51 protein-coding genes (2 of these 51 only partly in view) are annotated in these 56,295 nt (G+C 70.3%); 24 read left to right on the forward strand and 27 right to left on the reverse strand.

Annotated features, from left to right (window positions below):
- The 8 genes from AC3WRV_RS04665 to AC3WRV_RS04700 all read left to right on the forward strand — a co-directional run.
- On the forward strand, positions 1–198 hold the 3' portion of the coding sequence (locus AC3WRV_RS04665) for a DUF3253 domain-containing protein (RefSeq protein ID WP_492312332.1). The gene continues 120 nt to the left of window position 1, outside the view; the window shows 198 of its 318 coding nt (coding positions 121–318); its start codon lies beyond the left edge, outside the window; it ends in the stop codon at positions 196–198.
- Positions 199–390: 192 nt separating this feature from the next.
- The gene (locus AC3WRV_RS04670; RefSeq protein ID WP_492312333.1) at positions 391–918 is read left to right on the forward strand and encodes a uracil-DNA glycosylase family protein; all 528 of its coding nucleotides are present in this window, start codon (positions 391–393) and stop codon (positions 916–918) included.
- A complete protein-coding gene (locus tag AC3WRV_RS04675; RefSeq protein ID WP_492312334.1) occupies positions 915–1,913 on the forward strand; it encodes an alpha/beta fold hydrolase in 999 nt (332 codons plus the stop codon). Before AC3WRV_RS04670 ends, AC3WRV_RS04675 begins: the two co-directional genes overlap by 4 nt.
- Positions 1,914–2,138: 225 nt before the next feature.
- Complete coding sequence (locus AC3WRV_RS04680) at positions 2,139–3,230, forward strand: Glu/Leu/Phe/Val family dehydrogenase (protein WP_492312335.1); 1,092 nt, start codon at positions 2,139–2,141, stop codon at positions 3,228–3,230.
- 222 nt (positions 3,231–3,452) lie between these two features.
- Positions 3,453–5,507 (forward strand): cell cycle histidine kinase CckA, encoded by a 2,055-nt coding sequence (gene cckA, locus AC3WRV_RS04685; protein ID WP_492312336.1) that lies wholly within the window; start codon positions 3,453–3,455, stop codon positions 5,505–5,507.
- A 70-nt stretch (positions 5,508–5,577) separates the two neighbouring features.
- Positions 5,578–7,428 (forward strand): M61 family metallopeptidase, encoded by a 1,851-nt coding sequence (locus AC3WRV_RS04690; RefSeq protein ID WP_492312337.1) that lies wholly within the window; start codon positions 5,578–5,580, stop codon positions 7,426–7,428.
- A gap of 85 nt (positions 7,429–7,513) precedes the next feature.
- Positions 7,514–9,343, forward strand: coding sequence for a DUF885 domain-containing protein (locus tag AC3WRV_RS04695; RefSeq protein WP_291832226.1), 1,830 nt, complete (start codon positions 7,514–7,516; stop codon positions 9,341–9,343).
- A gap of 10 nt (positions 9,344–9,353) precedes the next feature.
- Entirely contained in the window at positions 9,354–11,159 is a 1,806-nt protein-coding gene (locus AC3WRV_RS04700; protein ID WP_492312338.1) for a DUF885 domain-containing protein, read from the forward strand.
- Between the two features lie 3 nt (positions 11,160–11,162).
- Here AC3WRV_RS04700 and AC3WRV_RS04705 read toward each other — a convergent pair whose 3' ends face one another.
- Positions 11,163–12,116 (reverse strand): LysR substrate-binding domain-containing protein, encoded by a 954-nt coding sequence (locus AC3WRV_RS04705; protein ID WP_291832224.1) that lies wholly within the window; start codon positions 12,114–12,116, stop codon positions 11,163–11,165.
- Between the two features lie 108 nt (positions 12,117–12,224).
- On the opposite strand from AC3WRV_RS04705, the gene AC3WRV_RS04710 reads away from it, so the two are divergent.
- Positions 12,225–12,347, forward strand: a complete 123-nt coding sequence (locus AC3WRV_RS04710; protein ID WP_291832223.1) for a hypothetical protein — start codon at positions 12,225–12,227, stop codon at positions 12,345–12,347.
- 124 nt (positions 12,348–12,471) lie between these two features.
- On the opposite strand, the gene AC3WRV_RS04715 is transcribed toward AC3WRV_RS04710, so the two are convergent.
- Positions 12,472–13,383 carry an NAD(P)/FAD-dependent oxidoreductase gene (locus tag AC3WRV_RS04715; RefSeq protein ID WP_492312339.1) on the reverse strand — a complete coding sequence of 304 codons (912 nt, stop codon included), beginning with the start codon at positions 13,381–13,383 and terminating at the stop codon, positions 12,472–12,474.
- Positions 13,380–14,534, reverse strand: coding sequence for a DUF1176 domain-containing protein (locus AC3WRV_RS04720; protein ID WP_492312340.1), 1,155 nt, complete (start codon positions 14,532–14,534; stop codon positions 13,380–13,382). Before AC3WRV_RS04720 ends, AC3WRV_RS04715 begins: the two co-directional genes overlap by 4 nt.
- Positions 14,535–14,765: 231 nt before the next feature.
- Between AC3WRV_RS04720 and AC3WRV_RS04725 the strand changes: the two genes are divergently transcribed.
- The 4 genes from AC3WRV_RS04725 (at position 14,766) to AC3WRV_RS04740 (ending at position 18,172) form a co-directional block, all read left to right on the forward strand.
- The gene (locus AC3WRV_RS04725; protein WP_492312341.1) at positions 14,766–15,980 is read left to right on the forward strand and encodes an NADP-dependent isocitrate dehydrogenase; all 1,215 of its coding nucleotides are present in this window, start codon (positions 14,766–14,768) and stop codon (positions 15,978–15,980) included.
- Positions 15,981–16,185: 205 nt separating this feature from the next.
- A complete protein-coding gene (locus tag AC3WRV_RS04730) occupies positions 16,186–16,800 on the forward strand; it encodes a DUF2939 domain-containing protein (protein WP_291839699.1) in 615 nt (204 codons plus the stop codon).
- Between the two features lie 77 nt (positions 16,801–16,877).
- Positions 16,878–17,429, forward strand: coding sequence for a DUF2939 domain-containing protein (locus AC3WRV_RS04735; RefSeq protein WP_492312342.1), 552 nt, complete (start codon positions 16,878–16,880; stop codon positions 17,427–17,429).
- A 35-nt stretch (positions 17,430–17,464) separates the two neighbouring features.
- On the forward strand, positions 17,465–18,172 hold the full coding sequence (locus tag AC3WRV_RS04740; RefSeq protein WP_291839693.1) for a hypothetical protein: 708 nt from the start codon (positions 17,465–17,467) through the stop codon (positions 18,170–18,172).
- A 2-nt stretch (positions 18,173–18,174) separates the two neighbouring features.
- Here AC3WRV_RS04740 and alaS read toward each other — a convergent pair whose 3' ends face one another.
- Complete coding sequence (gene alaS, locus AC3WRV_RS04745; protein WP_492312343.1) at positions 18,175–20,826, reverse strand: alanine--tRNA ligase; 2,652 nt, start codon at positions 20,824–20,826, stop codon at positions 18,175–18,177.
- A 227-nt stretch (positions 20,827–21,053) separates the two neighbouring features.
- On the opposite strand from alaS, the gene AC3WRV_RS04750 reads away from it, so the two are divergent.
- Positions 21,054–21,392 (forward strand): hypothetical protein, encoded by a 339-nt coding sequence (locus tag AC3WRV_RS04750; protein ID WP_291838410.1) that lies wholly within the window; start codon positions 21,054–21,056, stop codon positions 21,390–21,392.
- Positions 21,393–21,452: 60 nt separating this feature from the next.
- Here AC3WRV_RS04750 and AC3WRV_RS04755 read toward each other — a convergent pair whose 3' ends face one another.
- The 6 genes from AC3WRV_RS04755 to chpT form a co-directional block, all read right to left on the reverse strand.
- Positions 21,453–21,914 (reverse strand): hypothetical protein, encoded by a 462-nt coding sequence (locus AC3WRV_RS04755; RefSeq protein WP_492312344.1) that lies wholly within the window; start codon positions 21,912–21,914, stop codon positions 21,453–21,455.
- 316 nt (positions 21,915–22,230) lie between these two features.
- Positions 22,231–23,331, reverse strand: a complete 1,101-nt coding sequence (recA, locus tag AC3WRV_RS04760) for a recombinase RecA (protein WP_291838405.1) — start codon at positions 23,329–23,331, stop codon at positions 22,231–22,233.
- A gap of 152 nt (positions 23,332–23,483) precedes the next feature.
- Positions 23,484–25,379, reverse strand: coding sequence for a M20/M25/M40 family metallo-hydrolase (locus tag AC3WRV_RS04765; protein ID WP_492312345.1), 1,896 nt, complete (start codon positions 25,377–25,379; stop codon positions 23,484–23,486).
- A gap of 62 nt (positions 25,380–25,441) precedes the next feature.
- The gene (locus AC3WRV_RS04770) at positions 25,442–26,257 is read right to left on the reverse strand and encodes a CheR family methyltransferase (protein WP_291838399.1); all 816 of its coding nucleotides are present in this window, start codon (positions 26,255–26,257) and stop codon (positions 25,442–25,444) included.
- 4 nt (positions 26,258–26,261) lie between these two features.
- Positions 26,262–26,639 (reverse strand): response regulator, encoded by a 378-nt coding sequence (locus AC3WRV_RS04775; protein ID WP_291838395.1) that lies wholly within the window; start codon positions 26,637–26,639, stop codon positions 26,262–26,264.
- 98 nt (positions 26,640–26,737) lie between these two features.
- Positions 26,738–27,394, reverse strand: coding sequence for a histidine phosphotransferase ChpT (gene chpT, locus AC3WRV_RS04780; protein WP_492312346.1), 657 nt, complete (start codon positions 27,392–27,394; stop codon positions 26,738–26,740).
- Positions 27,395–27,483: 89 nt separating this feature from the next.
- Here chpT and cysQ point away from each other — a divergent pair, with 89 nt between their 5' ends.
- On the forward strand, positions 27,484–28,269 hold the full coding sequence (gene cysQ, locus AC3WRV_RS04785) for a 3'(2'),5'-bisphosphate nucleotidase CysQ (protein WP_291838389.1): 786 nt from the start codon (positions 27,484–27,486) through the stop codon (positions 28,267–28,269).
- Positions 28,270–28,276: 7 nt separating this feature from the next.
- Here the strand turns inward: cysQ and AC3WRV_RS04790 are convergent, their stop codons facing one another.
- The 3 genes from AC3WRV_RS04790 to yczR all read right to left on the reverse strand — a co-directional run bounded on the left by AC3WRV_RS04790 (position 28,277) and on the right by yczR (position 31,582).
- Complete coding sequence (locus AC3WRV_RS04790; protein ID WP_492312347.1) at positions 28,277–29,518, reverse strand: hypothetical protein; 1,242 nt, start codon at positions 29,516–29,518, stop codon at positions 28,277–28,279.
- 115 nt (positions 29,519–29,633) lie between these two features.
- Positions 29,634–29,978, reverse strand: coding sequence for a hypothetical protein (locus AC3WRV_RS04795; protein ID WP_492312348.1), 345 nt, complete (start codon positions 29,976–29,978; stop codon positions 29,634–29,636).
- A gap of 167 nt (positions 29,979–30,145) precedes the next feature.
- On the reverse strand, positions 30,146–31,582 hold the full coding sequence (gene yczR / locus AC3WRV_RS04800) for a MocR-like transcription factor YczR (RefSeq protein WP_492312349.1): 1,437 nt from the start codon (positions 31,580–31,582) through the stop codon (positions 30,146–30,148).
- A gap of 59 nt (positions 31,583–31,641) precedes the next feature.
- On the opposite strand from yczR, the gene yczE reads away from it, so the two are divergent.
- Entirely contained in the window at positions 31,642–32,259 is a 618-nt protein-coding gene (yczE, locus tag AC3WRV_RS04805) for a membrane protein YczE (RefSeq protein ID WP_492312350.1), read from the forward strand.
- On the opposite strand, the gene AC3WRV_RS04810 is transcribed toward yczE, so the two are convergent.
- Positions 32,234–33,934, reverse strand: coding sequence for a peptide chain release factor 3 (locus tag AC3WRV_RS04810; RefSeq protein ID WP_492312351.1), 1,701 nt, complete (start codon positions 33,932–33,934; stop codon positions 32,234–32,236). The genes yczE and AC3WRV_RS04810 overlap by 26 nt on opposite strands.
- A gap of 181 nt (positions 33,935–34,115) precedes the next feature.
- Between AC3WRV_RS04810 and AC3WRV_RS04815 the strand changes: the two genes are divergently transcribed.
- Positions 34,116–34,256 carry a hypothetical protein gene (locus AC3WRV_RS04815; protein WP_291840675.1) on the forward strand — a complete coding sequence of 47 codons (141 nt, stop codon included), beginning with the start codon at positions 34,116–34,118 and terminating at the stop codon, positions 34,254–34,256.
- A gap of 9 nt (positions 34,257–34,265) precedes the next feature.
- Here AC3WRV_RS04815 and AC3WRV_RS04820 read toward each other — a convergent pair whose 3' ends face one another.
- From AC3WRV_RS04820 to AC3WRV_RS04830, 3 genes are all read right to left on the reverse strand, one after another.
- Positions 34,266–35,825 (reverse strand): DUF1570 domain-containing protein, encoded by a 1,560-nt coding sequence (locus AC3WRV_RS04820; RefSeq protein ID WP_492312352.1) that lies wholly within the window; start codon positions 35,823–35,825, stop codon positions 34,266–34,268.
- Positions 35,826–35,910: 85 nt separating this feature from the next.
- On the reverse strand, positions 35,911–36,291 hold the full coding sequence (locus AC3WRV_RS04825; protein ID WP_492312353.1) for a hypothetical protein: 381 nt from the start codon (positions 36,289–36,291) through the stop codon (positions 35,911–35,913).
- Positions 36,292–36,421: 130 nt separating this feature from the next.
- Positions 36,422–36,760, reverse strand: a complete 339-nt coding sequence (locus AC3WRV_RS04830) for a DUF1491 family protein (protein WP_492312354.1) — start codon at positions 36,758–36,760, stop codon at positions 36,422–36,424.
- A 56-nt stretch (positions 36,761–36,816) separates the two neighbouring features.
- On the opposite strand from AC3WRV_RS04830, the gene AC3WRV_RS04835 reads away from it, so the two are divergent.
- Positions 36,817–37,689, forward strand: a complete 873-nt coding sequence (locus AC3WRV_RS04835) for a hypothetical protein (RefSeq protein ID WP_492312355.1) — start codon at positions 36,817–36,819, stop codon at positions 37,687–37,689.
- 13 nt (positions 37,690–37,702) lie between these two features.
- Here AC3WRV_RS04835 and AC3WRV_RS04840 read toward each other — a convergent pair whose 3' ends face one another.
- From AC3WRV_RS04840 to AC3WRV_RS04850, 3 genes are all read right to left on the reverse strand, one after another.
- Complete coding sequence (locus AC3WRV_RS04840) at positions 37,703–38,095, reverse strand: hypothetical protein (RefSeq protein WP_492312356.1); 393 nt, start codon at positions 38,093–38,095, stop codon at positions 37,703–37,705.
- A gap of 42 nt (positions 38,096–38,137) precedes the next feature.
- Complete coding sequence (locus tag AC3WRV_RS04845; RefSeq protein ID WP_492312357.1) at positions 38,138–39,661, reverse strand: tyrosinase family protein; 1,524 nt, start codon at positions 39,659–39,661, stop codon at positions 38,138–38,140.
- Positions 39,662–39,723: 62 nt separating this feature from the next.
- Positions 39,724–41,418 (reverse strand): sensor histidine kinase, encoded by a 1,695-nt coding sequence (locus tag AC3WRV_RS04850; protein ID WP_492312358.1) that lies wholly within the window; start codon positions 41,416–41,418, stop codon positions 39,724–39,726.
- Between the two features lie 173 nt (positions 41,419–41,591).
- Here AC3WRV_RS04850 and AC3WRV_RS04855 point away from each other — a divergent pair, with 173 nt between their 5' ends.
- Complete coding sequence (locus AC3WRV_RS04855) at positions 41,592–42,023, forward strand: SufE family protein (protein WP_492312720.1); 432 nt, start codon at positions 41,592–41,594, stop codon at positions 42,021–42,023.
- On the opposite strand, the gene AC3WRV_RS04860 is transcribed toward AC3WRV_RS04855, so the two are convergent.
- The 3 genes from AC3WRV_RS04860 to AC3WRV_RS04870 form a co-directional block, all read right to left on the reverse strand.
- Entirely contained in the window at positions 42,014–42,553 is a 540-nt protein-coding gene (locus AC3WRV_RS04860; RefSeq protein ID WP_492312359.1) for a hypothetical protein, read from the reverse strand. The two genes, AC3WRV_RS04855 and AC3WRV_RS04860, sit on opposite strands and share 10 nt — an antisense overlap.
- 155 nt (positions 42,554–42,708) lie before the next feature.
- Positions 42,709–43,434, reverse strand: coding sequence for a DUF6456 domain-containing protein (locus AC3WRV_RS04865; RefSeq protein WP_492312360.1), 726 nt, complete (start codon positions 43,432–43,434; stop codon positions 42,709–42,711).
- The gene (locus AC3WRV_RS04870; protein ID WP_492312361.1) at positions 43,416–43,772 is read right to left on the reverse strand and encodes a helix-turn-helix domain-containing protein; all 357 of its coding nucleotides are present in this window, start codon (positions 43,770–43,772) and stop codon (positions 43,416–43,418) included. Before AC3WRV_RS04870 ends, AC3WRV_RS04865 begins: the two co-directional genes overlap by 19 nt.
- A gap of 279 nt (positions 43,773–44,051) precedes the next feature.
- Here AC3WRV_RS04870 and ctrA point away from each other — a divergent pair, with 279 nt between their 5' ends.
- From ctrA to AC3WRV_RS04885, 3 genes are all read left to right on the forward strand, one after another.
- Positions 44,052–44,759, forward strand: a complete 708-nt coding sequence (gene ctrA / locus AC3WRV_RS04875; protein ID WP_492312362.1) for a response regulator transcription factor CtrA — start codon at positions 44,052–44,054, stop codon at positions 44,757–44,759.
- Between the two features lie 241 nt (positions 44,760–45,000).
- Positions 45,001–46,296: an OmpP1/FadL family transporter gene (locus AC3WRV_RS04880; protein ID WP_492312363.1), complete on the forward strand. Its 1,296-nt coding sequence runs from the start codon at positions 45,001–45,003 to the stop codon at positions 46,294–46,296.
- Between the two features lie 190 nt (positions 46,297–46,486).
- The gene (locus AC3WRV_RS04885) at positions 46,487–47,218 is read left to right on the forward strand and encodes a hypothetical protein (RefSeq protein ID WP_492312364.1); all 732 of its coding nucleotides are present in this window, start codon (positions 46,487–46,489) and stop codon (positions 47,216–47,218) included.
- Positions 47,219–47,298: 80 nt separating this feature from the next.
- Here AC3WRV_RS04885 and AC3WRV_RS04890 read toward each other — a convergent pair whose 3' ends face one another.
- Entirely contained in the window at positions 47,299–48,801 is a 1,503-nt protein-coding gene (locus AC3WRV_RS04890) for a DEAD/DEAH box helicase (RefSeq protein ID WP_492312365.1), read from the reverse strand.
- Positions 48,802–49,085: 284 nt separating this feature from the next.
- Positions 49,086–49,718 (reverse strand): DUF1345 domain-containing protein, encoded by a 633-nt coding sequence (locus AC3WRV_RS04895; RefSeq protein ID WP_492312366.1) that lies wholly within the window; start codon positions 49,716–49,718, stop codon positions 49,086–49,088.
- Between the two features lie 256 nt (positions 49,719–49,974).
- Between AC3WRV_RS04895 and AC3WRV_RS04900 the strand changes: the two genes are divergently transcribed.
- Positions 49,975–52,089: a malate synthase G gene (locus AC3WRV_RS04900; protein WP_492312367.1), complete on the forward strand. Its 2,115-nt coding sequence runs from the start codon at positions 49,975–49,977 to the stop codon at positions 52,087–52,089.
- 99 nt (positions 52,090–52,188) lie between these two features.
- Here the strand turns inward: AC3WRV_RS04900 and AC3WRV_RS04905 are convergent, their stop codons facing one another.
- Together AC3WRV_RS04905 and AC3WRV_RS04910 are read right to left on the reverse strand one after the other, a co-directional pair.
- Positions 52,189–53,592: an HlyD family type I secretion periplasmic adaptor subunit gene (locus AC3WRV_RS04905; protein WP_291836445.1), complete on the reverse strand. Its 1,404-nt coding sequence runs from the start codon at positions 53,590–53,592 to the stop codon at positions 52,189–52,191.
- Entirely contained in the window at positions 53,589–55,403 is a 1,815-nt protein-coding gene (locus AC3WRV_RS04910; RefSeq protein ID WP_492312368.1) for a type I secretion system permease/ATPase, read from the reverse strand. Before AC3WRV_RS04910 ends, AC3WRV_RS04905 begins: the two co-directional genes overlap by 4 nt.
- A 165-nt stretch (positions 55,404–55,568) precedes the next feature.
- Between AC3WRV_RS04910 and AC3WRV_RS04915 the strand changes: the two genes are divergently transcribed.
- On the forward strand, positions 55,569–56,295 hold the 5' portion of the coding sequence (locus AC3WRV_RS04915) for an ABC transporter ATP-binding protein (protein ID WP_291836451.1). 152 nt of this gene lie beyond the right edge of the window; 727 of the gene's 879 nt are visible here — the first part of the coding sequence; its start codon is at positions 55,569–55,571; its stop codon lies off the right edge, out of view.

Raw genomic sequence — 56,295 nt, forward strand, 5'->3', positions numbered from 1 at the left:
CAGCGCATGCTGCCCAAGGTGAAGGCCGTGGCCCTGGGCCTGATGCGTCAGGGCAAGCTGACCATCACCAAGAAGGGCAAGGCGGTCGATCCGAACAGCTTCAAGGGCGTCATCCGCCTGCGTCTGCCGACCCCGGCAGAGACCGCCGCCGCCCTGGCCGCGCTCCCGCCTAAGCCGGAAGGCGATGACGAGGACTGAGTTGTCGGAATCTCCCTCCCCCTCGTGGGGAGGGATGTCGCCGCGTAGCGGCGACAGGGTGGGGTTCGTATCCGAGCGCTCGGCTCCCCACCCGTCTCGCTTCGCGAGCCACCCTCCCCAGAAGGGGAGGGAGAGCTGACCCTCTCTTCCGTTCTCGCTGACATCCGCGCCTGCCGGGCCTGTCTCGGCCAGTTGCCGCATACTCCGCGTCCGGTCGTCCGCGTCTTTCCCGAGACCCGGCTGCTGATCTGCGGCCAGGCGCCGGGCCGGCGCGTGCATGAAAGCGGCCTGCCGTTCACCGACCCCTCGGGCGATCGCCTGCGCGACTGGATGGGCGTGGACTATGAGACCTTCTACGCCGATCCCCGCCTCGGCGTGGCCGCCCAAGCCTTCTGCTATCCCGGAACGGCTCCGAAAGGCGGCGACTATCCGCCGCCCAGGAAATGCGCCGAGCTGTGGCGGCCCCAGCTGCTGGCCGAACTGCCGGCGGTCGAGCTGACCCTGCTGGTCGGCGGCTATGCGCAGGCCTGGGCGCTCGGCGACCGGGCCAGGGCCAACATGACCGAGACCGTCCGGGCGTGGCGCGACTACGCCCCCTCTATCCTGCCCATGCCCCATCCCTCGTGGCGGAACACGGCCTGGCTGAGGAAGAATCCGTGGTTCGAGGCCGAGGTCATCCCCTATCTGCGCGAGCGGGTTCGGGGCATTCTCTGCGCATGACCCGGACATTCGCGGCCCTGTTCCTGTCTCTCGCGCTAGCCGCCTGCGCCACCCCCGCCATCCAGCCCGTCCTGACCCCGCCGCCCGGCTTCACCGGCCCGGCGCTGGAGGCCTCGACCCTGCTGATGGATGACGGCGCGCGCCTGCCGCTGGCCCGCTGGGCGCCCGAGACGGGCGAGCCCTGGGCGGTCATCGTCGCCCTGCACGGCATGAACGACAGCCGCGCCTCCTTCCGCCTGGCGGGGCCTTACTGGGCCGAGCGCGGCATCGAGACCTGGGCCGTCGATCAGCGCGGCTTCGGCGAGGCGCCCGGCCGCGGCGTCTGGGCGGGCGAGGCGCGCATGACCGAGGACCTGCGCACCGCCGTGGCCCTGGCCCGCGCCCGCCATCCCCGCGCGGTCATCGCGGTCGCGGGCGAAAGCATGGGGGGTTCGGTGACCATCGCCGCCTTCGGCTCGGACCGTCCGCCCGCCGCCGACCGCGTCATTCTGCTGGCCCCCGGGGTCTGGGGCTGGAGCGCGCAGGGCCCAATCAACTCCGTCGGCCTTCAGCTGGCCGCCCGCGCCATGGGCTCCTACGCCGTCGATGCGCCCGAGTGGGCCATCAAGGCTCATCCGGCCTCGGACAACAGGGTCGAGCTCTATCGGAACGGCCGCGACCCCAACAGCATCATCTCGACCCGGTTCGACACCCTGTACGGCCTCGTCGATCTGATGGAGAGCGCCTCTCTGCGGCTCGGATCGATCCGAGCCCCGACCCTGCTGCTTTACGGGGCCCATGACAATGTGATCGAGAAGCCGTCGATGCGGCTGGCCCTGCGGCGGGCGGGCCAGCGCCCCGACTTCCGCACCGGCTACTATCCGGACGGCTGGCACATCCTGAACCGCGACCTCCAGGCCGAGACCATGTACCGCGACGTCGAAGCCTGGCTGCGGGATGCGGCGGCTCCATTGCCATCAGGGGCCCAGCCGGTGCTGCCTCAGCTCGAGAAGTGATTGGTGGTTGCTGGCTCTGGGGCCGGTGGTCGCAGCCATGGCGCGGACGCTCGCCCCATCGAACCACTAATCACTAACCACTAATCACTTGCAGCCTCGCCGCCCGTCGCCCGCGCGCGCCGCTCCCCGCCATCCCCCATCACGAAACCGCCATGCTTGCGGTGTTACTCCGACGCGCGTAATCAGCCGCGCAATAAAAATACCTTGGGAGTAGCGCTTATGGGCATGACCCTGTTCGATTCACCGTCGTTCGCGAACCATGAAGGCGTCCACGCTGTCTTTGACGAAAAGACCGGCCTGCGCGCTATTATCGCTGTTCACTCGACCGCGCGCGGCCCCGCCGTTGGCGGCACGCGGATGTGGAACTACGCCTCCTCGGCCGAAGCGCTGGAAGACGTGCTGCGCCTGTCGCGGGGCATGAGCTACAAGAACGCCGTCGCGGATCTGGAGATGGGCGGCGGCAAGTCGGTCATCATCGGCGACAGCCGCACCCAGAAGTCGCCGGAGCTGTTCCGCGCCTTCGGCCGCGCCGTCGACACCCTGGGCGGCCGCTACTACGCCGCCGAAGACGTCGGCGTGTCGGTCTCCGACATCGCGGAAGCGCGCAAGGCCACCGAATACGTGCTGGGCCTGTCCGACGGTCCGGAAGCCTCGGGCGACCCGTCGCCGGTCACCGCCGAAGGCGTGTTCCGCTCGACCCTGACCGTCGCCCGTCGCCTGTGGAAGCAGGACGACCTGACCGGCCTGACCGTCGCCCTGCAGGGCATCGGCCACGTCGGCGGCTATCTGGCGGACAAGCTGCACGCCGCCGGTGCCAAGCTGGTCATGACCGACGTCAACACCGCCCTGCTGGCCGAAGTCGCCGCCCGCACCGGCGCCGAGATCGTCGCTCCGGACGCCATCTATGACGTCAAGGCAGACATCTACGCCCCGTGCGCCCTGGGCGCGACGCTTAACCCGCAGACGCTGGACCGCATCACCGCCAAGGCCGTGGTCGGCGCCGCCAACAACCAGCTGGCCACCCCGGACATCGGCCAGAAGCTGTTCGAGCGCGGCGTGCTCTACGCCCCCGACTACGTCGTCAATGGCGGCGGCATCATCAACGTCGCGTCGGAACTGCGCGCCCGTCAGACCGGCGGCGCCTATGACGCGGCCTGGGTCGAGACCAAGCTCTCGCGCCTGATGGACACCCTGGACGAGGTCCTCGAACGCTCGGCCGCCGAAAAGCGCCCGACCCACGAGATCGCCGACGCCATCGCCGAAGCCCGCATCAACGCCGCCCGCGAAGCCCGCGGCGAGGTTCTGAAGGCGGCCTAAGCCTCCACGTCCAATCCTGACGCACCGACCGGCTATCCTGCGATCCGCGGGATAGCCGGTTTGCGTTTTGGCGACCCGCCGGACGCATCGGACGCTTCGGACGGTGTTTTTCATCCGCACCGTCCGCACTCTTCGCACTGCAGTTTTTCGCCCGGATTCGCGCGTCAGGGGCATACGGCCCATCATCGCGCCTTCCACCCGTTTGATTCGGGCCGAGACGCCATGACGACGACCACCGCCCGCCGCTCCATCGATCCGCTGCTGATCGTGATGGCGCTCGGCTTCGTGGTGGCCGTGGGCGCCCTGGCCTATCCGGCCTTCCGCGCCGATCCGATGAGCGCGCCGGGCCTGATGCTGATCTTCACCGTCGGCGCCGTGGCCCTGATCGGCCTGTTCACCTACGCCCGGGGCGAGGCGAAGAAGCCGACGGGCGACACCACCGTCGAACTGCTCGACGCCATGGCCGAGCCCGCCGCCCTGGTCTGGGCCACCGGCCAGGTGCTGGCCTTCAACGGCGCCTGGGCCGAGGCCGGAGGCGCCACCGCCGCCCTGCCGCCCGCCCGCTCGGGCGGCAAGTCCGCCTCCGCCCTCTACATGGCCTTCGCCCAGGCCCGCGCCGGGGAGCAGGGCCGCGCCATCGTGCCGGTCGGCGACCGCGAGCTCGAGGTCCTGATCGGCATGGCCGGGGAGGGGCGGTTCCTGATCCGCGCCGCGCCCGAGGCCGTCCTGCCCGTCTCCGCCCCGGCCATGGACCGTCCCGCCGCCGCCGCCAACGGTCCGGGCGGTCGCGCCATGGCCGCCGGCGCGCCCTTCGGCTCAGCCCTGCTTCAGGCCGAGGACCTGTTCGCGGGCAAGGTCGAGGAGGCCAACGCCGCCCTCGCCCTGCTCACGGGCCCCGCCGCCGCCCGCGACGCCGCCTTCGGGCATCTGTTCGAGCCCACCGGGGTGATCGAGGCCAAGGCCAAGCTGTCCGGCGGCTCGTCCGGCCCGATCGAGCTGGTCGCCCGCGCCCACCCTGACCGCATGCTTCACCTCTATGTCGCGCCCGAGAACGGCAAATGCCGCGTCTGGCTGTTCGACGTCTCGGCTCAGAAGTCGATGGAGCTGCAGCTCTCCCAGGCCCAGAAGATGCAGGCCGTGGGCCAGCTGGCCGGCGGCGTGGCCCACGACTTCAACAACCTGCTGACCGCCATCCAGATGCAGCTGTCCGAGCTGCTGGAGCGTCACCCGGTCGGCGACCCCTCCTATGACGGCCTGAACCAGATCCGCCAGACGGGCATCCGCGCCGCCGACCTGGTGCGCAAACTGCTGGCCTTCTCGCGCAAGTCCACGGTCCGCCGCGAGCGCCTGGATCTGGGCGAACTGGTCGGCGAGTTCGCCGTCCTGCTGCGCCGCCTGCTGCGCGAGGACGTGCGGCTGGAAACCGACTACGGCCGCGACCTGCCGGTGGTCCTGGCCGACAAGAGCCAGCTGGAGACCGCGGTCATGAACCTGGCCGTCAACGCCCGCGACGCCATGCGCGGCGTGGTCGAGCCGGGCGCGGGCGTCGTCACCATCAGGACCCGCCGCCTCAGCCGCGACGAGGCCCGCCAGATGGGCTGGGCCGCCGCCGAGACCGAGGCCGTCGCCCTGATCGAGGTGTCCGACACCGGCCCTGGCGTGCCGCCGGAGCTCCTCGACAAGATCTTCGAGCCCTTCTTCACCACCAAGGCGGTGAACGAGGGCACGGGCATGGGCCTGGCCACCGTCTACGGCATCGTCGAACAGGCGGGCGGCCATATCAACGTCGCCAACGTGGACGGCGCCGGCGCCGCCTTCCGCATCTTCCTGCCCGAGGCCGCGGAGGCCGAGCTGGCCGAGGTGCCGCAGGTCGAGATCAAGGTGAAGACCCCCCGCGACCTCTCGGGCGCCGGCCGCATCCTGTTCGTCGAGGACGAGGCCGCCGTGCGCGGCATCGCCGCCCGCCTGCTGCGCCAGCGCGGCTATGAGGTGATCGAGGCCGAGGACGGCGAACAGGCGCTGGAGCTGGCCGAGGAATGGGCGGGCCAGATCGACATGATGATCTCCGACGTCATCATGCCCGGCCTCGACGGCCCGTCCCTGCTGAAGAAGGCCCGTCCCTTCCTCGGCGACGCGCCGGTCATGTTTATCTCCGGCTATGCCGAGAGCGACTTCTCCGACCTGCTGCAGGACGAGGTCGGCGTCTCCTTCCTGCCCAAGCCGCTGGACATCAAGACCCTGGCGGAACGGGTGAAGCAGGAACTCCACGCGGGCTGAACTATCGTTCACTTGTCAGCCGTTCCCGCCCGCGCCACCGTCCGCCCCCGATAGTCTGAGGGGAATCCGCATGAAGCTCGCCATCGCCGGTCTGGCCGCCATCTCGCTCGGCCTCGTCGCCGCTCCGGCCTGGGCCCAGACGGCGCCCCCGGTGCGCTACGACCTCAGCTTCGAGAACGCGGTCCACCACGAGGCGCGGATCACCGTCACCTATCGCGACGTCGGCCGCGCCCCGGTGCGCTTCGAGATGTCCCGCTCCTCGCCCGGCCGCTATGCGCTGCATGAGTTCGCCAAGAACGTCTATTCGGTCTCCGCCGTCGACGGCGCGGGCCGCCCGCTGACCGTCGAGCGCACCGATCCCTACGGCTGGACCGTCGGCGGCCACGACGGAACGGTCAGCGTCACCTACACCCTCTACGGCGACCGGGCCGACGGCACCTACGCCCAGATCGACGCCGCCCACGCCCACCTGAACATGCCCGCTGCGCTGATGTGGGCGCGCGGCTTCGACGACCGGCCGGTGGAGCTGACCTTCCACTCGCCCAACCCCGCCTGGCGCGTCGCCACCCAGCTGGCCCCCACCGCCAACCCGGCCGTCTTCACCGCGCCGAACCTCCAGTACCTGATGGACAGCCCGACCGAGCTCAGCGACCACATGGTCCGCGAGTGGCAGGTCGACGACGCGGGCGTGCCCCGCACCATCCGCATCGCCCTCCACCACCCGGGCACGGCCGAGCAGGCCGACATCTTCGCCGGGCGCGCCCGCAAGGTCGTGGACCAGCTGATCGCCGTCTTCGGCGACGTGCCGGACTTCGATTACGGGACCTACACCTTCCTCGCCGACTACCTGCCCCAGGTCAGCGGCGACGGCATGGAGCACCGCAACTCCACCGTCATCAGCGGCTCGCGCTCCCTGGCCGACGCCGACTACGGCCAGATCGGCACCCTGAGCCACGAGTTCTTCCATGCGTGGAACGTCGAGCGGCTGCGGCCCGCCGAGCTGGAGCCCTTCGACTTCACCCGCGCCAACGCCACCCCGTCGCTGTGGTTCGCCGAGGGCTTCACCAACTACTACGGCCCGCTGGCCATCCGCCGCGCCGGCCTCTCGACCGTCGACCGCTTCCTGGCCGAGATCGGCGGGCAGGCGAACGTCATCGTCAACACCCCGGCCCGGGGCTACGGCTCGCCGCAGGAGATGAGCCTGCGCGCGCCGTTCGTGGACGCCGCCGCCTCCATCGACCCGACCAACCCGAACATCTTCACCTCGTACTATACCTACGGCGCCGCCCTGGCCCTGACGCTGGACCTGACCCTGCGCCAGCGGTTCGACGGCCTGACGCTGGACGACTACATGCGTCAGATGTGGCGCACCCACGGCCGGACCGAGAAGGCCTATACGCCCGACGACCTGCGCGCCGGCCTGGCCGAAGTGACCGGCGATCCGGCCTTCGCCCAGGCCTTCTTCAACGCCAGCATCCAGCGCAGCGAGATGCCTGACCTGGCGCCGCTGCTGGCGCAGGCGGGCGTGGTCATGAAGCCGCGCAACCCGACGGGCGCCTGGGCCGGCCCGGCGCGGCTGCAGGTCGCCGACACGGTGGTGCGACTGGCCGGGGCCACGGCGCCGAACACGCCGCTGTATCTGGCCGGGCTGGACGGCGGCGACGAGATCGTCCGCCTCGGCGACACGGCCATCGACAGCCAGGCCAACTGGGACGACGCCCTGAAGGCGCTGAAGCCCGGCGACACGGTCGCGATCACCTACATCCAGCGCGGCGCCGAGCGCACCGCCCAGCTGCGGCTGGGGACCGACCCGGCCTTCGAGCTGGTGCGCATCGAGACGACGGGCGGCGCGGCCACTCCGGCGCAGCTGGCCTTCCGGAACGCCTGGCTCGGCCAGGAGGCCGCGGCCGCCCAGCCCTGAGCCGCCGCGCACGCGGGCTTGCCAGCGGAGGTCAGGCAGCGTTCAGTGCCGGGCTACGCATATCCATGACCCTGGGGAGTCCCTCATGCTCGATCGTCGCCGTTTCCTTCTGACCACCGCCGCGGGCGCCGGTCTGGCCGCCACCACGGGCGGGGCGGTCTTCGCCCAGGCGGCAAACGGCGCCGATGCGGCGCTGACGACGGTGATGGACGGGATCACCCGCGACCACCTGCTCAGCTCGCCGGAACTGCTGACCATGCTGGGGATGGACAAGGGGCCCGGCGCGGCCATGAAGTCCCGGCTCGATGACCGCTCGCTGGCCAAGCAGGCGGCGGACAAGACCAAATTCCTGGCGTCCATGACCGCCCTGAAAGGGATCGACCGCGAGGCCCTGTCCCCGCGCTTCAAGGTCTATCACGACACGGTCGAATTCTTCGGCGAGACGGCCGTCCAGGGCTACGACTTCCCCTACGGCGGCGGCCTGTTCCCGTCGCCCTATACGGTCAGCCAGCTGGGCGGCGCCTACCAGAGCACGCCGGACTTCCTGGACAGCCAGCACTCCATCGAGACCGCCGAGGACGCCGAGGCCTATCTCTCGCGTCTGTCGGCGCTGGCCACCGTCTTCGACCAGGAGACCGAGCGGGTGAAGGCCGAGTTCGCGGCCGGGGCCGTGCCGCCCGACTTCGTGATCCAGCGCGCCACCGGCCAGATGCAGACGATCCTCGGCGCCGATCCGGCCGGGCTGACGCTGGTCACCTCCGTGGCCCGCCGCGCGGCCGAGAAGGGCCTGCCGGGCGCCTGGGGCGAGCGCGCCCTGGCCATCGTCAACGGCTCGGTCCTGCCCGCCCTGGCGCGCCAGCGCGACACCCTCGCCGCCGGCCTGCCGACGGCCTCGCACGACGCCGGTTGCTGGCGCCTGCCGGACGGCGACGCCTATTACAATTACGGCCTGAAATTCTACACGACCTCCTCCCTGACCGGGCAGGAGATCCACGACATGGGTCTGCAGCAGGTGGCCGAGCTGAGCGCGCGGGCCGACGTCCTGCTGCGCGCGCAGGGGCTGACCCAGGGCACGGTGGGCGAGCGCATCGCCTCGATCGCCTCGCATGTGCCGGGCCAGGTCTATCCCAACACCGACGCCGCCAAGGAACAGCTGCTGGCTGATCTGAACGCGCAGATGTCGACGGTCATGGCGCGGATGCCCGAGTATTTCGGCCGCCTGCCCAACGCGGCCTGCGACATCCGCCGCGTGCCCAAGGAGATCGAGGTCGGCGCGCCGGGCGGCTATTACCAGTCGCCGTCGCTGGATGGCTCGCGGCCGGGCGCCTACTACATCAACCTGCGCGACACGGCCGAGTGGCCGAAATTCACCCTGCCGACCCTGACCTATCACGAGGCGGTGCCGGGCCATCACTTCCAGATCGCCCTGCAGCAGGAGAAGACCGAGACGCCGCTGCTGCTCAAGGTGCTCGGCTTCTCGGCCTATACCGAAGGCTGGGGCCTTTACGCCGAGCAGCTGGCCGACGAGATCGGCATGTACGAGAACGACCCGTGGGGCCGGATCGGCTCCATCCAGTCGCTCATGTTCCGGGCGGCGCGCCTCGTCGTGGATTCGGGCCTGCACTACAAGCGCTGGAGCCGCGAGCAGGGCATCCGCTACATGGTCGAGACCCTGGGCGACCAGGAAAGCTCGATCACCACCGAGGTCGAGCGCTACGCCGTCTGGCCGGGCCAGGCCTCCAGCTACAAGGTCGGCCACACCACTTGGGTGCGTCTGCGCGAGCAGGCCAAGGCCACGCTCGGCGACCGCTTCGACATCAAGGGCTTCCACGACACCGGCCTGGACGCCGGCGGGGTGCCGCTGACGGTGCTGGAACGGGTGATCGGCGACTGGGTCGCCAGCCGTCGGGGCTGAGGAACGCCGGATGATCGATCGCCGCCGCCTGCTCCTGACCGCCGCCGCCGGAGCCGGGCTCGCCGCCTCCGGGGCGGCCCTCGCCGCGCCCCGTGACGCCGACGCCGAACTGGACGCCCTGCTGCAGTCCTGGTTCGACCAGGACATCGACGAGTCGCCTGAGAGCGCCACCAACCTGGGCCTCGACCGCGGCGCGCGGGCGGGCCTGGCGTCCAAGCTCAGCGACCAGAGCGAAGGCGCCTGGCGGGACGAGCGGGCGCAGGCGGTGGAGCGCTGGCGCGTGTTCCGCGCCTTCGGCGGGACGGACGGCCTGTCCGAAGCGGGCAAGGTCAACCACGCCGTCGCCGCCTTCCGGACAGAGACGGCCGCTGTGGGCGCGGGCTTCGACTACGGCTCCACCATGGGCGGCGGGCGGATGGGCCCCTATGTCGTCAACCAGCTGACCGGCGCCTACTTCACCGTGCCGGACTTCCTGGACAGCCAGCACCGGGTCGAGGATGCGGCCGGCGCCGACGCCTTCCTGTCGCGCCTGTCGGCCTTCGCCCCCTCGGTGGATGCGGAGACGCAGCGAATCCGCGCCGATGCGGGCAAGGGCGTCGTCCCGCCCGACTTCATCATCGACCTGACCACCGGCCAACTGCGCGCGCTGTCGGGGCAGGCGGCCCCCGACATGGCCATGGTCCGCTCGCTGGAGCGCAAGGCCTCGGCCCTGGGCCTCAACGGCTACGGCGACCGCGCCGCCCGCCTGGTCGAGACCGAGGTGAAGCCGGCCCTGGCGCGCCAGATTGCCGCCTTCGAGGCCCTGCGTCCCACCGCCGTCCACGACGCGGGCGTAACCCGCCGCCTGCCCGACGGCGAGGCCTTCTACGCCCACGCCCTGAAGCACTGGACCACCACCACCCTGACCGCCGACCAAATCCACGCCATCGGCCTGGAACAGGTGGCCGAGATCAGCGCCGGCATCGACGCCATCCTGAAGGCCCAGGGCCTGACCCAGGGAACCGTCGGCCAGCGCATCGACGCCCTGAACAAGGACCCGGCCCAGCTGTGGGGCGAGACCGACGCGGACAAGGTGGCGCTGATCGCCTCGCTGAACCGGCAGGTGCAGGCGCTGCAGCCGCTTCTGCCGCGCGTCTTTGGACGCCTTCCCCGCGCCGCCGTGGAGGTCCGCCGCGTGCCCCCGGCGATCGAGGCGGGCGCGCCGGGCGGCTATTATCAGGGGCCGCCGCTCGACGGCTCGCGGCCGGGCGCCTATTACATCAACCTGCGCGAGACGAAGAACTGGCCCAAGTTCTCCCTGCCGACCCTGACCTATCACGAGGCCTCGCCGGGCCATCACCTGCAGGTCGCCCTGCAGCGCGAGACCGACAGCCTGCCCCAGTACCGCCGCGCCAACGGCTTCTCGGCCTATAACGAGGGCTGGGCCCTGTACGCCGAGGCGGTCGCCGCGGACGATCTGGATGTCTACGCCGAGGACCCGCTGGGCCGGGTCGGCTTCCTGATGTCCTACCTGTTCCGCGCCGTCCGCCTGGTGGTCGACACGGGCATGCACGCCAAGGGCTGGAGCCGCGAACAGGCCGTCGACTACATGGTCGCCTCGGGCGCCAAGCCTGTCGGCGCGGCCAACAGCGAGATCAACCGCTACGCCTCGATGCCGGGCCAGGCCTGCGCCTACAAGATCGGCCACACCGTCATCGCCCGCCTGCGGGCGGAGGAGGCGGCCAAGCCCGGCTTCGACCTGCGCGCCTTCCACGACAAGGTGCTGGTCAACGGCTCGGTTCCGCTGGCCGTGCTGGAAGGCCTGATCCGGGGCTGAGGCCTAGGGACGGGGCGCGGCCGCCTTCTTCGCGGTGCGCGCCTCCTGCCCGACCCGGGCCGCGGCCACCGCCGGGTCGGCCTCGGCCTGGGCCATGAGCCAGTCGCGGAAGCGCTTGATCTTGGGCGAGCGCCGCCGCCCCTCGGGCCAGACCAGATAGTAGCCGGTGTGGAAGGCCACCATCTCCTGGAAGGGCCGGACCAGGACCCCGGTCTCGATCTCGCGCGCGAACAGGATCGGCGAGGCCAGGGCCACGCCCTGTCCGCCCAGCGCCGCCGCGACCTCCAGCACCTGATAGTCGGCCGTCAGCTTGGTCGCCGGGCGCACGCCGTCGTCCAGCCCCGCCGCCGCGAACCAGGCGGCCCATTCCTTCTCCATGCCGATGCGCGGGGCGTTCAGCAGGTCGCAGGGGTCCTTCAGGTTCAGCTTCTGCGCCATCGCCGGACCGCATACGGGGGTGAAGACGCTGGGCATCAGCATCTGGCTTTCCATGCCCGGCCAGTCGCCGTGCCCGGACCGGATGCCGACGTCGAAGCCCTCGCGCGCGAGGTCCAGCAGGGCGGGATTGGTGTCCATCCGCACCGCCAGTCCGGGGTTGGCCAGCTGGAAGGCCCCCAGCCGCGGGGCCAGCCACTGGGTCGCCAGCGTGGCCAGGGTGGTGATCGACAGGATGTGCTCGTCCGCCTCGGTCAGGTCGCTGATCGCGCGGCGCAGCAGGCTCATGGCCTCGGTGGCGGCGCGCGACAGCCGGTCGCCGGCTTCCGTCGGCTGCACCTCGCGCGGCAGGCGGCGGAACAGGCTCTGGCCCAGCCGGCCCTCCAGCGCCTTGATCTGCCAGCTGACCGCGGCCTGGGTCATGCCCAGCTCCTCGGCGGCGCGCGTGAAGCTCTTCAGCCGCGCGGCCGCCTCGAACACGCGGATCGAGGCCAGGGGAATGCCGGAAAGAGGGTCGGCCATAAGCGAACCTTATGTGGGGGTCGCACAATCTGGTTTGTCCGCTTCCCGTGTCAAGCCGATATTGCCGCCTATCACCCACGCCGACCAGAGGAGGCCGAGATGGAAGAGATGCACCACACGCATAAGGAGCCCGCATGGGGCTGGGTTGCGGTCCTGGAAGAGTGGCGGCGTAGCCGCACGCGCCGCATCGTGCGCGCCCAGGCCGGTTCGCCCGCCGCCACCCGGCGCTGATTTCCCCCCGATCCGGTACGCTGCCGGGGCGCCTCCGCACCCCGTTCCTACCGTCGGCCCTTGCCTCCTCCAAGGGCCGTGGCCCGAACTCCGGACCCCACCCAATCCCGGAGTTCGGGCTGATTCAATTCGGCGGCACGACCAGGCCGTCGGCCTCGCGCAGCCGGTTGTGGATCGCGGTCGCGGCCACGGCGGCCTCGGCGCTCGCCACGGCGATCTGGTTCAGACCGCGCACCACGTCCCCGGCGGCGTAGAGGCCGGGCGTGCCGGTCTGCTGATGGGCGTCGACGAACAGGCGCCCGTCATCGCCGGTGCGCGCGCCGACCCCTTCGGCCAGCGCCGCGTTCGGCGAGGTCCCCAAGGCCGAATAGACCAGATCGAAGCTGCGGAACGTCCCGCCCCAGCTCAGGGCCGTCACCCGGTCGCCTTCCAGGCGGACATTGTCGATCGGCGCACAGACCAGCTCGATGCCCAGCCGCGTCAGCGCGTCCCGGCAGGTCAGGTCCTCAGGGGCGCCCACATGGATCAGCGCCACCCGTTCCGAATAGGTGCGCAGGAAGGCGGCTTCGCGCGCCCCCCGGTCGTCCGTCCCGATCACCGCCACAGCCCGGTCGATGGCCTCATAGCCGTCGCAGATCGGGCAGATGCGCACCAGCGAGCGTTCGATGGCCCGCTCCACGCCGGGCAGGTCGGGATGATGGTCGGTGACGCCGGCGGCCAGGAGCACGGCCCGCACCCGGAGGGTCCGCCCGTTCAGTCGGGCTGCGAAGCCGTCGCCGTCCCGCGCCAGCGTCTCGACGCGGCCCGCCTCGATCTCGGCTCCATATTCGGTCGCCTGCTCGGTCATGCGCCGCAGGATGGCGTCGCCGGTGATCCCCTGCGGAAAGCCGGGCATGTTGTGGCTGACCGGAATCCAGCAGGCGCGCGACGCGCCCCCGTCGGCCACCAGCACCCGTCGGCGGAACCGCGCCAGATAGGTGGCGGCGGTCAGTCCGGCGGGGCCGGCTCCGACGACGAGCACCTCGGGGTCCGTCATCTCCGTGAACGCCACACGGTCGGCCAGAGGTCGGAGTTCATGCCCCAGCAATCCCCCATGCTGCGTTCCTCGGACAGGGCGAAGCCCTGCGCGGTCCACGTCCAGGTGGTGATGGTCCCGCAGTCGCCCAGGCCCCGTCCGCGCGGGAAGACCGTCAGGGTCTGGCGCCGGGGATCGTAGATCGGATTGACCAGCCACGGCCCCTCGCCGCCGATATCGCCCTCGGTGCGCGGGGTGTGTTCGGGCAGGACCGCGGGCCGGACCCCGGAGCCGTCCGGACGGGCCAGGTAGAAGACATAGGTCGCGTTATAGGCTCCGCTGCCGCACGGGACGCCCCACAGCACCGTCGATGCGTCCAACCGCGCCGCCAGCACGGCCTTGTTCAGATATTCGTTGTTCTCCGCCCGGCAGGCCTTCACCGTCTTCAGCGCCTCGATCCCCGCCGGGACCGCCGGGGCGCGGGCCTCGTCCTCCATCGGATTTGCCGCGCCCTCGAAGCCGGCCTGCGAGACCGGCGGCGCGGGGACCACGCGGGGCAGGGCGGGGGCGGACGGGACCATCGCGTCCGGACGGTCCCCACGCCGGATCAGGGCGGTCGCCGTGTCCAGCCGTCCCTGACGTTCGTCGATCCACAGCAGGGCGGCCTTCAGGCCCGAGGCGGGGACCGCGCCCTTCTGCCCGCCGCCCTCCATCGTCAGGGCCTGGGCGTCCGCCGCCGCGATGAGCGCGGTCGCCGGGGAGCCGGCCAGCCCGTCCGCGCAATAAAGGCCGTCGGTTCCCTGCATGCGCAGCAGCGGACGGCCGTCCGCCGAAAGGGTGACGGGGTTGGGCGTGTCGTCCTGTCCGGTGAAGCCCAGGCCGAAGCCGACGCACGGACCGTCCGTGGACGCGCCGGCGGACCGGGTGATCCGAATCCAGCTGGTGGCGTCCGAGCCGCTGTAGGCCATGCACTGGTTGCCGTTGTCGCAGACGGCGCGCCAGTCGCGGAACGTCCGCGTCTCGCTGGGCATCGCCGCCGCGGCCGTGGCGGCCGGGTCCGGCGCCGTCGCGGGCGCCGGGGCCTGCGGCGCCCCGCCGGTTTGCGCCGGCTCGTCCCGCCCGCAGGCGGTCAGGCTGACGGCGGCCAGGGCCGTCACGATCAAGGCTCGCATCCTGTCTCTCCCCACAAGGTCGGTTTCGATCGCCATCCCGACCGTCGCCATATCCGCATTCCTAGTCAGCGGGCGTCCGGCGCATCGGTTCCGCATCATGCGAGGGCGTTTTTCGGGCCGGGGTGAACGGCGGTAATCTGTGTCGCGGCGCCCCGGGCTTTGCGCCCCGCCGCGCGGCGGCTATACCCCCGGCCAACCCATCCTATCTCCCAAGGCAAAGGCAGCACGCGCATGGCCAAGATCAAGGTCGCCAATCCCATCGTGGACATCGACGGCGACGAGATGACCCGGATCATCTGGCAGATGATCAAGGACAAGCTGGTCTTCCCCTACCTCGACCTCGAGCTGGACTACTACGACCTGGGCATGGAGCACCGCGACGCCACCGACGACCAGGTGACGATCGACGCGGCCCACGCGATCCAGAAGCACGGCGTCGGCGTGAAGTGCGCCACCATCACCCCGGACGAGGCCCGGGTGAAGGAGTTCGGCCTGAAGAAGATGTGGAAGTCGCCGAACGGCACCATCCGCAACATCCTGGGCGGCGTCGTCTTCCGCGAGCCGATCATCTGCTCGAACGTGCCGCGCCTGGTGCCGGGCTGGACCCAGCCCATCGTCGTCGGCCGTCACGCCTTCGGCGACCAGTACAAGGCCACCGACTTCCTGATGCCGGGACCGGGCGTCCTGACCATCAAGTTCGTCGGCGACGACGGCCAGGTGATCGAGCATGAGGTCTTCAAGTCGCCGGGCGCCGGCGTGGCCATGGGCATGTACAACCTGGACGACTCGATCCGCGACTTCGCCCACGCCTCGTTCAGCTACGGCCTGAACCGCAACTATCCGGTCTATCTGTCGACCAAGAACACGATCCTGAAAGCCTACGACGGCCGCTTCAAGGACATCTTCCAGGAGGTGTTCGACGCCGAGTACGCCGACAAGTTCAAGGCCGCCGGCCTGACCTATGAGCACCGCCTGATCGACGACATGGTGGCCGCGGCCATCAAGTGGTCGGGCGGCTTCGTCTGGGCGTGCAAGAACTACGACGGCGACGTGCAGTCGGACGTCGTGGCGCAGGGCTTCGGCTCGCTGGGTCTGATGACCTCGGTCCTGATGACGCCGGACGGCCGCGTGATGGAAACGGAAGCCGCCCACGGCACCGTGACCCGCCACTACCGCCAGCACCAGAAGGGCGAGGCCACCTCGACCAACTCGATCGCCTCGATCTTCGCCTGGACCCGCGGCTTCAAGCACCGCGCCAAGCTGGACGACAACGCCGAACTGGCCAGGTTCGCCGAGACCCTGGAAACCGTCGTCGTCGACACCGTCGAGGCCGGCTTCATGACCAAGGACCTGGCGCTGCTGGTCGGCGATCAGCAGGGCTGGCTGTCGACCGAAGGCTTCCTCGACAAGGTCGCCGAGAACCTCGACAAGGCCATGGCTTCCTAAGAAGGGGGCTATCCTCGGCTCGCGAAGCCTCGCGGCTTGAGCGCGAGCCCTGCGCGAAGCGCCAGGCCGCGTCGGGTCGGGAGGTCCCGCAGGGCCGACGACCGCGGCCCAGAAACAAAGGCCCGCCGGATTCGCGTCCGGCGGGCCTTTCGTTTGAGCGGGCCGCGGGTTCGTGCATTGATAACGGCGTTGACGGAGGGCGGACGTGAAACTCATCGGCAGACTCATCCTGGCGGCGATCGTGATCGCGGCGATCAGCTTCTTCGCCGCGCCGGGGGTGGCCTTCTTCGCCATCCGGTCGGCGGCGGACGCCAATGACGCGGCGGCCCTGTCGCGGCTGATCGACTACACCGCCGTGCGTCAGTCGCTGCGGCCCCAGCTGAACGGCAACCCGGCCGCCCAGGCCCCGGCGGCGTCCTTCCTCGAAGACCCCATCGGCGCCGTCCGCCGCCAGTTCGAGCAGGCCGCGCCCGCGCTGGGTCCGCAGCCGGACATCTATCTGACCCCCGCCGCCGTCGCCGCCCTGACCCGGGGCGAAGGCCGCTACGCCGCCCAGCGCACCGCGCCCGCGCCGGAGGGCGAACGCCAGGACCTGTTCCCGGAGCCGGTCTTCTGGGGCGTCAACCGCGCCCGCATGGCGGTCACGGACGAGGGAGGCTCCAAGACGATCTTCACCTTCGAGCGCAAGGGGCCGTTCGAGTGGCGGCTGGTGCATATCGCCCTGCCTGACGGGGCCGTCCCGACGGTCCGTTCGCTGCGGACCACCCCGCCGCTGCTGGAGGAAGTCCCGGCCGGCAAGAGCGGCAAGACCGGCGGCTGATACCGGTCCCACTGGCGCGCCGCCTCGACTCGGGCAACCGTGAAGGTGGGAAGGCGTTACGACGCCAGAGGGATGACATGACCAAGAGACTGCTGACCGGCGCCGTGCTGGCGGCGGTGGCGTTGTTCGCCGCCGCCTGGGCCGCGGCGCCCATCTTCGCCGGGCAGGCGCTGATCCGCGCGGCCAAGGCTGGAGACGCCCGCACGCTGGAGCGGCTGGTCGATTTCCCGGCCCTGCGCGCCAGTATGAAGGATGAGCTCAACAAGGAGCTGGTGGCGCGCATGGGCCGTGACCCGCGCGTGGTCGAAAGCGGCCTGGGCGGGCTGGGCATGATGCTGGCGCCGATGATCCTGTCGGGCGCGATCGACACCGCCGTCACGCCCGAGGTGCTGGCGCAGATGGTCACCACGGCCGAGGCGCCGGATCCCAGCCGTCGCGCACCGTCGGACCCCGCGGACAGGAAGAGCGACAAGGACATCCATCAGGCCTGGGGCTACCGCGACCTGAACCATTTCGCCGTGACCCTGACCGACCGCGACCATCCGGATCAGCACCTGGCCCTGATCCTGGAACGCCGCGGTTTGTTCAGTTGGAAGCTGGCCGCCGTGGACCTGCAGAACGAGGCGTGAGTAGGAAGGAGGATCGTCCCGTTCGGAGTCCTCCCATGTCCCGCCGCCCGTCCTTCCTGGTCGTCTATTCCGCCATCGCCACCACCATCCTGGGCGCCTTCGTGGTCACCGAGGCCGTCAGCGGGCCCGAGCGCACCGCCTTCGAGGAGATCGACGTCAAGCGGATCAACATCCGCGAGGACGACGGCACCCTGCGGATGACCATCTCCAACACCGCCCGTTTCCCGGGACTGATCATCCGCGGGCAGGAGCATCCGCACCCGAACCGCACCACCGCGGGCATGCTGTTCTTCAATGACGAGGGCACCGAAAACGGCGGGCTGATCTTCGGCGGTGCGCGCAAGGCCGACGGGTCGGTCGAGGGATACGGCCACCTGAGCTTCGACCAGTTCGAGCAGGACCAGGTCGTCGCCCTGAACCAGATCGAGGAGGGCGGCGAGCGCACGGCCGGGCTGACGATCTCGGACCGGCCGGACCAGTCGATCGAGGTCGCCACAACCCGGCTGCAGGGCCTGACGGGGGACGCCCGGACGGCCGAGCTGGCGCGCCTGAGGGCCGAGGGCGCGTTTGGAAACCAGCGCGCCTACTTCGGCAAGGACGCGGAGCGGGCCTCGAAGATGGAGCTGCGCGACGCCCAGGGGCGCACGCGGCTGCGCCTGCACGTGGCGGCCGATGGCCAGGCCTCGATCCAGTTCCTGGACGAGGCCGGCCGGGTGACGCGCACCGTCACGCCCGAGAGCTAGCCTTAGGCCTGCAGTGCGGCCCGGATCGCGGCCAGGCCGTCCTCGGCCTTGCCGCCTTCGGGGGCGCCGCCCTGGGCGAAGTCGGGCTTGCCGCCCGCGCCCTGACCGCCCATCGCCAGCACCGCCGCGCGGGCGAGATCCGCCGCGTTGACCGTGCCGGTGATGTCCGAGGTCACGGCGACGGTGATCGCCGCCTTGCCCTCGGTCACGCCGATCAGGGCGACGACGCCCGAACCGACCTGTTTGCGGAAGTCCTCGGCCACGCCGCGCAGACCCTTGCCGTCCACGCCGTCCAGCACGCGGGCGATCAGCTTGACGCCGTTGATCTCCTCCGGCGCGGCGTTGGCCGACGCCCCGCCGCCGCCCAGGGCCAGTTGCTTCTTCAGCTCGGCGACCTGCTTCTCCAGCGCCTTGACCGAACCGCTCAGGGCCTCGACCCGCGCGGGCACGTCGCCCGTCTGGACCTTGAAGCTCTGGGCCAGACCCTTGGCCACGCCGGCCTGGGCCAGCAGGTACTGACGCGCGGCCTCGCCGGTCAGGGCCTCGATGCGGCGCACGCCGGCGGCGATGCCGGTTTCCTGCACCACCTTGAACAGGGCGATGTCGCCGGTGCGGGCCACGTGGGTGCCGCCGCACAGCTCGACCGAATAGGGGGCGTTGTCGCCGGTCAGCGACCGGCCGAGCGTCAGCACCCGGACCTCGTCGCCGTACTTCTCGCCGAACAGGGCGATGGCCCCGGCCTCGATCGCCGCCTCGGGAGCCATCAGCTTCGTCTCCGTCGGGACGTTCTGGCGGATCACGGCGTTGACCTCGGTCTCGATGGCCGACAGCTCGGCCTCGGTCAGCGGGGCGTTGTGGCTGAAGTCGAAGCGCGCGCGCTCGGCGTCGACCAGCTGGCCCTTCTGCGCCACCGCCGGGCCGAGGATGTTCTTCAGCGCCGTGTGCAGCAGGTGGGCGGCCGAGTGGTTGGCGCGCGTGGTGCGGCGCTTCTCGGCGTCGACCAGCTGGGTCGCGCGGGTTCCGATCTCCAGCTTGCCCGCCGTGACCTGGACCGACAGCACGTGCAGGTCGCCCGCGTGCTTCTTGACGTCGATGACCTCGGCCTCGCCGCCCGGCCACTCGAACGTGCCGTGGTCGCCCGCCTGGCCGCCGCTCTCGGCGTAGAAGGGGGTGGTGTCGAACAGGACCTCGACGATGTCGCCGGCCTCGGCCGACTCGACCGGCGCGCCGCCGCTCATGATGGCCAGGACCTCGCCCGAACCCTCGATGGCGTCATAGCCGGTGAAGACGGTCGGCCCCAAACGGTCGCGGATGGTCAGCCATTCGCCGGCGTTGGCGGTCTGGCCCGAACCCTTCCAGTGCTCGCGCGAACGCTGGCGCTGCTCGGCCATGGCGGCCTCGAAGCCGTCGACATTGACCGAATAGCCGCGCCGGCGGGCCTCGTCCTGGGTCAGGTCCAGCGGGAAGCCGTAGGTGTCGGACAGGGTGAAGGCCGTCTGGCCATCCAGCATGTCGCCGGGCCGGAAGCCCTGCACCGCCGTGTCGAACAGGGCCATGCCCTTGGACAGGGTCGTGCGGAAGCGGACCTCTTCCTGCTTCAGCGTGTCCTCGATAAAGGGCTGGGCGCGTTTCAGCTCGGGATAGGCTTCGCCCATCTCGCTGACCAGCGTCGGCACCAGACGGTGCATCAGGGGGTCGCTCGCGCCCAGCAGGTGGGCGTGGCGCATGGCGCGGCGCATGATGCGGCGCAGGACATAGCCCCGGCCCTCGTTCGAGGGCGTCACGCCGTCGGCGATCAGGAAGGACGACGAGCGCAGGTGGTCGGCGATGACCCGGTGGCTGGACGCCCGCTCACCCTCGGACCGGGTCGAGGTGGCCTCTTCCGAGGCGGCGATCAGGGTCTTGAACAGGTCGGTGTCGAACACCGAGTTGACGCCCTGCAGCACCGAGGAGATCCGCTCCAGGCCCATGCCGGTGTCGACCGAGGGCTTGGGCAGCTGGCGAACGATCTGGTCGTTCTCCTTCTCGAACTGCATGAAGACGTTGTTCCAGATCTCCACATAGCGGTCGCCGTCCTCGTCCGGCGAACCGGGAGGGCCGCCGGGGACGTGGTCGCCGTAGTCCCAGAAGATCTCGGTGCACGGACCGCAGGGACCGTTATCGCCCATGGCCCAGAAATTGTCCGAGCCGGCGATGCGGATGATCTTGTCGTCGCTGAAGCCGGTGACCTTCTTCCAGATGTCGAAGGCCTCGTCGTCGTCGATGTAGACGGTGACCAGCAGGCGCTTGGGGTCCAGGCCGAAGTCCTTGGTGACCAACTGCCAGGCGCGGTCGATCGCATGTTCCTTGAAGTAGTCGCCGAACGAGAAATTGCCGAGCATCTCGAAGAAGGTGAGGTGCCGGGCGGTGTAGCCGACGTTGTCCAGGTCGTTGTGCTTGCCGCCCGCGCGGACGCATTTCTGCGAGCTGGTGGCGCGCGGCCAGGGCGGGGTCGCGGCGCCCGTGAAGTAGTCCTTGAACGGCACCATGCCCGCGTTGACGAACATCAGCGTCGGGTCGTTCTGCGGCACCAGCGGAGCCGAATGGACCTTCTCGTGGCCGTCGGCCGCGAAGTAGTCGAGGAAGGTCGAGCGAATCTGTTTCAGGCTGGTCATGGGACGCGCATTCGAGAAGGGGGATCGGGCGTCATATAGGGGTTTTGGCCCCTTTGCATCACCCGGGCGTGATGTCGGAGCCGGGGTGGCGGGACGGGCGCGGTCGAAGCGGGCTCGCGAGAGCGCCGACGCGGATTCGCCTTACACACGAACTTGTCATTTAGGGTTGTGCGACTGGCGCCGCTTACTACCCCCGCGCCGGAGGGGCGCGTGTGAAGGAGGGTATCATGTCGATCAAGATGCTTGGCGCCGCCGTGGCGGGCCTGACCCTGTCGATGTCGCTCGGAGCGGCGGCGCCGGCGCCCGCGGCGTCGGTCCAGCAGTACTACCCCGGGCCGGGGATCTACTGCTTCAGCGGCCATAGCGATTGTTTCCCGATCGCCTATTCCTATGAGGTCTATTCGGACGCGGAGCACACCAACCTGATCGGCAGCGGGTCCGACAGCTGCGTCCAGTCGGGCCAGATGATCTTCGTCACCTCGCCGTGGCTGCCGGCCGGCTACGAGGTGAAGACCCCGATGTACGTCTGTTCGGGCTTCGGCCCCTACCTGCCGCCGGAGTGGTAGGCGGAAGCGTCCGTCTGGAGAAGGAAGCGGGGCGGTCCGGAAGGGCCGCCCCGTTCTGCGTCAGCGCTCCGCGCGCAGCAGGCGGGCGGCGGTGAAGGCCAGGGCCAGGCCGAACAGGCCGTGGGCCAGGAGGCCCAGCCCGATCATCTCGGCGGGCGGCGCGCCGCGCGGCGGTGCGGCCGACAGGGGGACGACGATGGCGTTCATCACCCCGTAGACGACCACGCCGAAGCCCAGGCCGGACAGGATGGGACGGCGCAGGACCGCGGGCGCCTGGCCGGCGGCGAGGATGAAGATGACGCCCCAGATGACGGCGAGGGCGAAGTGGGCGGCCAGGCCGATCGCCGCCGCGCCCCATCCGCCCTGGAAGGCCGCGGGACCCAGCAGTCCGGAAGCCACCGACTGCAGGATCTTCTCCGGCGAGGCAGGGCGGTAGATGACGAAGGCGGTCAGAATGTCGGCCGCGCCCCCGGCGAGGCCGGCGACGAAGGCGGCGCGCGCGCCGGAACCCGTTTTGATCATGTGAAGTCCTCCCGGCGCCGACGATCACCCCCTCCGGTCCATCCGGCAATCCCGTCGTCGTTCTCTCATGGACGTCCGCCTCGGCGCGGCGCCCGATCCGCCGTCGAAGGGGGAGGCCCGGACGAAAAAAGGCCGCCCGACCCGGCGGGGGTCGAGCGGCCGCTCCGTCCGGCCCGGCCCGGCGGGGTCGGATGGCGGGTCGGCGAACCCGGCCGGAGAAGTGTCGTGTCTGGAGTGGAAGGGGGCGAAGCGGCCCCCTACGCCATCCTTCGCCGTCGGCTCAGGATGGTCCCCCTCCCCCGATGGGGGAGGATAATCAGCCCTCGAGGTCCTGGCCCTCGTCCGGCTCGGGCGTGCCCAGAAGTTCGTCGGCGATCTTGTTGGTCGAGGCGCGCACGGCCTTCTCGATCGAGTCGGCGACATCCGGATTGGCCTTGAGGAAGGCGCGCACATTCTCGCGGCCCTGGCCGATGCGCTGGCTGTCGTAGGAGAACCAGCTGCCCGACTTCTCGACGACGCCGGCCTTCACGCCCAGGTCGATGATCTCGCCCAGCTTGGATATGCCTTCGCCGTACATGATGTCGAAGATGACCTCGCGGAACGGCGGGGCGACCTTGTTCTTGACCACCTTCACGCGGGTGGTGTTGCCGACGACTTCGTCGCGATCCTTGATCGCGCCGGTGCGGCGGATGTCGAGACGGACCGAGGCGTAGAATTTCAGCGCATTGCCGCCGGTCGTGGTTTCCGGCGAGCCGTACATGACGCCGATCTTGTGGCGGATCTGGTTGATGAACAGGACGATGCACTGCGACTTGTTGATCGAGGCGGTCAGCTTGCGCAGGGCCTGGCTCATCAGACGGGCCTGCAGGCCGGGCAGGCTGTCGCCCATCTCGCCCTCGATTTCGGCGCGCGGCGTCAGGGCGGCGACGGAGTCGACCACCACGATGTCCACGGCGCCCGAGCGCACCAGGGTGTCCACGATCTCCAGCGCCTGCTCGCCCGTGTCGGGCTGCGAGACCAGCAGGTCGTCCAGGTTCACGCCCAGCTTCTGGGCGTAGCCGGGGTCGAGCGCATGTTCGGCGTCGACGAAGGCGGCCACGCCGCCGGCCTTCTGGATTTCCGCCACGGTGTGCAGGGCCAGGGTCGTCTTGCCCGAGCTTTCGGGACCGAACACCTCGATGACCCGGCCGCGCGGCAGGCCGCCGATGCCGAGCGCCATGTCGAGGCCCAGCGATCCGGTCGAGACGCTGGCGATCTCGGCGACGACGCCGCCCTTGCCCAGCTTCATCACCGAGCCCTTGCCGAAGGCGCGATCGATCTGCGCGATCGCGGCCTCAAGGGCGCGTTGCTTGTCGCCGTCTTCCTTGCCCACCAATTTCAAAGCCGCCTGTGACACTGCCTTCGTCTCCCTTGCCATGATTCCCATCTGGTTTCGGGAGAGACCCGCCATGGACCCGCCCCCTCGTTGTGTGAGGCGGACTATGTGCATGGTTTGTTCTAGTTCACAAGATGTTCTCTTTCTGTCCCTGTCCAGTTCTGGTTCCATGCGTCCAAATTTGACGTATGGGGTCAGCTGGTCTGCGACGACGCCTGCGGATCGCGGCCCATCGGCTCGGCGACCTGGGCATAGGCCGACAGGCCCGCGCCGAGGATCAGCACGCCCAGCGCGACCATCAGCAACGGCCGCTCGGCCGCTAGCTCGGGGCTGAACGGCCGAACCAGCATCAGGCCCAGCAAACCGAGCAGGGCCAGCACTCCGGGCAGGTCCATGCCGATGCCGAGGAAGACCGGGTGGGCCATGCCGATCAGCCAGGCCCCGCCCAGGACGGCGGCGACCGCGACGGCGGCCAGCGACTTCGGCCGGGTCAGGCCCGGATCGAGCGCGGCGGCCGCGACCGCCGCCAGCCCGGCCAGCAGGGCCGGCCACAGGAACAGGAAGGCCGTCTCGGGCGCCGCCGCCTGGGCGCCCGCCGCGAACACGAGGACCAGGGCGATCAGCCCGGTCCAGCCGCCCCAGACGCTGCGCGCGGCCAGGCCCGGCGCAAGCGACAGGCCGATGGCCGCGCCGCCCGCCACGAGGATCAGCGGATTGAACCCGCCCAGGACCTGGGTCAGGAGGGTCAACGCCGTGAGAGCGCCGGCGGTCACGCGACGGTCGGCCCGCGTCCGGCCGCCCAGCACCGCCAGCATCAGGGCCAGCACCGCCAGAGCCGCGCCCGCCTCCAGCCAGGGCAGCCGGGCCAGCAGGGTGTAGTAGGCCTCCGCGCTCTCGGCCCGCTCCGACAGAGGTCCGCCGGCCAGCCGCACCGCATGGGTCAGCACCAGTCCGCTGCTCAGGAACCACAGGCCGTCGATCATGCCGCGCCCGACGTCGGCGAAGGTCAGGCCCGCGCGGCGCCGGGCCAGCGCGGCGGCGGCGGCCAGCAGAGCGGCGGCGATGGCCCACAGCCCCCATCCGATCACCGGCGGATAGTGGACCACGAACCGGCCGAAGAGGTCGGCGTAGACGGCGTTGGCGGTGGCGGCGGGCAGGACGGGCGCGCGCACCAGGGCGTCGGCCGTCTCCAGCGCCTGGGCGCCGATGTGCTGCACGCTGCCCTGATCCAGGGTTTCCGGGGTTGAGGCGGGCGCGTGGTACTGCTCCGGCCGGCCGATGAAGGCGAAATTCACCCCCTGCACGCCGCGCGCCTTGGGCACGGTGAAGTCGGTGCCGTTGGGCATGGTCTCATAGACGAAGACGGCCAGGGAGTTGGAGGTCACCCCGCCCGTGGCCTTGACCGCCGCCTGGCCGAACAGGGCGATGGTCTGGGCGTTGCCGCGTCCGGTCTCGAACATCATGGCCCGGCCGCCGCCGCCGCGCGCCTCCAGATTGACCACGGCGCCGATGTGGTCGCGCAGGGGGTGGCCGCCCCAGAACACGCGCGCGCCGTCCAGATCCAGCTCCTCGCCGTCGGTGAACAGGACCACCAGCGTCCGCTCCGCCGGGCCCCGCGCGCGGATCGCCCGCACCGTCTCCAGCACCGCCGCCAGACCCGTGGTGTCGTCCGCCGCTCCCGGGGAGTGCGGAACGGTGTCGTAGTGGGCCATCAGGGCCACGGCGGGCAGACCGGGGTTCCGTCCCGGCAGCACGCCGATCAGGTTGGTCGCGCTGAAATCGGCCGCCGCCGGATCGCCGCCCTGCTGGCTCAGCCGACGCGCCGAGCCCGGCGAGATCGGTCCGGTCTGGGTCGAGGTCTGCAGGCCCAGCGCGCCCATCCGCTGCAGCAGGTAGGCCTGCACCCGCGCATGGTCCGGCGAGCCGATGGGGTGGGGACGCTGGGCGATCTGGCGCACATCGGCCATGGCCCGTCCGGCGGAGAAGGTTGTCGCTGGGGCGTCCGCCGCGACGGGACGCGGGACCTGCAGGGTCAGCACCCCGATGGCCAGCGCCAGCGCCAGCGATCCGATCAGCCAGAACAGACGCATGTCGACATTCCCCCGAAGACCGAAGGCGACGCTAGACGATTTTCAGGATTAGCGAAGGGGGATCAGGCGGCCCGGCGCACGGCCGTCGGCGACTTGACGAACAGGCCCCGGCGTCCGGCGACGGCGCGGAAGGCGACGCTGTCGCCCTCGATCCGCTCGTCGGGGCCAAGGAACAGCACGCCGTCGTCGACCAGCCGCCGCTCCAGATTGTCCAGCACCTGGGTCCGGCGCGCCGGGTCCATGTCGTCCAGCACGTTGCGGCAGAAGATGACGTCGAAGCGGGCGTCGTCGGTCGGGGCGTCCAGCAGGTTGGCGCGGGCGAAATGCACCGTCGCGCGCAGCTGGGGCTTGGCGATCCAGGCGTCGTCGGCCTGTTCGAACCAGCGCAGCATGGTCTCGGCCTTCAGGCCCCGCTGGATCTCGAAGCCGGTGTAGGCGCCGGTGCGGGCCTTCTCCAGCGCGCGCTGCGACAGGTCGGTGCCGACGATCTCGACCGGGGCGCCGGCGTCCAGCGCGGCCATGGCGATCGACCACGGCTCCTGCCCGGTCGAGCAGCCCGCCGACCAGACGCGCACCGGCTGGCCGGTTCGTGCGCGGCTGAGGGCCGGCAGCAGTTCGCCGCCCAGGGTGTCGAAGGTCGGACGGTCGCGGCGGAACCAGGTCTCGGGGTTCAGCAGGGCCTCGATGATCGACCAGCCCAGGGTCGCCACCGGCTTGGCCCACAGCGAGCCCAGCATGGCGTCGACGGTCTCGAACCCCTCGCGCCGGGCCACGGGACCCAGGCGGTGCTCGGCCAGCTTCATCCGGTCGCGCGTCAGCCTGAACCCCGCGCGCGAGGCCATCAGCGATTGCAGGCGATCGAAGTCCTCGGGCGACATGGGGTCAGACGGCTCCCACCTCGGCGAATTTCGATGTCAGGATCTCACCGTCGAACGGCTTCATCACATAGTCGTCGGCGCCGGCGGACAGGGCCTCGGCGATGCGTTCGGCGCGGGTCTCGATGGTGCAGAACAGCACCTTGGGGACGGCTCCGTCCGGCAGGGTGCGCAGGCGGCGCAGGAAGGTCAGGCCGTCCATCACCGGCATGGACCAGTCCAGCAGGATCACCTCGGGCATCACCCCCGCGCAGAAGGCCAGGGCCTCCGAGCCGTCGGCGGCCTCGTCGACCTCGAATCCGAGCCCCTCGACGATGCGGCGCGCGACCTTCCGGATGATCCGGCTGTCGTCGACGATCAGACAGGTTCTGGGGGTCAATTTCATATCCTGGAGGGCGAAACAGGACGCAACGCCCGCGTGTGTATCTAGGCCTATGATCGGCTTGAGCCGGTTAACGAGTCCTTGGGAAACCGTCTTAAGCGTCAGTTAGGCATGCGGGCGATCAGGGCGACGCGGCCTTCCTCGGCCGAGACATCCAGGGTTCCTCCCGCATCGTGGGCGGTCAGCCACAGCCAGTAGGGCTGGATCCACTGGCCCGGGAGGCCTTCGGACAGGGGGCGGCCGGCCAAGCCCGAAACCGCCTCGGCCTTCAGCCGGGCGCGGGCGCCCTCGGCGATCCCCTCGATCACAAGGCCGTCACCCTCGGCGCGCGTGCGCACGGTGGCCACGCCGCCGGAGGGCAGGGCCGCCACGGTCAGATAGGCCAGGTTCACCAGCGCCCGCGACTGCGGCTTGGAATAGGTCCCCTCGGTCACCGCCCATTGCAGGGTCGCGCGGCCGCCTTCGGTCAGGCCGGACACCAGCTCGCCCAGCTCCGCGCCCGAGAAGCGCTCGGCCGAGGTCGCGGCGCCGAAGGCGACGCGGGCGAAACTGACCAGGGCGATCATCTTCTTCGCGCTGGCCTCGATCAGGCCCATGGCGTCGTCGCGCATGTCCTGAGCCGAGGGGTCCTTCAGCAGGTCCAGCCCGGAGCTGATCGCGCCCGCCGGGCTGATGAAGTCGTGGCAAAGCTTGCCGGCGACCAGGGTGGCGAGAGCCTGCCCGTCGGGCAGGGCGGGAGTCAGCACGGTGTCGGTCATCGGGTCCGGAGGCGGTTGGGCGGAGTATCCCCAAGGCTGACCTGATTTGCCGGTTCTTCAAACCGCGCGGATGCTCTATCGGATCGGCCATGAGCAACCGACTGATCGCCGACCTCGCGTCGGGCGCCCTGGCCGAGGCGCTGGCCGACATCACCGAGGAGGCCGCGCGGGTCATCCTTCCGTACTGGCGTTCGGGCGTCGTGGCCGAGAGCAAGAAGGACGACAGCCCTGTCACCCAGGCGGACCGCGAGGCCGAGGCCCTGATCCTGGACCGCCTCGCCGCCCTCTATCCCGAGGTGCAGGCCGTGGCCGAGGAGCAGGTCGCCGCGAACGGCGTCTCCGAGATCCTGGGGGAATGGTTCTGGCTGATCGATCCGCTGGACGGCACCCGCGGCTTCATCGAGGGCCGCGAGAGCTACACCGTCAACATCGCCCTGATACACAAAGACACGCCGGTCGCCGGCGTGGTCACCGCCCCCGCGACCCAGGTCACCTGGCGCAGCGGGGCGCCGGGCAAGGGCGCCTTCCGCCGCCGCTTCGGCGAGGCGTGGACCACGATCAAGGTGCGCGAGCGCCCGGCCTCGCCGACCGCCCTGCTGAGCCACAGCATGACCGACGACGAGGCGGCGCGCCTCGCCTCGCGCCACGGCTGCGTCCAGTGGCAGGGCACGGACTCCTCGCTGAAATTCTGCCTGATCGCAGAGGGCCGTTTCGACGCCTATCCGCGCACCGGCCCGACGTCCGAATGGGACACGGCGGCGGGTCAGGCGGTGCTCGAGGCCGCGGGCGGGCGGGTCATGGCCGAAGACGGCCAGCCGCTGCGCTACGGCAAGCCGTGCCACGCCAACGGCGGCTTCGTCGCCCTGGGCGGCTGAGGCCTCTCTAGATCTCGACGGCTTCCGGCATCGCCAGCACGGCGCGGTCGGCCAGAGCCGGGGCGCCCATCTCGCGCGCGGTCTCCATCGCCTCGGCCAGCATCAGGCCGACGGACCGCGCCTCCACGCCGGTCAGGCGGGCGCGGGCGCGGAACAGCTGCGCCATGCCGATCTGGTCGGCCGCCCAGTCCAGCGGCTGCACCCGCAGGGGCTCCGACAGACGGCGGCGAACCACGGCTTCCAGTCCGTTCAGGGCGGTCACATCGCCCAGGGCCTCGGCCAGCGCGACCTCCGCGGACAGGCGCCGCTCACGCACCAGGGCGCCCAGCAGCAGGCCTGGCTCGCGGGTCAGGGCCTCGGCCTGCGCCAGCGTCAGCAGCGGGGTGTCCTTGCTGGTCCCGGCCAGCAGCACGGCGGCCCAGTCGAGCGGGCTGTGGTCGGGGGTGAACTGATCGGCGGCGGCGTCGAACAGGGCCCGGCCCTGGGCGGCCGCGGCGTCATCCCGGGCCAATACGGCCAGGGCGGCCATGCCGGCGCCGGCCAGCGCCAGGGCGCGGGCGCGGGTCAGGGGGCGGTGATCGGGCGAGGCCGCCTCCACCAGCGCGCGCAGGTCGCGTCCGGCCTGATCCAGCATGCGCGGATCGCGGCGCGTCACCCCGGCCTCCAGCGACAGGGCGGCGCGGTCCAGCCGCAGCTCGTCGGCCACGGTCGGCGGCAGGGCGCGGGCGTCGTGCACGGCGGCGTCCAGCAGGGCGCCGGCGTCGAGCAGGGCGTGGGTGTCGCCGCTCAACCGGGCGCGCCGGGCGCACAGGCGGGCGTGAAGGGCGGCGGCGGACGACCGGGTCGCCGGCCGCTCGCAGGTCAGGCTCTGGACGTCCGACAGGGCGGCGGTCAGGGCCGCCGGGCCGCCGAACAGGTCGAAGCGCAGAAGATGGATGGCCGCGGACTCGATCGCGGCGGCGGCGGTCTGGTCCGGGCTGGTGGTGTGACGGGCGGCGTCCGACGCGGCGGCGCCGGCGCGCTCCAGGCTGATCCGGCTGCCGGTGCGGCGCGCGTGCTCGCGCCAGAGGGTGGACGAGCGCATCCAGCCGTCGAACGGCCGGGCCGCCGACACCCGTCCCGCATCGACGCCCTCGCGCCGGGCCTCGACCTGAACCAGATCCGCGCCGACCAGCTCCAGCCAGCCGAGGTCCTCGCTTTCGCGAGCCTTCTCGAACAGCTTTCTCAGATCGCGGCCGAATTCAAACATGCACGCAGCTCCGGTTCCGTCCCGCTTCGGGACGGACGAATGGTCCCCGGGCCGCACTCAAGCAAACGCAGCGCCGCGCCGGTGGTTCGGTCGAAAAAACTTCAACCCGGAAGCGTTAGCCGAGCCGGGGCGTTCGGGCGCGGCAGCGCTGCAGGCCGGCGCGGGCCTCGGCGTTGTTGGTGCTGAGTTCGCGCACGGCGCGGATCCGGGCCCGGGTCTGCTCGGCCTCGGCCACGGCGGTAGTGCGGCCCGCGGCGTTGGCGGACTGGGTCGCGTTCAACGACCAGTACAGGGCGGCGTCGTACAGGGTCCGGCCCTCGCCGGTCTCCCCGCCCTCGAGTTCGGACGCCGCCTGGGTCAGTCCCGCACAGCGCACCACCTCGTCATACGGCAGGGGCTGTTCGGGCGCGCTTTGCGCACCCGTCAGGGACAGCACGGCCAGGAAGGCCATCGCGAACATCAGATCCTCCACGGCACGCCCGGGCCGTTTTGCCGGAACAGAGAACCACGCGGGAGTGACAGAAGAAAGTCCGTGATTCACCCCAGATGCGCCTGTCCACCGGTGGCTGGAGCCTGATTCACGCTTCAGCCGGAACCGCGACGCGGTCCTCCTCAACGGATCAGGCTCTAGAGCACAACGCCCTCGTCGCGCCGCGCCGCGCGGGGCCGTTTGCGGTCCAGCCTCGCCCAGGCCTCGGCCAGCCGGTCCACCGCCTGCTCCAGATCGGCTTCCGGCAGGGTGAAGGGCAGGCGCACGAAGCGCTGGAAGGCCCCGCCGACGCCGAACCGCGTGCCCGGCGCGATCCGCACGCCCAGCCGCCCCGCCGCTTCGGCCAGGGCTTCGCTGGCGGGGCGGGGCAGCCCCACCCACAGCGACAGGCCTCCGGCCGGCCGATGCGCCTCCCAGTCGGGAGATACAGCCGCCAGCCGGGTGCGCAAATGGGCTTCGCGCGCCGCCAGCTGCCCGCGCCGCTCGGCCAGCGGCGCCCGATCCCCGCTCAGCAGCGTCGCCGCCGCCAGCTGTTCGATGATGGGCACGCCCAGGTCCATGGAGGCCCGGCTGCGGACCACCGCCTCGACCACCGTCGGCGCGGCCCGAAGCCAGCCGATCCGCAGGCCGCCCCACCAGCTCTTGCTGGCCGAACCCAGCCGGATCACGTGGTCCCCGAGGTCGCGCGGCGGGGGCGGCGGCGCGTCGAAGCCCAGCTCCCGCAGCGTCTCGTCCAGGATCAGGGTCGAACCGGCGCGCCGGGCGGCGGCGGCGATGGCCGCCTCCTGCTCCGCCGTCATGACCCGGCCCGTCGGATTGTGGTGGGTCCCGATCAGATAGATGAGGCGCGGCCTCGCCCGCTCGATCGCCGCGGTCAGGGCGTCGATGTCCCATCCTTCCGCCGGCAGGGCGACCGGCGCGGGCCGCAGCCCGGCCCGGACGATGGCGTCGATCGCGTGATGGAAGGTCGGATGGTCGATCAGCACCGCGTCTCCGGGCCGCGCCAGCGACCGCAGCAGCAGCGCCAGCGCGTTCTGGGCCCCCGCCGTGACCACGATCTGGTCCGCCGTCGTCTGAAGCCCCATCCGCTCATAGTCCCCCGCCACGGCGTCGCGCAGGGACTGGACGCCGACGGGGCCGTAGCCGTGGCCGGGCAGATGGAGGGGCAGGGACGCCAGCGCCTGGGCGTAGGCGGCGTGCAGGTGGGCGCCCGCGGGCATCACCGCCGTGGCCATGTCGATCAGGCCCGAGGCCTCGCGGTGGTGCAACGGGTCGCGACGGCCGGCCGGTCCCGGCGGCAGTGCGGTGAAGCTGCCCGACCCGACCCGGCTGACCACGAAGCCGTCGGCCCGCAGGCGGTCCAGGGCGGCGCTGATCGTGATCCGGCTCAGCCCCAGGGCCTCGGCCAGCCGCCGCTCGCCGGGCAGTTTGGCGTCGAGCGGCAGGCGGCCGTCCAGCACCAGCCGCTTCAGCGCCTCGGCCAGGCTGCGGTAGGCGGCGTCGTCGCCATGCGCGGCGCGCCATTCGTTCAGCTGGCGGGTCAGGGCGACGGGATTGACGATGGGGGCGTTCACAGGGCCACACTCGAACAAGTGGCTCTATAAAACAAGGCCGGTTGGGCTAGGTCTGTGGGATGTTCCTGCGCCGCTTCATCCAGCTTCAGATCGGTCTGTTCGTGTACGGACTGTCGCTCGCCCTCATGGTCCGGGCCGATCTGGGCCTGAATCCGTGGAGCGTGTTCCATCAGGGCCTGTCGGACGTGACGGGCCTGAGCCTGGGCATGATCGTCAACGGCGTCGGCCTTCTGGTGCTGCTGCTGTGGATCCCGCTGCGCCAGAAGCCGGGGATCGGCACCATCTGCAACGTCCTGCTGATCGGGACGGCGGCGGATCTCTGCCTGTGGCTGCTGCCGCCCCTCGAGGGGCTGTGGCTTCGGGCCGCGTGCATGGTCGTCGCGGTGGTGCTGAACGCCGCCGCCACCGGGGCCTATATCGGCGCAGGCCTGGGCCCGGGTCCGCGCGACGGCATCACCACCGGCCTGCTCAAGGTCACGAATTGGCCCATTCGCTGGATCCGCACGGGCGTCGAGGCCACGGTGCTGGGGCTGGGCTGGCTGATGGGCGGCACGGTCGGGGTCGGCACGATCCTGTTCGTGCTGATCACCGGTCCGCTGCTTCAGATCTTCCTGCCGATGTTCACCCGGCCCGAAACCACCCCCGCGAGGGTCAGCCCCGTTCCTTCGTCTTCGTGAAGGCCACTTTCGGGAAGCGTTCGCCGACGTAGCCGGTCTCCCAGCTCGACTTGGCCAGGAAGACCGGATCGCTGTCGATGTCCGTGGCCATCTGGCCGCGGTACTTGCCCATGAAGTCCTCGAGATCGGCCTTCACTCCCCCCTCGACTTGGGCGATCCAGCGCGCCTCGGCGTAGGGGCTCGGTTCGAAGATGACCTCCAGCCCGTATTCCTCGCCCAGACGGTCGGCCATGACCTCGAACTGCAGCTGGCCGACGGCGCCGACGATGAAGTCCGAGCCCAGTTCCGGGCGGAACAGCTGAGTCACGCCTTCCTCGGCCAGACCCTCCAGCGCCTTCTTCAGGTGCTTGGCCTTCAGCGGATCCTTGACCCGGACGCGCTGCAGGATTTCGGGGGCGAAGTTCGGCAGCCCGGCGAAGCGGATCATGCCGCTTTCCGACAGGCTGTCCCCCACACGGAGCACGCCGTGGTTCGGGATGCCGATCACATCGCCGGCGAAGGCGTCCTCGGCCAGTTCGCGGTCCGATGCGAAGAACATGATGGGGGCGTTCACCGACAGCTGCTTGCCGGTGTTTTGGACCTTCAGCTTCATGCCGCGCTTGAAGCTGCCCGACGCCATACGGAACATCGCGATCCGGTCGCGGTGGTTGGGGTCCATGTTGGCCTGGACCTTGAAGACGAAGCCGGTGACCTCGGCCGAGCCGGGCTCGACGGTCAGATCGACCGGGGCGGGGGCGTTGCGGGTCTCGGGCGGGGCGGCTTTCTGGGCCTTCATCACCTTGGGCGCGGGCGCCCACTCGCCGATGGCCTTCAGCAGTTCGTCGATGCCGAAGTGGCGCAGGGCCGAGCCCCACAGCACCGGGGTCATGTGGCCTTCCAGGAAGGACTGTCGGTCGAAGGCGGGATAGCCGGCCTCGACCAGTTCCTGCGCCTCCAGCAGGGCCTCATGCTCGCCCGCCTCGAAATACCGGGCGGCGTCCGCCAGCGGCAGGGCCTCGGGGTGGGGCACGTCCTCGGTCGAACCGGCGGGCTTGCGGGCGTAGGGCTGGAACCGGCCGGTGCCCATCTCGACCATGCCGCGCAGGCGGTTGCCGCTCTCGGCCGGCCACCAGATCGGGGCGGGGTCCAGCTGCAGGCGGCTGGCGATTTCGTCCAGCAGGGCCATCGGGTCCTGGGCCTCGCGGTCCAGCTTGTTGATGAAGGTGATGATCGGGATGTCGCGCAGGCGGCAGACCTCGAACAGCTTCAGCGTCTGCGGCTCGATGCCCTTGGCGGCGTCCAGCACCATGATGGCGCAGTCGGCGGCGGTCAGGGTGCGGTAGGTGTCTTCCGAGAAGTCCTCGTGCCCGGGGGTGTCGAGCAGGTTGAACATCTTGCCGTCGTGCTCGAACGTCATCACCGAGGCGGAGACGGAGATGCCGCGTTCCTTCTCGATCTTCATCCAGTCGGATTGCGTCCGCCGGTTCTCGCCCCGCGCCCGCACCGCGCCCGCCGCGCGGATGGCGCCGCCCGACAGCAGGATATGCTCGGTCAGCGTCGTCTTGCCGGCGTCAGGGTGGGCGATGATGGCGAAGGTCCGCCTTCTCGCCGCCTGGGCGGCGAGCGGGGTTTTGGAAAGAGCGGGGGCTTGGGCCCCCGCGGGACCGGCTTCTTCGGGGAGAGTGAGCTTTGACATTGGACGCGCGACCTAGCGCGGACCGGGCCGAAAGTCACCCGATGCGGGGCTTTCCGCCGGTCTGGTCTGTCACCGAAAGTGATTATCCCTTGGCAACGAAGGGATATTGGGATCATTGTCCTGTCAGGCGAGACGTCCGGTCACGCAATCGGGCGCCGCCTTTGGAAACGAAGGAACGGACATGGCCCTGCATCACCCCCTCGACGACCGTCCCGCCGCTCGCGAAGGCGGCCCGCATCCCGCCCTCTGCCTGACGCTCGGCTTCGCGGTCATCGTCGTCGGCGCGATCGTGGTCCACATCGTCTTCAACACCCTGGTCTGAGACCGGGCGTCAGTCTTCCGAAGCCGGCGGCGCCTCGGGGGCTTCCGGCTCGCCCGCGTCCGGCAGAGCATCGGTCGAGATGACCGAGAGGCCCGCCTTTTCCCGCGCCTCGGCCAACAGCTGGCGGACCGCCACGAGACTCTCGCCGCCGTGCGGATTGTTGGCCAACGGGCCCAGCACATAGGCCGCGTCCAGATACCGCCCCTTGGACATCAGCGCCTGGCCCGCCTCGAAAGCGGTCGTTCCCAGCTGAGGAGCCAGACGGAAGGCGGATTCGGCGGTCACGACATCATTGTCCGTTGGGAAGTTGGGCGCCGCCCGCCGATTTTTCAGCATGGCGAGATAGATCCGGTAGTCGAGCGGATCAGCCTTATAGCCCGCGGCCAGATGGACCATCGACTGACGGGTCAGTTGCCGCCGGGCCTCGTCGTCTGAGCTGGCGTCCGCCAGTTCCGTCAGCACGGCCCCCATCAACCAGCGCGCTTCGGCGTCTTCGGGCCAGGCCTCGACGACCCGTTCCAGCGTCGCGCGGGCGCCCTGCAGGTCCTGCGTCTCGCGCTGCAGCTTCGCCAGGGCCACCAGGGGCAGACGATCCGTCGGGTATCGCTCGGCGGCGGCTCGGGCCTGCGCCACGAGAGCGGGTCCATCCTCTTCGTCCAGCGCGCGGGCCGACCTGAGGTCGAGCCACACGGCCGCGGCCGTGCTGCGCGGCAGGGCGACTACGGTCACCGACGCCTCAGGCAGAGCCTCCTGCAGCGTGTACACGGTGATCCCACGGCTGAGGTAGGACCGCAGGTCGGTCCCCAATTGATCGGGCGTCCGGCCAATATGGGTTTCCAACGCCACCGCCGGGTCTTCACCCCGTGCGACCGCCGCCAGGTACCCTTGCAGTTGCCGGTGCCGCTCGGGCGCGCCGAGCATGTAGTGGGTCAGCAGCCAGGCCTGGGCGTAGTAGGCGGCCGCGCGCCGCTCGGAGCTGAGGGTCAGGCGCGATCTCAGCAGATCGTCCATCGGAACCCAGTCGTTCCGCTGGTTCAGCGCATAGACGCGGCCCGGATTGTGAAGGCCGTATCGGATGCGGCCCATTCGCATGTCGGAGGGTGCGAAGTATTCGGCGAAACCCTCCACAAACCAGCCCGGGTAGACCGCGTTGTGGTACTGGAACATGTAGTGGTGGGCGTACTCGTGGAAGAGAATCTGGTCGCTGCCCTCGCTGGTGTTGTCGACGACGGCGAAGATGCGGTCGTCATGCCGGCTGTAGAAACCGCCGACGCCCTTGCTGATGGTCGGCCAGATTTCCTGCATGTCGTCCCGCCCGTCGGCCAGATAGATCCACAGCTTGGGGGCGATGACGTCGTCGTTCTCCGGCGGCAGGAACCTCGCCAGCATGGAATGGAAGCGCTCGACCTTTCGGGCGTACTCCGAGATCGCCCGATTGCTGGTGTCGCCGACGATGACGAAATGCTCGGTCTCGGCCTTCAGCCACTCCGCGCGCGCGGGCGCGGCGGCGAACATCGCAAGCGCGGCGAACGCCACGGCGACCGTTCTCAGCAGTGTCGTGAATGTCATGGCCTCACCCCCCGTTCAGCGTCCGGATATTGATACCGGCGGACGGGAGAGAGTCGACCCTTGCGATGTTCGGTTGAGCGCGGCCTTACGCCGCCAGGCGCATCCAGACCGCGCGGTCGGCGGCGACGGCGTCCAGCTTGCCCTTGGTGGCGCGGGTCTTCAGCTGGCGCATGACCGGCTCGGGCAGGGCGCAGAACTGCGGCTCGACCAGGTCGGGATCGCAGCCGGCCGCCGGCGCGGCGAACAGGGCGGCGTTCACGTCCGGCGAGCGGTCGTGGATCAGCCAGGCCAGACGGCGCGCGCGCTGCGGGTCGGTGTGGTGCAGCAGCGGGTCCTCGGCGAACAGCTCGCAGCCCAGCTCCAGCACATAGTCCAGATCCAGCGCTTCGAACCGGCGCGCGTCGACGGCCGTGACCGGGCAGGCCTCGTCCAGGTCAAACACGACGTCGTTCAGAAGAAACAGCATCCGGAAACACCCACCATCACGCCGGGCTCATGCGGCCCGTTGAAGGTGACCATAGGCGCCCCGGCTTGCGGTTCCGTGTGCGAACGCGGTTAAGGATTTCGCACCGGCGGCGGGGGCGTTAACCGGTCGCTCAGGACGATTCCCCCGCCACCTTCTCCGTAATGAAATGCCGTCCCTGCCGGTCCTCGATCTCGACGATCCAGAGGTCGGGATCGTATCGGATCTGGCGCTGCAGATACGCGTCCAGCTCGCTCTCGAACTCGCTCTCGACCGGCTGCATCCACAGCCGTTCGCCGTCTGGGCCGAAGGCTTCACTATAGAGTCTGGCGCGGCGGCTGGAGGTGTCGAACACCTTGACGATCACCGTACCGGCGCGCGCGTCGCCCTTGCGCGCGACGGTGGCGTAGCCCCCGCCGATCTCGGCGCGGCGGACCAGGGCGGACACCCAGACATCGCTTGAAAGAAGCAAATCGCTAACCCTGCTCGGACACCGGACCTGAACGCTCGATGCGTAGGGTGCGGAGCATGACGATACGGCAGAACGCCCCGAAGACCCAGCCGCGCATCGTGGCGGCCATGCTGGCCGCGGCGACCCTGTTCGCGCCGGGCGCCGCCTTCGCCGGTCCGGCCGACACCTACTACGAGCGCGCCTTCGTGGTCGCCGCCGACGCCCGCTGCGACCTGTTCCAGCCCCATATCGGACGCGCCCTGGTCGCCGCCACCGCCCAGGCGCGCGGCGCGGCCCTGCGGTCCGGCGCGGTCGCCGCAGACCTGACCGACGTCGCCGCCCGGGCCCGAGCCCGCGCCGGCGCCGTCTCCTGCCGCGATCCCCAGCTGACGGTGGTGAAGAGCCGCGTCGACGGCGCGTTCGAGGGCTGGGCCCGCACGCCGCGCATGACCTTCCCCGGCGACCGGCTGGACTGGATCGCCAATCGCACCGGCTACGCCCGTCCGACCTGGCGGCTGCAGCAGGCCTCGGTGGTCGGCGCCTCGCCGGTCACCTTCGGCTATGCGGGCAAGGGCGACGAGGCCGCCCTGACCGCCGTGGTCAGCTGGTACGGCCGTCCGCGCCCCACCGCCGCCCGGCTGGTCTTCCGCGACCCGGCCAAGGCGCCGCGGCCGTGGCTGGCCGGAAACAACCTGATCCCGGCCTCGGCCCGGGCCAGCCTGTGGGCGTCCGAGGTTTCCGCCGCCGATCCCATGCTGCTGCCGGCGGGCAAGCGCGCGGGCGAGGCCTGGCGGTTCGCGCCCTTCGCCGCCGACGCCCTGGACCGGCTGGACCCGCGCGAGGCCTTCGCCATCGAGTTCCACTTCCGCGACGGCAGCGTGGCCACCGTGCCGTTCGAGGCCGGCGACTTCGCCGCGGGCCGCGCCTTCCTGGCGATGGGCAGCCTCTAGGGGTTCTGGCGGCCTAGTCGGGGCGAGTGTGAACGATGGCCGTCCCGACCTGAAGGTCGGTCGCCCTTACGCCGTCCGACGGCTGCACGCGCACGGACCGAAGGCTGTCCCCGTCGACGCCGGGCGGGAGGGCGAGGGTGTAGGTCACGGGCGCGGCGGCCTGCGAATCCTCGACGTAGCGGGCCAGATAGCCGATCACCTGGCCGGCGGGAGTCGAGACCTCGATCTGGGCGCCCGGCGGCACGCGGATCGTCAGTTCAAGGGTTTCCGGTGCGTCGGGGGCGAGCGCGGGCGCGGGCGTGGCCGTGACGGCCACGACGCGCGCGGGCGCTCGTGTCTGGACGCCCGCGCACGCGGAACCGCCGACCAGGATCGCGGCGGCGGCGACGGGAAGCGAGAGCTTCATGACCATTCCCTCAGCCTGCGCCCGCAACACGTCCAGAACATGTCACCGAACGGCGATCGAAACTTCCTCGAGAACGCCGCCCAGCACGCCGGCGTCGGCTTCGCTGTCGGGGATCAGTTGCACCCGGATGGCCGATACCGGCAGCCGTCCGTCCTCGCCGAGCGCGGTCAACGCCGGTCCCAGCGCCAGCGTGAAGGTCTGGGACATCGAGTGCTCTTCATGGTGCTGGGCGCCGAAGAAGGACAGGGTGCCGACATAGTGGGGGTCGTCCACCGGCGTGTACTGGCTCAGATACGGGCAGTTCACATAGACCCGGATGCGGGCGTCGGCGGCGTTGGCGGGCGGGGTCAGCTGGATCTCGGTGACCAGTTCGCCGGTCTCGGTCGGGCTCAGCACGGGCGCGAAGCTGGCCCTCGGCACGGCCAGAACCAGCGCGCTCTCCAGTCCCCGGCGCAGCTGCACTTCTCGGCCGACCGAGGAAGCGAGCAGCCGGGAATTGAAATTGCGCAGGGGCGAAGGCGTTGACGCCAGCCCTTCCAGGCTCCCGGCCTCGTAAGCATAGCCCAGGGCGGCGGTCGAAAGGCAGCCGCCCGCCTGAGCCGGCGCGGGCTGGCCCTTGCCGTCGCAGAAGGTCAGGAAGGGTTCAGCTTCGAACCGCGTCCGCTCCGATCCCGTCGGAAGGGGATCGGTCCCGCCGTTGGCCTGGCGGCGCTGCCAGATGTCCCACAGGCGATCAAGATTGGCGTGGTGCAGCCAGAACAACGGATCGACCGGCGACATGAAGGCCCCCATGAAGCCGCCCGTGCCGATGTGGATGTTGTCGTGAGGAGCGCTTTCCAGCAGGCCGGAGCGCACCATCTGATGGTGATCGCCCGCCGCCGCGCTGGCGAAGCTGGTGAAGGTGGGGGTCCGGATCGCGGCGGACACAGTCTCTGTGCTGACCATCCGGGCCGTGCTCCGGTCGAGCGCGGGAGCGGCGCGCGTGGGCGTCCGTCCCTGGCCGCGCCAGGCCCGGGTGGCGCGCGCCACCACGTCCTCGGGCCGGTTCAGGGAGCGCTTGGCCAGTTCAGCCTTGGTCTCGGCGCTGGCGGCGTTCCACCACGGCGTGAGACCGGCCAGAAGCTCCGCCATCAGCGCGGCCTGATCGGTCCGGAACGGCGCGCCCAACGGGTCCAGCCCGGCGTCGAAGAAGGCGTCCGGAACGGTCGCGCTCTCGGTATAGTCCCAGTACGGCAGGCGGAATTGGGGATTGCCGCACAGCTCCGCGCAGATCTGCTCGAACCGGGCCAGATATCCCCTGTGCCACGGCAGGAACCACCAGTTCTGGTGGGGACAGTCCATGATGTGGATCAGCGCCTGCCGATACCAGTTGCGAGGGTCGCTGAGCGGCAGGGCCAGCATGGCCGCGATGGCGCGCTTGTAGTCGTCGAGCGCCGCGGGCCGTGCGCTTCCCGAGACTTTCGGTCGGGTTCCGATCGCCGGCTGGCGCGTCAGGCCCGGTCCGGCCAGGGCCAGCAGCGGCGCCGCCGCCCCCGCGGCCAGAAGAGTTCTGCGTTGGATATTCATGGTTGCCCCCGGTTTTCCCAGGCACAACCTAAAATAATAACGTCGTTACGTCACTCGCCTTTTTAACCCCCGTTCGCCACCGGCAGCGGGATGATCTCCGCCCCGCCCTCGGGCGCGGGGGCTCGCGCCACCAGCGCCACCGGCATCCGCACCGTCACCGCCGTGCCTTCGCCCAGGGTGCTCTCGATGCTCATCCGGCCGCCGTGCAGTTCGGTGAAGGCGCGAACCAGCGATAGGCCCAGGCCGGTGCCCTGGCGTCGTTGCTCCGGCGCGCCGGCCTGTTCGAACGGGCGGCCCAGGCGTTTGACGTCTTCCGGGGCGATGCCGACGCCGGTGTCGGCGACGATGATCTCCAGATAGGGGCCGACCGCCTCGACCGTGACGGTGACGGCGCCGCCCTCGGGCGTGAACTTCACCGCATTGGACAGCAGGTTCAGCGCGATCTGCTTCAGGGCGCGGCGGTCGGCCGAGACCTCGACCGCGTCGGCGGGCAGGACGCCCGACAGGCTGACGCCCTTGTCCTCGGCGTTGACCCGGACCAGGGCCATCGCGTCCGACACCACCTCGCGGGCGTCGAACTTCTCCACCGTCAGGGTGTAGCGCTCGGCCTCGATCTTGGAGACGTCCAGCAGGTCGTTGATCAGGTCCAGCAGATGGCCGCCGGCCTGGTGGATGTTGTCGGCGTATTCCGCGTAGCGGTCGGGGATCGGCCCGAACAGCCGCTGGCGCATGATGTCCGAGAAGCCCAGCACGGCGTTCAGCGGCGTGCGCAGTTCATGGCTCATATTGGCCAGGAAGCGGGTCTTGCCCTGCTCGCGCGCCTCGGCCTCGTTGCGCGCCACCTCCAGCCCCAGTTCGCGGGCGTACTGGGCCGTGGCGTCGAACACCTGGGCGATCACGCGCGGGCCCGTCGAGGGATCGTCCAGCCGGCGGATGACCAGCTGGATGCGGCGGTCCAGCGCCATGCGCGGGGCCAGGGTGGCGGAGCCTTCCAGTCCCGCCGCCGCCCGGGCCAGCGCGGCCAGCAGGCGGGGACGGTCGGGGGCGTGGATCGCGGCCACCAGCCCCTGCTCGAACAGCGGGTCGACCGGCAGGGAGGGCGGCGGCGCGCCATAGGCGGCGACCACCCGGCCCGAGGGCTCCAGGATCAGGGTCAGGCCGGGCTGGGCCGCCATCAGGGCCTCGACCCGGCGCACCTCGGCCTCGGCCGCGGCCATGCGCTGCTCGCGCTGCCGCCACGACAGGCGCACGGCCAGCGCCGCCGCCGCCGCGGTCAGCACCGCCGACAGGGCCGCCAGCGCGGGCAGGTGAGGGCCGGGACCGCCCAGCATCCAGCTGGTCGCCAGTCCGGCCAGGGCGGCGACGCCGACGCCCAGGGCGCCGACCTGCACCGGGCGCGGACCGCCCAGGGCGATGCCCGCCGTCAGCGGCAGGAAGACGAAGCCCGCCAGCGGACCGGTCAGGCCGCCCGACAGCGCCGCCGTGGTCGCCGCGGCCATGCCCCAGACGCCCAGCAGGATCATCCGCTCGCGCATGCCGTCGCGCTGCAGCAGGTTCAGGCCGATCAGGCCCGGCACGATCATGGCCAGGACGCTGTAGAAGACCGGGCCCTCGACTCCGCCGATCCAGCGCGCGCCCAGCGCCAGCAGGGCCGCGGCCACGGCCCAGCCCGCGTGCCACGCGGCCAGGGCCGCGCGGTCGCCGGCCCCGGCGCGAGGGGCGCTTTCGATCGGCTCGGGTCTGGAGCTGTTGTTCAAGGGCGGACGAAACGGGAGGAATGGCGACAATACCGACGGCCAGCCTAGCCGCCCGCCTGAGTCGTCCAAAGTCCGCACCCTCATGAGGCGACTGCCGAAAAGCCCGCCCGGGTCGATTTCGGGGGATGACCGGCGTGGTTGTCGTTAACGCGGCATCGGCCTATCTGGCCCCAATGACCACCCCGCCGCCCGCCATCGACGCCGTCCTCGCCGAACTGATCGAGGAATTCGACCTGCTCGGCGACTGGGAGGGCCGCATCGAATACGTGATCGACCTGGGCAAGGACCTGGCCCCCCTGCCGGACGCGGACCGGATCGAGGCCAACAAGGTGCCGGGCTGCGCCGCCCAGGTCTGGCTGGCCGTGCGTCCTGAGGGGGATCGGCTGACCTTCCTCGCCGACAGCGACAGCGCCATCAGCAAGGGCAACATCGCCCTGCTGCTGAAGCTCTATTCGAACCGCACGCCGGACGAGATCCTGGGCTTCGACGCCCGAGCGGCGCTGGACCGTCTCGGCCTGCCTTCAGCCCTGACGCGTCAGCGCGCCAACGGGCTGAACAGCATGGTCGGCCGCATCAGGGACGCGGCGGCCTCGGCTCAGAAATAGAGGCCGCGGATCGTCAGGGCGGGGCGTTGGCCGTTGTCCTCGACGACGCGGACTTCCAGCCGGCGCTCGTCGGGGTTCCGGACGCGCCGATCCCACTGGTTCGGAGCGGTCTGGTCGGTGGTCCAGTATTGTTCGTTGCGGAACGCCCGGCGGCCCAGCTCGCCCAGCTCGCGCGCGCTGGCGCGGGTCGACGACAGGGTGCAGGTCACGGCGTAGACCTCGCTGTCGCCGAGCGGGACGGAGCCTTCCTCGAGACGTACCCGCCAGGTGCCGTCCCGCGACACCAGGTTGATCTCGGACGCATACTCCTCGAGCACCTGGTCCCGCTCGTTCGCGGGGCGGCGGAACTCCAGCTCGCGGGCGGCGCGGATGGCCTTTTCGAAGCTCTTGGACCGGTTGGCGTACGGCAGGCAGACGTCCGTCAGGATTTGAGCCGTCAGGTGCTGTTGGGCCATCGCCGGCGTCGCCGGTGCGGCGGCCATGCCGAGAACCAACCCCGCCGCGAGGCCGTATGCCAGTACTGTCTTCACGCCACTTCCCCCGACAAGCCCGGCGTCGGTGAGAGCGACGCCTTAAAAACGCGGACGCGCCCCTTTCGGAGCGCGCCACGGCGGCACCCTAGGACCGATGTTCGTCGGACAAAAGTTACCAGCTTGTAAGGTAGCGCTTCTGTCGCAGGCCGGGGTCACGCCAGTCGGTAGTGGCGGGCCAGCGCGGCCAGACCCTGCTTCAGCATCGCCTTGCCCGTGCGGCGGCGCAGGCCCAGCGCCTGTTCGGCGGCCTGCAACGGGGTCGCCTCGATGCAGATGGTCCGCACCATCGCCCGGGCCGGGCCGCAGGCGGCCAGCGCCGCCTCCACCCGCCGGGCCGCCGCCAGCGCCGCGTCGCCCGGTTCATGCCGCCGCGCGCCGCCGCCCGACCGGGCCCGGGGCGGGGCGTCCCATCGCATGGTCAGGCCGGGCCCGCGCAGCGCCGCCTCGGCCTCCAGTCCCAGCTGCTCCGCCGCCGCGATCTCGGCCCGGCTCAGCCACGGCCGTCCGTCCGCGTCGGCCCGGCCGGCCAGCCAGGCGACGGGCGAGACTGTCAGATTGGCCCGCAGCGCGGTCGGACCGCCGGGCTCCATGACCGTGCGCAGCCCCTCGGTCACGCCCGGACGGCCGGCGGTCGGAGCGGGCAGGGCGGTCGGCGGGCGCGCCGTCCAGCCGCCGCCCTCGCGGGTCTTCAGTCCCGGCGTTTCGGCCAGGGCGCCGAACTCGGCCGCGTCGAGCGTCAGCATCACCCGCGCCCGCCGATCCCGCCCCGTCCGCAGGACGTAGCCGCCGGGCGCGGCCTCCAGCCACCCGCCCGGCAGGGCCAGCAGCCGCCGCGCCCGTTCCAGCCGGTGTCCGCCGCTCATACGGGCAGCTCGCATCGCGGCGCGTCCAGCAGGTCGCGGACCGCCCGTTCCAGCCGGTTCAACAGATCGTCCAGCCAGGGGCGGTCCCGCTCATCCTCGGCCCAGCGGCAGGCCTGCGCCGCGGTCGCCCGGTTCATGCCGAAGGCGTGGCCGACCCGCTCGATCGGCCAGCCGAAGGCGACGTGGGCCAGGTACATGGCCAGCCAGCGCGCCCGGCACGCCTGCCCGCTGCGGCGCACTCCGCCGCTCATCGTGTCCACCGGCACGCCGGTGGCGGCGGCCACCATCTGCAGCGCCAGCCCCGCCCTCAGCCGATCCCCGCCCGTCGCCGGGGTTCGATAAAGGTCCTCCATATCCCATCTCCTTACGCGTCATGGACCGGTCTGATCGCCGGCCTCGGAGTAGGATTATATTCCTTGGATACGTCGGGAATGGACGTATGGGCGGCGCTTTCGAAAAAAGTCCGGTCGCTTGACTCCGGACTCTCGACGGCGATTCGCAAATCAGCCTAGATTCGCCGTTAACCACTCGTGTTAACCCTTCTTAAGGTTTTGAAGGATTAACGTTCGAACAAGGTTACCCGGAAACGGTACCAATATCTTTACGGCCAAGCTCTGCCTGGAGGGGCACTCATGCGCGTCCTGCTAATCGAAGATGATCACGCGACGGCGCAAAGCATCGAGCTGATGCTGAAGTCGGAGGGCTTCAACGTCTACACGACGGACCTCGGCGAAGAAGGCATCGATCTGGGCAAGATCTATGACTACGACCTGATCCTGCTCGACCTGAACCTCCCGGACATGAACGGCCTGGAAGTGCTGCGCCAGTTGCGCGTCGGCAAGGTCAACACGCCGGTGATGATCCTGTCGGGCACCTCGGAAATCGAGACCAAGGTGAAGACCTTCGGCGGCGGCGCCGACGACTACATGACCAAGCCCTTCCACAAGGACGAGCTGATCGCGCGCACCCACGCCGTGGTCCGTCGTTCCAAGGGCCACGCCCAGGCGATCATCCACACCGGCGAGATCGCCGTGAACCTGGACGCCAAGACGGTCGAGGTGAACGGTCACCGCGTCCACCTGACGGGCAAGGAATACCAGATGCTGGAGCTCCTCTCCCTGCGTAAGGGCACGACCCTGACCAAGGAAATGTTCCTGAACCACCTCTACGGCGGCATGGACGAGCCCGAGCTGAAGATCATCGACGTCTTCATCTGCAAGCTGCGCAAGAAGCTGGCCACGGCCGCCGGCGGCAAGCACTACATCGAAACCGTCTGGGGCCGCGGCTACGTCCTGCGCGACCCGGCCGAAGGCATCCAGCCGGCGTCCGCCGCCGCCTGATCCCTTCCAGGGAAGACGTACCGGAAATCAGACGCCCGCCGGATCGCTCCGGCGGGCGCTCTGCTGTCCGCCGCAGGCCTGTGAAAGACACCGTTCACCGACCAGGTGAACATTGATCACATTGCTGCGACAAAACCTTCAATCCGTTGCAGCCAAAGGACTGGACGCGCATTCCCACGGTGCCTCCCCGGCATAGTTTGGAAACGCCGCCCTCCCCCCGGGCCTCCGAAAGTAAAAAGTAATGACCTCCTCCAAGTCGCTGTTCACCGGCGTGGCTCTGGCCGCGCTGGTTTTCGCCGTCGCCACGCCGTCGTTCGCCGGCTCCTTCTATCTCCAGGAACAATCCGCCCGCGCCGCCGGCCGCGCCTATTCGGGCGAGGGCGCCGACCGCGGCGTCGGCTCGCTGTGGTGGAACCCCGCCGCCATCGCCCGCAGCGGTCGTGAAGTCACCTTCAGCGTCCACGGCCTGGCCCTGAACTCGACCATCAACAACGCCGGATCGTCGATCGTCTATCCGGGCGGAACCACGGTGCCGGTCCAGGGACAGTCGACCAGCAACAACCCGATCGAAAGCGGCATCGTGCCGAACTTCGCCGTCGCCGTGCCGGTCGGCGACCGCTTCGCCGTCGGCCTCAGCCTCTCGGCCCCGTACAATTTCACCACCAAGTATCAGGGCAATTCCTTCGCCCGCTACGACGCCCTGACCTCGGAGCTGCGCTCGGTCAACGTCGGCCTGACCGGCGCCATGCAGGTCACCGACTGGCTGGACATCGGCGTCGGCGTGGACGCCCAGTATGTGAAGGCCAAGCTGACCTCGTCCCTGCCCAATCTGTCGCCGGCCCTGCCGGACGGCACGTCGTCCCTGGAAGGCGACGGCTGGGACTACGGCTGGAACGCCGGCGCCCAGGCCCATTTCGGCCGTCTCGACCTCGGCCTCAGCTACCGCTCCAAGATCGAGCATGAGCTGGACGGCGAGGTGAACGTCACCGGCCTGCTGGGCCCCATCGCGGCGGGCAATGTCTCGACGGACGGCGTGGCCAGCTTCAACACCCCGTGGTTCGCCACCGCCTCGGTCCGCTATGCGGTCAACGACAAGCTGACCCTGAACGCCCAGGTCAACCGCATCGGCTGGTCCGAGTTCGACGCCATCCGCGTCGCCTACGGCGCGGGCGGCGACGTGATCGTGCAGGACTACAAGGACGTCACCACGGGCGCGGTCGGCTTCGACTATGTGGCCAGCGACCGCCTGACCCTGCGCGGCGGCATCGGCTACGATCCGACCCCGACCCGGGACAGCGAGCGCACCACCCGCATCCCCGACGCCGACCGCTGGCTGATCTCGGCCGGCGCCTCGGTCAAGGCGGCGGACAAGGTCACCGTCGACATGGGTCTGACCTACATCGCCTTCTCGGACAGCGACATCCACAGCGACCGGACCTTCTACCCGGGCACGCCCGCGGCCACGACCTCGCAGCTGCGCGGCACGGCCGAAGGCGGCGGCGTCGTCGCCTCGGCGGGCATCCGCTACGCCTTCTAAGGCGGCGGCCGGTTCCCGAATGCAAAACGCCCGCCGGAGCGATCCGGCGGGCGTTCCTGCGTTTCCGAGACCCGCGCCCGCGCGGCCGTTCGCTTCAATATCACTGCAATCCGGGCTTGAATTTTCTGTCGTAAGCCGATCACCTTGCGGCAGAGGTTGTCGTACAAGCGCCGGAGCCGGACGAGCAGGCATGACGGGATCAGCAAAGATCAGATCAATCGACGAGGCCCGCGTCACGGTGCGAACCGGGACCGTTCTCGACAGCCAGACATCGCAACGCACCCACATCAGCGCCCATACGACCTCGCGAAGCGACATCGGAACGGGGCAAGTCCACAACGACACGGTCGTCTCCTCAAGTGCGTCGGAACTGACCCGCTTCTTCGTTCAGGAGGACGGGGGCCGCGAGTTTGAGGCGAACGCCACCAACGCGGGGTTCGGCTTCCGCAGCGGCCATCGGGTGTCGGTGCTGTATGTGGGCACGCGGCAAGACGACGATCCCAACCCTGTCGGCGTCATCAATCACTCTACCGGCGCGTCACGCATCTTCGAGAACGATGTGAAGCGTCAGATCAGCGAGCCGGCCAACTGGTTCGGCGCCCTTCTGGTCGGGATCATGATCGTGGTCGGGCCGGTGGTCGTCTGGAACCTGTGGAGCGCGGTCTCCGACAGCCTGCGGCCGGAGTGGCAGGACGCGAATCTGGGCGAGCTGTTCTTCAAGGCGATGGCGTCGCTGCTCGTCGGGGTTCTGGGCGGCATGGCCCTTCCCGGGTTCCTCGGCGGAGTGGCCGTCAAGCTGGGCCTGCTGCCGAACCCCAGACCCTCGATCACCAGCCAGGTGATGGATCAGGTCCGGCAGGCGAAGTCAGAAGCGGTCAGGGCGGAAGAAGGTCGGGCGGTCGCACCGTCATCTGGTGGCTAGGGCCGCCGCTGATGCTTCAACCCCAGTAAAACGCCCGCCGGATCGCTCCGGCGGGCGTTCTGTCTTTTCAGTCGTCCGGCTTACGCCTTGGCGGCGTAGCCCTTGCCGCCGTTCGACGGCTTCCGGCGACGCGGACGGCGCTTCATTTCACCGACCGGCTTCGGCTCGTGGGCCGGAGCGCTGGTGTGGCGCGGGTCGTTGTTGGTGGTGCGCGGCCGGTCGCGGGCCATCGGGTCGAAGGCGCGTTCCGGGGTCGGACGGGCCTCGCGGCCCGGGCCGGGCTTGCGGACGCGGTGCGGTTGCCCGCCGCCTTCCAGCTTCACGCCGTCGCGGCGCGGGTTGCGCGGGCCGCGCTGCTGCTGGCGGTCGCCGCGGCCGTCGTCGGGCATCGTCGCCTTGGACTTCACGCCCGACGCCATGATCGACTGGTCCAGCAGGGCCAGCGACTTGTCATTGCGGCGGTCGCTCGACGGGATCTTCTGGCGGGTCACCTTCTCGATGTCGCGCAGCAGCTTCATCTCGTCGCCGGCGACGAAGCTGATGGCCGAGCCGTCCTTGCCCGCGCGGGCCGTCCGGCCGATGCGGTGCACATAGGCTTCCGGCACGTGCGGCAGTTCGAAGTTCAGCACGTGCGAGACGCCGTCCACGTCGATGCCGCGGGCGGCGATGTCGGTGGCGACCAGAACGCGCAGCTTGCCGGCCTTGAAGGCGGCCAGGGTGCGCTCACGCTGCGGCTGGGACTTGTTGCCGTGGATGGCGCCGGACTCGACGCCGCCGGCTTCCAGATAGGCCGCGACCTTGTCGGCGCCGTGCTTGGTCTTGGTGAAGACCAGGCAGCGCGTGTACTCGGGATCGCTGAACATCTCGGTCAGCAGGGCGCGCTTGCGGCCTTGCTCGATGTGGATGACCGACTGGTTGATCCGCTCCACCGTCGTGGCTTGCGGGGTCACCTGGACCTTGACCGGGTCCTTCAGCAGCTCGCCGGCCAGCTTGCCGATCTCCGACGGCATGGTGGCCGAGAAGAACAGGTTCTGGCGCTTGGCCGGGATGCGGCTGACGATCTGGCGGATCGGCTTGATGAAGCCCAGGTCCAGCATCTGGTCGGCTTCGTCCAGGACGAAGATCTCGGTCGCCGACAGGTCCAGGTTCTTCTGCTGGATATGATCCAGCAGGCGGCCCGGGGCGGCGACCAGGATGTCGAGGCCCTGGTTCAGCGAGCGTTCCTGCCCGCCGTACTTCACGCCGCCGAAGATCACGGCGACGCGGAAGCCCAGGTGCTTCCCGTAGGCCTTGAAGCTCTCGCCGATCTGGGTGGCCAGTTCGCGCGTCGGCGACAGCACCAGGCAGCGCGTGGTGCGGGGCAGGGGGGCGACGCGGTTGGCCGCCAGGCGGTGCAGGATCGGCAGGGCGAAGGCGGCGGTCTTGCCGGTGCCCGTCTGGGCGATGCCCAGCAGATCCTTGCCGGCCATGACGTCCGGGATGGCCTTCTGCTGGATCGGGGTCGGCGTGGTGTAGCCTTCCGCGGTCAGCGCCTGCAGCAGGGCCGGATTCAGGCCCATGGATTCAAAGGTATTGTTGCTCACGGAGCGGTTTCTTTCGCATGCGGCGACGCGCATCAGCCATGGCTCGTAAGCCGTCAGGGCCGCGCACCGCCAGTCCCGATAAGGGCCTCAAGCGTGAGACCTTCGGGGTGGATCGGGCGCCGCCCCGCGTGTCCGGGCAGCGAATGAATCTTGAGGAGCCGGCGGCTGCTACAGTCAGATCTTCGGGGAGGAAGACCCACACGCGCTGGAGACGCCGGAGACCGCAAATGGTGCGGTGCAGCGGGCAAATGGCCTGCAAAGGTGTTCAAGTCAAGGCGTGAGGCTCAGGATCCGCCCAGCAGCCCCACCGCCATATTGACCGTCAGGGCCACCACCACGGTGTTGAAGACGAAGGCCGCCAGGCTGTGCACGGTCGAGGTGCGGCGGACGCCCCGGTCGGTGATCTGCACGTCGGCTGTCTGCGAGGCGACGCCGATGATCAGGGAGAAGTGCAGGAAGTCCCAGTAGTCGGGCTCCGGGTCGTCGCCCGGGAATAGCAGGCCGCCGCGGTCGCCCTTGTCGCCCGCCGAATAGAAGACGTGGGCGTAGTGGAAGGCGAAGATCACGTGCACGAACAGCCACGACAGCACGACCGTGACCAGGGCCAGGATAGCGGGCCCGCCGCCGCCCTGCGCCGCTTCCCCGACCACCACGACCACGCTGGCCACCGCCGCGATCAGGGCCAGCGGCAGGATGGCGGGGCCCGCTTCGTCCAGCGCCGAGGCGCGCTTGCGGATCGCATCGGCCGACCGGGTGCGGATCACCTTCACGGCGCTCTCGATCAGGAACAGGCCGACGCCGATGTCCCACGCCAGCGCGATCCGCGACAGCCAGCCTCCGGACACCGGCCACAGCACGCCCGACGCGGCGATCAGGATCAGTACGGCGAGAGGCCAGTGGAGGCGGAGCCAGGTCATGGGGACACTGCATCACCTCTCCATCGCCCGTTCAAGGCGATGGGGCGGTGAGACGCGTCCGTTCCTGACGTACCGGCGTGCGAAGATGGACGATCTCGCACGGCATCCCGTTTTCGTTGTTTCCGATCCGCACGACTTTGGCGCTCTTCGCACCCGTTTTTTTCCCAGTGCGGAATCCCTTCGCATCCGCGAAATGGCCCTCGACTTCCCCCGCGTCATCACGGAATGTTACAGCCTCGCCCCACGGGAGACGCCCATGTCGATGACGCCGCGCGCCGGACTTCAGGTCGCACAGGAACTGGCCGACTTCATCGAGGCCGAAGTGCTCGCGGGCCTCGACATCACCGCCGAGCGCTTCTGGACCGGCGCCGCCGACCTGTTCGCCCACGCCGCCGTCCGCAACCGCGCCCTGCTGGACGTGCGCGACGACCTGCAGGCCAGGATCGACCAGTGGTCCATCGACCGTGCGGGCCGGCCGCAGGACCCGGCGGCCGCCGCCGCCTTCCTGCGCGAGATCGGCTACCTGGTCCCCGAGCCCGAGCCCTTCGCCATCGCGACCACCCGGGTCGACGCCGAGGTGGCGACCCTGGCCGGGCCGCAGCTGGTCGTGCCGGCGCTCAACGCCCGCTTCGTCCTCAACGCCGCCAACGCCCGCTGGGGCAGCCTCTATGACGCCCTCTACGGCACGGACGCCCTGGGCGATCTGCCGCCCCCCGGGCCCTATGACGCCGCCCGCGGCGCCCGCGTGGTCGCCCGCGCCAAGGTCTTCCTCGACGAGGCCGTGCCGCTGGCGCAGGGATCGTGGGCCGACCTCGGCGATCCTTCGGGCGGCATCGCCCTGAAGGACCCCGGCCAGTATGTCGGCCAGACGGGGGCGGGCCGTGTCTTCAGGCACAATGGTCTGCACATCGAGGTGGTCTTCGACCCCGCCCATCCCATCGGCGCGACCGACCCGTCCGGGATTTCCGACGTGGTGCTTGAGGCCGCGCTCTCGACCATCGTCGATCTCGAGGACTCGATCGCCGCCGTCGACGCCGCCGACAAGGTCGCCGCCTACCGCAACTGGCTGGGCCTGATGCAGGGCGATCTGGTCGAGACCTTCCAGAAGGGCGGCCAGACCCTGACCCGCGCCCTGAACCTGGACAAGGTCGTCGCCGCGCCCGACGGCTCGACCGTGACCCTGCCGGGCCGGTCGCTGCTGTTCGTGCGCAACGTCGGCCACCTGATGACGACCCCCGCCGTCCGTCTGGCGGATGGGTCCGAGGTGTTCGAGGGCGTGCTGGACGCCCTGGTCACCGCCGCCGCCGCCATCCACGACCTCAAGGGACGGGGCCGCTTCCGCAACAGCCGTGAAGGCTCGATCTATATCGTGAAGCCCAAGATGCACGGGCCGGACGAGGTCGCCTTCACCAATGACCTGTTCGGGCGGGTCGAGGACATTCTCGGCCTCGACCGCTGGACCCTGAAGGTCGGCGTCATGGACGAGGAGCGCCGCACCTCGGCCAACCTCGCCGCCTGCCTGAAGCAGGTCGCGAACCGGCTGGTCTTCATCAACACCGGCTTCCTGGACCGCACCGGCGACGAGATCCACACCGCCATGCGGGCCGGTCCGGTGGTGCGCAAGGCGGAGATGAAGTCCTCCGCCTGGATCAGCGCCTATGAGGCCCGCAACGTGGCCATCGGCCTGGCGTGCGGCCTGTCGGGCAAGGCCCAGATCGGCAAGGGCATGTGGGCCGCGCCCGACCGCATGGCCGACATGCTGGAGCAGAAGGCGGCGCATCCGAAGACCGGCGCCAACACCGCCTGGGTCCCGTCGCCGACGGCGGCCACCCTGCATGCCCTCCACTATCACCAGACCGACGTCTTCGCCCTGCGCGAGGCCATCGCGGCGCAGCCGGTTCCCGGTCTCGAACCCCTGCTCACCGCCCCGCTGGCCGAGGGCCGCAACTGGTCGGGGGAAGAGGTCGCCGAGGAGCTGGAAAACAACGCCCAGGGCCTGCTCGGCTATGTCGTGCGCTGGATCGACCAGGGCGTCGGCTGTTCCAAGGTGCCCGACATCCACGACGTCGGCCTGATGGAGGACCGCGCCACCCTGCGCATCTCCTCCCAGCATATGGCCAACTGGCTGCTGCACGGCGTCTGCACCGCCGATCAGGTCGAGGCCGCCCTGCTGAAGATGGCCGCCAAGGTCGACGCCCAGAACGCAGGCGACCCGCTCTACGAGCCCATGGCCCCGAACCCCGACGCCAGCCTCGCCTTCCAGGCCGCGCGGGCCCTGGTGTTCGAGGGAACCGAACAGCCCAACGGCTATACCGAGCCGCTGCTGCACCGGTTCAGGGCGGAGAAGAAGGGTCTAGGGTCTAGGGTCTAGGGTCTAGGGTCTAGGGTCTAGGGTCTAGGTTAGTAAGTGAGCCAGCAATAGGGGCTTCCTAGTCCCTAACCCCTAACCCCTAACCCCTAGTCCCTCGCCCTACTGCTCGCTGCCCGAGCGCCACAGGTTGTTCGTCAGCGGCTCCAGCAGATAGGCCAGGGCCGTCCGCTTGCGCAGCAGGATGACCACCTGCACCGGCGCGCCCGGACGCAGGACCTCGGCGCCCCGGCCCAGCTTGGCCAGCTCGTTGGCGGGGACGACGATCTCGGCGCGGTAGAAGCTGGCGCCGGTCTCCTCGACCGTGAAGCTGTCGGCCGAGATGCTCTTCACCGTGCCGTGGATGATCGGCGGGTTGCGCTCGCGCAGGCCGGGGAACTTGACCTCGGTGGTCTGGCCGATGCGCAGGTTGTCGATGTCGGTGGGGGTGACCTTGGCCACGATCACCTGCGAGGCGTCGTTGGGCACGATCTCCATCAGGGTCTGCCCCGGCTGGATGACCCCGCCCTGAGTGAAGATGGTCAGGCCGACGACCTGGCCGGTGGCCGGGGCGCGAACCTCGTTGCGGGCGATCTGGGCCCGGAGCTCGATCATGCGCGGACGCAGCTCGTTCAGCTGCACGTCGATCTGGCGCAGCTGGTCGGCGACGTCCTCGCCCATCTTGGTGTTCACGCCGGCCATCTGCAGCCGGGTCTCGCCCACCGCCTCGCGCGAGCGGGCGATCTGGGCGCGCAGGGAGCCCAGCTCGCCGTCCAGCTGGGCGGCGGTGCGCTCCAGCGCCCGCACGCGGGTCTGCGGCGCATAGCCCTTCTCGGCCAGGCCGCGCATGCCGGTCAGCTCCTCCTGGATCAGGCGTTGCTGCTCCTGGTTGGACTCGATCTGGCGCTGATAGCCGTCGATCTGGTCGTTCAGCTGGGCGATCCGCTGGCTGAGCACGCCCGTCTCGGTCGAGCGACCGGTGCGGCGGGCCCCGAACTGCAGCTGCTGGATGCGCAGCGACTCCTGGGCCAGGGCCGCGTCCTCGGGCGCCAGGTCCGCGAACTCCGGCGGCGTGGGGATCGAGCCCATCCGGTCGCGCTCGGCCACCAGCCGGGAGCGCTGGGCGATCAGGGCGTAGACCTGGCTGGCCACGCCGCGCTCGGTGGCCTTCAGCTCGCCGCTGGACAGCTGCAGCAGGATCTGGCCGCGCTGGACGGTGTCGCCCTCGGCCACGAGCAGGGCGCTGACGACGCCGCCCTCGCGGTGTTGCACCGCCTGGCGGTTGCCCGAGACGGCGACCTGGCCGTCCGCATAGGCGCCGGCGTCCAGCGGCGCGATGGCGGCCCAGCCCAGGCCGATGATGAAGAAGACGAGGATGATGATCCCGCCGATCCACAGCTCAAGCCGCGGCGTGTCGGCGACGACCGTCGGACCGGACGGCGCTTCGGGCAGGGCGAGAGGCGGCGGCGCGGCGGCGGTCTCCGGCGCGGGGGCGGCCGGGTCCTGGGGCGCTGTGGCGTCGGTCATTGGCTGCGTCGCGGCGGTTGGGCGGAGCTGGAGATCCGGCCCTGGGCTTGCTGAGGTTGACCCGGCGCCTGTTGCGGCGCGGTCGGGGCGGGGCCGCGCGGCGTGGTGGCGCGCATCTTCTCGAGCACCTCCTCGCGCGGGCCTTCCAGCTGGACCATGCCGTCGCGCATCATCAGCAGCCGGTCGACCCGGGCCAGGACCCCGGCGCGGTGGGCGATGATGACCACGGCCGCGCCGCGCGCGGCGGCGCCGAGGATGGCCTGCATCAGCGCCGCCTCGCCTTCCTGGTCGAGGTTGGAGTTGGGCTCGTCCAGCACCAGCAGGACGGGCTCGTTGTACAGCGCCCGCGCCAGCGCCACGCGCTGCGCCTGACCGGCGGACAGGCCCTGGCCGAACGGGCCCAGCAGGGTGTCGTAGCCGTTGGGCAGGCGCAGGATCAGCTCATGCGCGCCGGCCTGCATGGCGGCCTTCACCGCCCCGCGGTCGGCGGTGTCCTGATCGACGCCGGTGGCGGTGGCGAAGCGCGAGATGTTGTCCTTGATGGTCCCGGCGAACAGGCTGGGGACCTGCGGCAGATAGCCGATCCAGCGGGCCAGTTCGTCGCCCTCGCGCGCCTCATACTCGGCGCCGTCCAGGCGGACCGCGCCGGCCTGGGGCTTCAGCGCGCCGGCGACGACCCGCGCCAGGGTGGTCTTGCCCGAGCCGCTGGCGCCCACGACGCCCAGGGTCTCGCCGGGCTTCAGCGCGAAGGCGACGCCGCGCAGTTGCGGGTTCTCGGTCTCCGGGAACTTCACCGACACGGCCTCGACCTGCAGCCGGCCCTTGGGGTCGGGCAGGGCGGTGCGCTCGCGCTCCACCGAGGCGGTGGCGCCGAACAGTTCGGTCAGGGTCTTCCAGCTGGCCACGGCCTGGACCAGGTTGGGCCACACCCCCACCAGCAGCTCCACCGGCGCGACGGCGCGGCTCAGCAGCACCGATGAGGCGATGATGGAGCCCTGCGAGATCTCGCCCTTCACCGCCAGATAGGCGGCCAGGCCCAGGGCGGCGGACTGCATCACCAGGCGCAGGAATTTGATCGCGCCGGAGTAGCGGCCCCCGGCCAGCTGGGCGTCGGCCTGGGCGGCCGTCGCGTGGCGGCGCTGCTCGACCTGACGGGCGATGGAGGACTGGCGCATGCCCAGGGCGCGGACCACCTCGGCCTGGCCGGCGATCCCTTCCTGGGCGGCGTAGGCGTGGTTCTGCGACTGGATGGCCCGGTTCAGGCGCGGGCGGGTGTCGCGCTCGTTCAGCCAGGCGAGGGTGAACAGGGTCAGGCCGCCGACCAGCGTCAGCACGCCGATGGCCGGGTGCAGCAGGAAGCAGCACAGCAGGTAGATCGGGGTCCAGGGCGCGTCGAACAGGGCCAGCATGCCCTGGCCGCCGATGGCGCCGCGCACGTTGTCGAACTCGCGCAGGGCCTGGGTGTTGGGCGCCTTGGCCTGCAGGTCCATGACCCGCTGCAGCACCTTGCCCGACAGCATGCGGTCCAGCCGCAGCCCGGCGCGCAGCATCAGCCGTCCGCGCAGCCAGTCCAGTCCGGCCAGGGCACCGAGGGCCAGCACGGCCACGCAGGTGATCAGGGTCAGGGTCAGGATGCCGCCTGTCGGCACCACCCGGTCGTACACCTGCATCATGTACAGGGTCGGCGTCAGATAGAGCAGGTTGACGAGCGCGGAGAACACCGCCGCCCAGACGAAGTGCGAGCGGCACGCGATGAGCGCCTCGGCGAGGGGCTCCGTTCCCGGTTTGCTGGGCAGCAGGTTTTTCAGCACGTGTCGGGTCGGGTCCTGCGGGAAGTACGACGCTACTCTAACCTGTGGAACGCCAATCCCATAGCGGCGCCGCGCATAGGTTGAGCGAACGCATTTCTGACCCATGTTTAACTTGCCGCCAAAGGGTTGGCGCGACAGGGTGCCGCCCTTCACGGAGGGCGTGGCATGCTGACGATCGAGAACCTGACCCATATCTACGGCAACGGGACTCGCGCACTGGATGACGTCAGCCTGACCATTCCCAAGGGGATGTTCGGGCTGCTGGGACCCAACGGCGCCGGCAAATCCACCCTGATGCGGTCGATCGCGACCCTGCAGACCCCGACCTCGGGCTCGATCCGTTTCGGCGACATCGACGTCATCAGCGAGCCGGAGAAGCTGCGCCGCGTGCTCGGCTACCTGCCCCAGGATTTCGGCGTCTATCCGCGGGTCTCGGCCTACGACATGCTCGATCACATGGCGGTGCTGAAGGGCATCGCCAACGGCAGGGAGCGCAAGGCCACGGTCGAGGCGCTGCTGAACCAGGTCAACCTGTGGCCCGTGCGCGGCAAGGCGCTGGCCGGCTTCTCGGGCGGCATGCGCCAGCGCTTCGGCATCGCCCAGGCCCTGATCGGCAACCCCGAACTGATCATCGTCGACGAGCCCACCGCCGGTCTGGACCCTGAGGAGCGCAACCGCTTCCTCAACCTGCTGGCCGAGGTGGGCGAGAACGTCGTCGTCATCCTGTCGACCCATATCGTCGGCGACGTGACCGACCTGTGCCCCCGCATGGCGGTGCTGGCCGGCGGCAAGATCCAGCTGGAAGGCGTCCCCGCCGACCTGCAGCACACGCTGGAGGGGCGGATCTGGAAGCGGATCATCGACAAGGCCGAGTTGCCCGATTTCAAGAAGC

The sequence above is a fragment of the Brevundimonas sp. EU05-FHT14B11 genome (genome assembly GCF_058790835.1).

Bases quoted from the DNA above. Each gene is read 5' to 3' on its own strand.
- AC3WRV_RS04675 (WP_492312334.1), top strand. From the start codon at position 915: ATGACCCGGACATTCGCGGCCCTGTTCCTGTCTCTCGCGCTAGCCGCC.
- AC3WRV_RS04680 (WP_492312335.1), top strand. From the start codon at position 2,139: ATGACCCTGTTCGATTCACCGTCGTTCGCGAACCATGAAGGCGTCCAC.
- cckA (WP_492312336.1), top strand. From the start codon at position 3,453: ATGACGACGACCACCGCCCGCCGCTCCATCGATCCGCTGCTGATCGTG.
- AC3WRV_RS04690 (WP_492312337.1), top strand. From the start codon at position 5,578: ATGAAGCTCGCCATCGCCGGTCTGGCCGCCATCTCGCTCGGCCTCGTC.
- AC3WRV_RS04695 (WP_291832226.1), top strand. From the start codon at position 7,514: ATGCTCGATCGTCGCCGTTTCCTTCTGACCACCGCCGCGGGCGCCGGT.
- AC3WRV_RS04700 (WP_492312338.1), top strand. From the start codon at position 9,354: ATGATCGATCGCCGCCGCCTGCTCCTGACCGCCGCCGCCGGAGCCGGG.
- AC3WRV_RS04705 (WP_291832224.1), bottom strand. From the start codon at position 12,116: ATGGCCGACCCTCTTTCCGGCATTCCCCTGGCCTCGATCCGCGTGTTC.
- AC3WRV_RS04710 (WP_291832223.1), top strand. From the start codon at position 12,225: ATGCACCACACGCATAAGGAGCCCGCATGGGGCTGGGTTGCGGTCCTG.
- AC3WRV_RS04715 (WP_492312339.1), bottom strand. From the start codon at position 13,383: ATGACGGACCCCGAGGTGCTCGTCGTCGGAGCCGGCCCCGCCGGACTG.
- AC3WRV_RS04720 (WP_492312340.1), bottom strand. From the start codon at position 14,534: ATGCGAGCCTTGATCGTGACGGCCCTGGCCGCCGTCAGCCTGACCGCC.
- AC3WRV_RS04725 (WP_492312341.1), top strand. From the start codon at position 14,766: ATGGCCAAGATCAAGGTCGCCAATCCCATCGTGGACATCGACGGCGAC.
- AC3WRV_RS04735 (WP_492312342.1), top strand. From the start codon at position 16,878: ATGACCAAGAGACTGCTGACCGGCGCCGTGCTGGCGGCGGTGGCGTTG.
- AC3WRV_RS04740 (WP_291839693.1), top strand. From the start codon at position 17,465: ATGTCCCGCCGCCCGTCCTTCCTGGTCGTCTATTCCGCCATCGCCACC.
- alaS (WP_492312343.1), bottom strand. From the start codon at position 20,826: ATGACCAGCCTGAAACAGATTCGCTCGACCTTCCTCGACTACTTCGCG.
- AC3WRV_RS04750 (WP_291838410.1), top strand. From the start codon at position 21,054: ATGTCGATCAAGATGCTTGGCGCCGCCGTGGCGGGCCTGACCCTGTCG.
- AC3WRV_RS04755 (WP_492312344.1), bottom strand. From the start codon at position 21,914: ATGATCAAAACGGGTTCCGGCGCGCGCGCCGCCTTCGTCGCCGGCCTC.
- recA (WP_291838405.1), bottom strand. From the start codon at position 23,331: ATGGCAAGGGAGACGAAGGCAGTGTCACAGGCGGCTTTGAAATTGGTG.
- AC3WRV_RS04765 (WP_492312345.1), bottom strand. From the start codon at position 25,379: ATGCGTCTGTTCTGGCTGATCGGATCGCTGGCGCTGGCGCTGGCCATC.
- AC3WRV_RS04770 (WP_291838399.1), bottom strand. From the start codon at position 26,257: ATGTCGCCCGAGGACTTCGATCGCCTGCAATCGCTGATGGCCTCGCGC.
- AC3WRV_RS04775 (WP_291838395.1), bottom strand. From the start codon at position 26,639: ATGAAATTGACCCCCAGAACCTGTCTGATCGTCGACGACAGCCGGATC.
- chpT (WP_492312346.1), bottom strand. From the start codon at position 27,394: ATGACCGACACCGTGCTGACTCCCGCCCTGCCCGACGGGCAGGCTCTC.
- cysQ (WP_291838389.1), top strand. From the start codon at position 27,484: ATGAGCAACCGACTGATCGCCGACCTCGCGTCGGGCGCCCTGGCCGAG.
- AC3WRV_RS04790 (WP_492312347.1), bottom strand. From the start codon at position 29,518: ATGTTTGAATTCGGCCGCGATCTGAGAAAGCTGTTCGAGAAGGCTCGC.
- AC3WRV_RS04795 (WP_492312348.1), bottom strand. From the start codon at position 29,978: ATGTTCGCGATGGCCTTCCTGGCCGTGCTGTCCCTGACGGGTGCGCAA.
- yczE (WP_492312350.1), top strand. From the start codon at position 31,642: ATGTTCCTGCGCCGCTTCATCCAGCTTCAGATCGGTCTGTTCGTGTAC.
- AC3WRV_RS04810 (WP_492312351.1), bottom strand. From the start codon at position 33,934: ATGTCAAAGCTCACTCTCCCCGAAGAAGCCGGTCCCGCGGGGGCCCAA.
- AC3WRV_RS04815 (WP_291840675.1), top strand. From the start codon at position 34,116: ATGGCCCTGCATCACCCCCTCGACGACCGTCCCGCCGCTCGCGAAGGC.
- AC3WRV_RS04820 (WP_492312352.1), bottom strand. From the start codon at position 35,825: ATGACATTCACGACACTGCTGAGAACGGTCGCCGTGGCGTTCGCCGCG.
- AC3WRV_RS04825 (WP_492312353.1), bottom strand. From the start codon at position 36,291: ATGCTGTTTCTTCTGAACGACGTCGTGTTTGACCTGGACGAGGCCTGC.
- AC3WRV_RS04835 (WP_492312355.1), top strand. From the start codon at position 36,817: ATGACGATACGGCAGAACGCCCCGAAGACCCAGCCGCGCATCGTGGCG.
- AC3WRV_RS04840 (WP_492312356.1), bottom strand. From the start codon at position 38,095: ATGAAGCTCTCGCTTCCCGTCGCCGCCGCCGCGATCCTGGTCGGCGGT.
- AC3WRV_RS04845 (WP_492312357.1), bottom strand. From the start codon at position 39,661: ATGAATATCCAACGCAGAACTCTTCTGGCCGCGGGGGCGGCGGCGCCG.
- AC3WRV_RS04855 (WP_492312720.1), top strand. From the start codon at position 41,592: ATGACCACCCCGCCGCCCGCCATCGACGCCGTCCTCGCCGAACTGATC.
- AC3WRV_RS04865 (WP_492312360.1), bottom strand. From the start codon at position 43,434: ATGCGAGCTGCCCGTATGAGCGGCGGACACCGGCTGGAACGGGCGCGG.
- AC3WRV_RS04870 (WP_492312361.1), bottom strand. From the start codon at position 43,772: ATGGAGGACCTTTATCGAACCCCGGCGACGGGCGGGGATCGGCTGAGG.
- ctrA (WP_492312362.1), top strand. From the start codon at position 44,052: ATGCGCGTCCTGCTAATCGAAGATGATCACGCGACGGCGCAAAGCATC.
- AC3WRV_RS04880 (WP_492312363.1), top strand. From the start codon at position 45,001: ATGACCTCCTCCAAGTCGCTGTTCACCGGCGTGGCTCTGGCCGCGCTG.
- AC3WRV_RS04885 (WP_492312364.1), top strand. From the start codon at position 46,487: ATGACGGGATCAGCAAAGATCAGATCAATCGACGAGGCCCGCGTCACG.
- AC3WRV_RS04895 (WP_492312366.1), bottom strand. From the start codon at position 49,718: ATGACCTGGCTCCGCCTCCACTGGCCTCTCGCCGTACTGATCCTGATC.
- AC3WRV_RS04900 (WP_492312367.1), top strand. From the start codon at position 49,975: ATGTCGATGACGCCGCGCGCCGGACTTCAGGTCGCACAGGAACTGGCC.
- AC3WRV_RS04905 (WP_291836445.1), bottom strand. From the start codon at position 53,592: ATGACCGACGCCACAGCGCCCCAGGACCCGGCCGCCCCCGCGCCGGAG.